This window comes from Rathayibacter sp. AY1F6 (assembly GCF_002932035.1).
Classification (GTDB): Bacteria; Actinomycetota; Actinomycetes; order Actinomycetales; family Microbacteriaceae; genus Rathayibacter.
On the sequence record NZ_PSVD01000021.1, the window covers coordinates 1 to 41,714 of the forward strand.

Here is a 41,714-nt window from a genome sequence, read left to right on the forward strand (position 1 = left end):
CTGTGGCGCGCAGGAGAGGACATGGGATCCCGACGTGGAGAGGGCTGCTCGGTCGGCGGAGCCTGACCGGAAGGTGTGAGGGGGGTGCTGCGGGATTGAGGCGACGGGCCGTCTGGGCTGAGTCGTCCGATGGAGCAGGCGGCCCTACGACGAGGCGGGGAGTTCAGAGGCCGGAAGAAGTATTGATCCCTGCCCGCCTGGCAGCCGCTCGACCGATGTCGTCCAGCTGAGCGAGCATCTCGGCGGGCGGCCTCGTGACGTCGATCCGCACCGTCCGAACCACGACACCGGAGCCTTTCACCGTCGCTGTCCGATCACTCGGGTCTCCGGCGCTCGAGACGTAGACGAGCGTCCCTTCAGCCAGCCCTAGCACTGTGCAGTAGGCCAGCATCTGGTAGAGGTCCTCGACCCTCGGTGGCCCGAGTTTGTACTTGGCATCGATGACGACCACTGGTCGGCCGCCGGCGACGTGGACGAAGTCGGGTCGGATCGGCTGGCGTCGTTCGAGATCGAGATGAGCGGGGAACTGACCGATACTGACGCCCCGCGAGACCCCTGAGAGAGCGCTGCTCAGAGTCGTGGTCACGAATGCCTCGAACGCCTCCGCCATATTGACGACGAAGGAGGCGACGGTGTGGCCGCCGTTCGTCGTGGTGGGCGTGATGCGTGCGAGCACGAGTTCGGCGAAGCGCAGGGCGGGCTGATAGCGCTGGTTCAGCCGCGACGGCTGCCACGACGGTGTCATCGTCCCTGGCCGCAGGAGGGCTGCCTCCGACAGTCTCGAGTCGAGGTGCGCCAGGCGCCGCCGGACGTCCGGCGACACGCGGGGCACGGCGAGCAGCAGCCGGCCGGCCGCACGCAGGATCCGGTTCTCGACGATGTCGGCCGAGTAGTCGTCGACCGTCAGCTCGATCGGGAGGAGTCGTCCGCCGCGGCGCGACATCTGGTCGGAGAACCGGACCCGCCCGCGCACCGTCATGGCGCTCTCGTCGTACCGTCGGTACCCCTGCAGGAGGCCGTGCCCGAGTGCACGTTCCGCGATGCGCGCGTACGTCTCGGCGACCGCGGGGAAGATCTCCCGGCCGTCGCCGGAGACCTCTTCCGGTCGGAAGCCCGGGTCCGCCGCGTACCCCAGCATGAAGAGCACCGAGGAGAAGGCGGCCTTCGGACGGACGACGACCTCGTCGCCATCGATCCGAATCGCCCCGATCCTGTTGAGCTGAGGCTTCACCTCGGCGCCTGACGCTGTCATGCGGGATTCGAGCAGCCCTGCGCTGCATACGCGACCGATGACCTCAGGGTCGAACGAGACCGCCGTCCAGCCGCCGTTCTCGTCGAACTCGACGCGGGTCATCGGGCCGGAGCGTCGTCGACCGCTTCGTCCGGATCCGCGACAGCACCGGGCTCGAGAGCGCTGAGACCGAACGTCGCCCGGACCTCCGCGCGAGACAAGCGTCCGTAGTAGTGCTCGTCGAGCAGCGGAAGGATGTCGTACTCCCAGATCCTCGCCAATCCGGAGTCCGTGCGGGCAGAAGCGCCCATGAGGTAGGACGGGCCGATCTGGAAATCGCGGTCGAGGTCGCCGATCCGCTCGTTGAGCTGCCTCAGCAGAGCACTTCGGCTGATCTCATGGTGCTGCGCCTTCGACCATCGCTCGATCAGGCCGAGTACCGGCTCCTCTGCGGGGTGCAGCTCGACGAACGAGAACCGCCTCCTGATCGCCGCGTCCACCAGGGAGATCGAGCGGTCTGCCGTGTTCATCGTTCCGATGACGAAGAGATTCTCGGGCAGACGGAAGTCCTCCTCCGGCGAGTACTGCAGTGAGACCCCGGCGTCGCGGTATTCGAGGAGCAGGTAGAGCTCGCCGAACACCTTCGCGATGTTCGCCCGGTTGATCTCGTCGATGATCAGCACATGCGGCACTGTCGGGTTCGCCGCCGCCGCAGCAGCGAGAAGACGTACCGGCCCCGGTGCGAGTCGGAAACTCGCGGACCCCTTCTCATCGACCGTCGGCCGGAACCCCTCGAAGAAGTCCTCATAGGAGTAGGAGGGGTGGAACTGGACGATGCGGACCGCGCCCTTCGGCGCGATGAAGTCGGCGAGAGCACGGGCGAGATAGGTCTTGCCCGTTCCGGGAGGCCCGAAGAAGATCGCTTGGCGACGCTCCTCGAGGAGACCCAGCACCTCGTTCAGCCACAGTGAGTCGTAATGCAGGCGACCCGCGAGTTCGGGCGTGCTGCGGGGGAGGCGGAGGGGGCCGGACAGCGGAGGTGCGGGCGTCGGTGCGATCGGCGGCGATATCAGGAAGCCGACGTCGGTGATCGGAGCGCTGCCGGACAGGACGTCGAGGACGGCGTTCGGTATCTCCGACCTCGAGACCGGCGTTCGCCAGTCGACGCCGCGTCGTCCTCGGGAATCGAGTTCTCCGATGACGCCCCAGTGCACGTCGTCGGAGCCGTCGACGAAGACCTGGTCGCCGGCCGCCATCGTCACGAGGAACTGCGCAGCCGAATCCACCTCGGTGAGGAGATCGGTGATGAGCGGTCGCGGACCGGCCCCGGACGTCGGCCAGTCTCTCCATGAACGGAGCGCTTCGTCGCGGATGCCGCTTCGACCGCCATCCGGCGGGAGCGTGACGTGGAGGCCTGGGAGGGCGAGTGGCGCGCCGGGAGCGGCCGAGGGTACGGCCCAGCCGCGATGCTCGGTCTGCGGTGCCGCAAGCCACCATTCCGCGTCCCACGGTGGCGAGTACCAGGCGATGTCGAGCTCGCCGCTCGGGTCGAGGCTGTCCCGCAGAGCGAGCAGATCGCGGTCGACGTCGTCCGTCACCGTCGGGAGCGCTCCCGCGAAGGCGTCGCGGATCGCGTGCTTCTGCGCGACGGAGACGATTGCTTCGAAGCAGCTCGGCCAGGCCAGAGCGAGCAGAGAGCTCCGGATCGGTGGAGCATCACCCTGTACGTCGAGCGTGCGGTCGCGGAAGAGCCAGGGATCGCCGAGCGCGGCTTCGCGATGATCGGACGCGAGGGCGTCCCACTGCCGGACGAAATCGCACAACCAGAGGAGATGCTGTGCGATCTGCTGGTTGAACCCCTGACCGCCGTTGAAGACGCCGCGAGTGTCGAGGGCGTCGACGATCACATCAGGGACCCGGGGGCGATCGGGCAGCACGTCGAGGATCTCCTGCAGAAGAGCGAGCTTCGTCTGCGCCCGGATGTTGATGAGGGGGAGGCGCTGCAGGAAGCAGAGCTCAGCGGCGAGCAGGACGACCGCCCTCGGCTGATCAGTCATCTGCTCGGCGATCCGCTCACGGAAAGTGCCGGTCGACCCGGGTGTCTCGATCGCTCGCCGGAGTGCCGCCGCAGTATCAGCGGTCCAGGTCACCGTCCGGCCGTCGAACGCGGAGGCCTGGCGTCGGAGACCACCGTCGAGGACGACCCGGGCGGCCTGCGCGATCGCCGTCCGCTCCGCCCGGCCCGTCCGTCCGGACGTCTCCGGTTGCTCCGCTGGAACGCCGGGGTCGGTCGTTCCTCTTATGGCCGCGCAGTCCGAGCACCATCCCGGTCGCGTCAGCGTCCTGAGATCGACATCCGGCGCAGCACCCCAGGCCTTCAGCACTTCGTCCTGAGCCCAGATGCGGATCGGAGTCGTCACGCCGTGAGCACATCCTGGGAGATGCAGCTTGCCCGAGGACGCTTCCTCGTAACCGTGCTCGGATGCGGCGAGCCCCCACTCGACGCCGTCGAAGGACCGCGTGGAACCGGAGATGCGCCCTCGAGCTCCCGGAGCAGTGCTGAGCACCAGGAATCCGAGCCCTGTGAGGACCCGCTGTGCCTGGCCGGAGGTGAACTCGCTCCTCTGCAGACCGGTGGCCTCGGAGATCACCTGTTTCACGGGGAAGCGGCTGCCGCTCACCTCGACGGAGTACGTGCTCACCTCGGCCGGCGCGGTACGGGCGAGGGTGCTCTCGACTTGTTCCCGTGTGAGTTCGTAGGTGGCGCCGTTGATCGTGAACTGCACTTCGTCCCCTTCGTCGTTCCGGTGAGTCTGTCGGACGGTACCGACTTTCACCGCATCGGCTCCCTTTTCGCGCCGGGAGAAGAGGGGGTGTCACTGACCGTCTTCGAGTCCGTCTGCTCCGGTCTTGGTACGGGGGAGAGTCCGACGCGATGAGCGCGGAGAATCCAACGGGACGGCGACCGATCGAGAAGGAAGCGACAGCCCTTCCGCAGCGAACCGGACCTCGACCGGTATGGCACGATCAACCCATGCCCGGCTCACTGCACGCCTATGTCGTCGAAGGAACCCGTCTCCGAGTGGATGTGGTCTCGGATCAGGGGGCGACTCTCTCCCTTGCGGGGGAATTCACCGATCTCGAGCCGGTGACGGAGAGCGGTGGCGTTCTCGAGAGCAATCCTGCACTGCGCAGCAACATGTGGGCGTACGCCAAGACCTGGTACCGCGCCCGGATGACGTCCAATGCCGAGGCTCTCGCGCATTCGGATCCGGCCGAGCAGAAGGCAGCTCTCCAGCAGGTGGAGCAGGAGCGGCGGACCGCACAGAAAGTGGCCGAGACGTACGCGAAGACGGCGCAGTGGATCGCGGACGTCGCAGACGACGTCTCGCTGCTGGACGTCCAGCACGGATGGTGCTCGTCGTGCTTCTTCAACACCGAGCACCGGAAGTCGAACCGTCCCGCGGGGCAGCTTCCCGTCTACGTCTGCCAGGGCTGCGGATCCGCGACGCTCCCGTGCGTGGCTGTGGGCTGCGGCAACATGGCGGTGCGCGAGCGCGGCGCTCTGCGCGTCCCCCAGTTCTGCGCCGAGCACAAGCACGAGATCCCGGGCTTCGAGAAGGCCCAGGGGACCTTCGGCGAGCTGCACGACTACGAGGCCTTCCTCGAATACGAGAAGCCCGACCTCGACGCGACCTCGAAGATCATCGTGGGCGGCATCGCTGTCCTCGCGATGGCGGCGCCGGTCGCTCTCCTCGCCGCTCCCGCCATCGGCGGGGCGATCGGCTCGCTCGGCGTCTTCGGCGGATTCACCGGCGCAGCGGCGAGCTCACACGGACTCGCGCTGCTCGGCGGCGGCACCCTCGCAGCGGGCGGGCTCGGCATGGCCGGCGGCACGGCGGTCGTGACGGCCGTCGGAGCGGCGGTGGGAGGTGTCCTCGGGGCATCGGTCGCGAACGCCTACCTGAGCGAGGACAAGTCGTTCCAGATCGAGCTGCTCCGTCCGGGAACGGGCGGCGTCCCCGTGGTCGTCGCTAACGGGTTCCTCACCGACGGTGAGGGAGAGCGGTGGGGCAAGTGGAAGTCGATCGTCGACTCCCGCTACCCGGACTCGCCCGTCTACCGCGTCCGATGGGGGTCGAAGGAGTTGCGGGATCTGACGGATCTCGCCCTGGGCGCAGCAGGCAAGGGCGTCGCCATGGGGCTGCTCAGAGGAGCGGCGGCGCTCGGGCACAAGGCGGGGGCGAAGCTTCTCGGAGGCGTCGCCGGGCCGGCGATGATCGCCTCGGACCTCGCGAGGAACCCCTGGCACGTCGCGAAGAACCGCGCCGACAAGACGGGCGTGATCATCGGTGATCTGCTCGCACGCACGAACGCGGAGTCATACGTGCTCATCGGTCACAGTCTGGGAGCGAGGGCGATGGTCGTCGCCGCGCAGTCCATGGGCACGAAGCCCGGAGGGCCGCGGATCCAGGCCGCACATCTCCTCGGCACCGCGATCGGAGCGAAGAGCAACTGGGACTCGTTGACCGCCTCGGTCGACGAAGCGGTCTACGGCTACCACTCCCGCAACGACGCGATCCTCAAGTTCGTCTACCGGACGGCTCAGGCCGGTGAGACGGCAGCTGGTCTGGTGGGCTTCATCCCCGCGTCCAGCAAGCTGCAGAACATCGACGTCTCGGATCGTGTCCAGACGCACTTCGAGTATCAGGACAACGTCGAGCTCCACCACGCCGTCTGAGCGGTGCCGGGCGGGAGGTCGGTGACCTCTCGCCCGCGATCAGTCGATCCGCTGGTCCTTCGTCCATCCGCGCAGGACTCGCCGACGACCGCCGGCTCGGCCGTTCGGCCCTCGAGCGACGAGCGCTGTCCGAGCTAGCGCCCGTCCCCACCCAGCCGCTCACTCATCCCCGCGACCTCCTGCCACGCCCCGGTCGCCCGTTCCTCCGCCGTCGCCTCCCGCAGCAGCGCGGTGAGCCGCTCCCGCAGCCGCAGCTCCGCCTCGGTCATCGCGCTCTCGTGCCCCCGCGCGAGGAGGTACGAGTGGGCGTCCGTCGCGAAGGCGGCGAGGGCGTCGAGGAAGATCTCGAGGACGCGGGCGGCCTCGCCGACGCGGGACGGATCGCGGGGCACCGGCAGCATCGGCACGAGCCGCAGCCTCCCCTGCCAGAGGCGCTCGTCGAGCGGATCGGCGAAGAGGGTGAGGGCGGTCGCGAGCGTTCCCGAGGCGGAGGAGGGGAACGCGCGGCGGACGTCATGGACGATCTCGTGGAAGTGGTCGTCGGTGAGGCCGAAGCCGACGAAGAGCAGGTGCCGGGTCGCGAGGGTGGCCTTCACGATCGAGGAGAGGGCGCGGCGGGAGGAGTCGAAGCCGAGGTAGTCGTCGCGGGTGAGGACGATCGAGGACGGATCGTCGACGGTGCCGTGGAGCTTGAGCAGCCAGCGCTCGTGGTCGCCCTCGTGGTCGCCGGGGATGACGGCGCGGGGGACGCCCGCGTCCTCGGACGCCGTCTCGAAGAGGCGGTCGTAGTTGAGCGTGATGGCCTGCTCGGAGTCGATCGCGGTGAGGAGCGCCGGAGCGAGACCGTACCGCTCGAGGGATCCGATCTCACGGGCGACGGCCTCGGCGAACCGTCCGGGCTGCTCCTCGTCGAAGAGCGTCGCGAGGTAGGACGCCTGGTCGAGCACGTTCTTCCCGCTGAGGACCGCGGACGTCTCGGAGTCGAGCCCGATCTCGCGGCCGAGCTCCTCGAGCAGTCCGTCCCAGGAGGGGCCGCCGGCGCTGACGCTGGTCCCGGCGCCGAGGAAGGGCACGAGCCGGCGGCGCCGGGCGCGCTCGGCGAGGCTCTGCGCCTCCTCGAGGGCCGGAGCCTCCAGCTCGGGCCAGGACGTCGCGGGATCGAGTCGCCGCCTGGACTGGGCGAAGGCGTGGACGTCGGCGCGGAGGGTGACGATCGCGATGTCGACCTGGAACGCCTCGGCGGCCTCCCGCAGCACGCGGAGCTGCTGGGCGAGCACGGCGTCGCGGAGGGTCCCTGATCCTCCTCCCGCCGTCGCGAAGAGCGGCACGGCCAGGAGCGGCAGCGGCCGCCTCGTGCGCCGATCTCTCGTCGCCGTCCGCGCGGCGACCTCGACGAACGCCCGGAGGCGGCGGGCGATGTCGGCGAGTCCTTCGCTGTCCTCGGCGTCGTGCACGGCGCGATCGGGGACGGCGGTGAGGACGGGAGTGGGCTCGCCGTTGCGCGGCGCGAGCGGCAGTGCCGCCTGTCGGCCGTCCGAGAACTCCGGAGTCAGCGCGGCGCGTGCGCGATCCTCCAGCTGCGGCACCCCGCGCCAGAAGTCCGTGAACGAGAGGAAGCGGTCCGTCGGCAGGAGCCACGCGTCGCAGGCGAAGTGGAGGAGGCTCCCGCGGGTGACGAAGAGATGAGGTCGAGGCACGGCCTCTTCCTATCAGCATCGCTCAGTCGCCCGGGAGGGCTCGTTCTCCGCGTCGAGAACGAGCCCTCCCGGGCGACTCGGTGCAGACGGCCGGGAGTCACGCGAGCATCCGATGCCGATGTGACGCCGACGTCAGCGCCCCAGCACTCCCGCGTACACCGCGAGGTACTCGTCGACCATCCGATCCACCGCGAAGCGGCGGCGCGCTGTCTCCCGGACGGACGCGCGGTCGAGGAGCCCGACCCGCTCGACCGCGGCGACCGCCTCCGACAGGGAGCCCACCGCGTACCCGGTGACGCCCTCGTCGATGATCTCGGCCATGGATCCGCGGCGGTACGCGATCACCGGCGTCCCGCACGCCATCGCCTCGACGACGGAGAGGCCGAACGGCTCGTCGAAGCCGATCGGATGCAGGAGCGCGAGCGCCCCGCCGAGCACGAGGGCCCGCTCCTCCGGCCCGACCGAGCCGCGGTAGACGACGCGCGTCCCGTCGACGAGCGGCTCGACCTCCTCGCGCCAGTAGCGCTCGTCCTGCACGATGCCGCAGATGAGGAGGCGGCGCCTGGCCGCGGCGGCGATCCGGATCGCCTCCGCCGTGCCCTTGTCGGGGTGGATCCGGCCGAGGACCACGAGGTCCTCTCCTCCGGATCCGGCGGGGAAGCCGTCCACGTCGATCCCGTGGTGCACCGTCGCCGCGTAGTCGAGCTCGGGGGAGCGGTCGCTGTCCGAGATCGACACCAGGTGCGCGGTGCGCGGATGCCGCAGCGCCTCGCGGTAGGCGGGCAGGATCTCGGGCCCCGAGAAGCCGTGCACCGTCGTCACCAGGAATACGGCCGCGGCGGCGTCGACGTCGACGCGGCGGCGGATCAGGAGGCCGGCGCCGCGAGTGGCGTCCTCGAGGCCGTGCCCGGCGGGGAGGACCTACTCGAGGAGGAAGGCGCGCCCGTTGATCAGCAGCGTGTCGCCGTCGGTCGCGGCGAGAACGCCGAACTCGTCGACGGAGCGGGTGGAGTCCCCGGCGGTGTCCGAGGTCGCGGCGACAGCGGGAGTGGCTGCGGCGGCGGTGAGGAGGAGCCCGCAGGCGAGTGCGGTGATCACGGTCGTGCGGTTCATCGGCGTCGTCCTTGGCGTCGTGGTGGGCCGCTTCTCGTGGAGGCGGCGGGAACTGGTTCCGAGCCTAGGGCGCTGAGCCCGTCAACGCCCTGGGTCGTTCCTTGGGTTCAGCTATGAAGTACCGTGCAGCCATGCCCTGGGGACGCCTCTACTTCGCCGTGCAGGCCCTCGGCGGCGCGGCCTGGTGGGTCGCCGTGGCGCTCGTCCCCGCGGTGCGGATCGCGACGCTCGGCAGCCTCGATCCCGTCCCTGTCGCGGCTCTCGACCTCCCGCTGTTCGTCGGCGCCTCCGCTCTCGCCGCCGCCGGGATCCGCTGGGCGGCCGTCACCGCGACGGCCTGGACGCTCCTCGTCGCGGTCGCCCTGGCCGTCTGGGCCACCCTGACGGGGGAGGCGGGCTGGGGCGTCGTCGCGATGATCGCCGCGGCGGGCGGCTCCGTCGTCGCGGCGTGCCTGCTCCTGCTCGGCCGGGTGCCCACGCGCTGGATCGCCTCCGGTCCCTTCACCTTCCGGGTCGCGACCGCGGGCCGCCGACCCGGATCGCACCTCGCCGCGACCCTCGGGCAGATCGCGGTGTTCTGGGGTGGCGCGCTGGTCGTCGTCCCGCTGGTGATCGCCGCGCTGGAGGAGCGCTGGGGCGTGGGCCTCGGAGCGGCGCCGCCCGCGGTCGTCGGCGTCGGCGTCCTGCTGCTGGTCGCGGCGAGCGCGCTCGGGATCTGGTCGGGGCTCACGATGTCGCTCCTCGGCGACGGCACGCCGCTGCCGATCGCGATGACCAATCGGCTGGTGATCGCCGGCCCCTACCGCTGGGTCCGCAACCCGATGGCGGTCGCCGGCATCGTGCAGGGAGCGGCGGTCGGGCTGCTGCTCTCGTCGTGGCTGGTCGTGCTGTACGCGCTCCTCGGCGCCGTCGGCTGGAACCAGGCCGTGCGCCCGCTGGAGGAGGCGGATCTCGCCGCCCGCTTCGGCGCCGACTTCGAGCGCTACCGCTCGCGCGTCCGCTGCTGGGTGCCCCGCCGCCCGGAGCCGCTGCCGCGCCGGGGGTAGCCGCTGCCGCGACGCGGTCGTCGAGGCGTCCCGCTCCCGCCGGGACGCCGCCGCCAGGCCGGCGTCTCGCCGACGAGGGCGGTGTCTCGAGGTGACGGACGCGCCTCTCGCGACGGCTCCGCGCCTCGCCCGCCGACCCCGTCACTCCGCGGTGCGCCCGCGCCCCACCACCGCGGCGACCAGCCCCGCCGACACCGCGGCCAGCGCGACCAGCACCCCGCCCACGCCGAGCAGTCCCGCCACGAGCGGAGTCGCGAGCGCCAGCGCGACACCGGGGAGCGTCAGGCGCGCGGGCATCGGCTGGTGCTCGCCGAGCGGCGCGTGCACCGCCCACAGGGTCAGGACGAAGACCGCGACCGGCACCGCGACGGCCGCGCCGATCACCGTGTCGGACGCCTCGAGGTGGCCCGCGGTCGCAGCGACGGCCGCCTCCAGCCCGGACCCCAGCGCCGCGAGGGCCGCGAACGCCGCGAAGTGCGCGTAGCCCCAGCGGTAGGAGAGGCCGCGCCGCCGCTCCAGCAGCTCGCCGGAGGGATGCGAGAACGACAGCCACCACAGCGCGAACACGATCACCAGCCCGCAGGCCGCGACCAGCACGAGCGAGGCGCTGACGCCCGCCTCCGTCACCGCCCGCTGCACGCCCATCACCGCCGCGAGGACGCCCTCGCCGAGCAGGATGATCGTGAACAGCCCGTACCGCTCGGCGACGTGGTGCGGATGCCAGTTCGCGTCGCCCGCCCGCTGCGCCCAGAGGGGCACGGCCAGCTCGCAGACGACCAGGAGCAGGAAGCTCACCACCCCGACCTCCTCGGGCAGGAGCAGCCGCAGCAGCCAGCAGACCTGCACGATCGAGAAGCCGACGGCGTTGCGCACGGCGGAGGTGCGGTGCTCCGGAGTGGACACGGCCACGCGGATCCACTGGCTCACCAGCGCGAACCGCATGATCGCGTAGCCGATGGTGATCGCCCGGTAATCGCCCTCCTCGAAGCCGGCCGGCACTCCCGCCGCGAGCACCAGGACGCCGGCCATCTGGGCGAGGGTCAGCAGCCGGTACGGCACATCGTCGGTGTCGTACCCGGACGCGAACCAGGTGAAGTTCATCCACGCCCACCAGATGGCGAAGAACACCATGCCGAAGGGGAGGAGCCCCTCGGCGAGGTGCCCCTCCTCGGTCGCGTGTGCGAGCTGCTGGGCGATCTGCGCGATCGCGACGACGAAGGTCAGGTCGACGAGCAGCTCGAGCGGACTCGAGACGCGGTGCGCCTCGTCGATCGCGCGCGGCTGCATCCGCACGCGGAGGGGGTGCGCGGGGGAGGCGGGCATGCGCTCATCCTGCACCCGGAGGGCTTCTGCGCGAGTGCCGCGCCCGCCTCCCGCGACCCTCGGCGCCCGCCCTCGCATCGAGTGTCCAGAAGTCGTCGCACTCGAGCGCGAGTGCGACGACCATCGGACACTCGCGGTCGGCCGGACCTCGCGGGGCCGGGCTCACACTCGCCGGGTACGTCGCAGCCGCGCCCCGCGCCGGCCCGCGCAGGACCCCCGCCTACGATGGGTCGGGATGTCCCCCGAATCCGCGCTCGCCGCCCCGACCCGCGCGTCCCCGGGCGCCCGGCGGTCGCGGCGCGGGCCGCTCCTCGGGCTCGCCCTGGTCGCCGTCCTCGTGGCGACGCGCCTGCTCGCCCCGGACGCGGCGGGCGACGCCCTCTCGGACGCGATGCGCGACTTCCTCACCCTCTCGATCAGCGTCGTCATCGAGTCGCTGCCGTTCGTGTTCCTCGGCATCGTCCTCTCGATCGCGGTGCAGCTGTGGGTGCCCGAGGCCGTGCTGCTGAGGATCCTGCCCAAGCGGGCGCTCCCGCGGCGGCTCGTGATCTCGCTGCTCGGCGTGCTCCTCCCGGTCTGCGAGTGCGGCAACGTGCCGCTCGCGCGCGGGCTGATCGTCAAGGGCCTCTCGGTGTCGGAGTCGATGACGTTCCTGCTCGCCGCGCCGATCGTGAATCCGATCACCATCGTCACGACCTACCAGGCCTTCGGCTGGGCCGACGGGATCCTCGTCTGGCGCATCGTCGGCGGCTTCGCGATCGCGAACCTCGTCGGCTGGATCTTCAGCCGCCACTCCGAGCCGATGAGCCTGCTCACCGACCGCTTCCGCGCTGCCTGCGAGGCGGGCGAGCGGCCCTCCCGCTCCCTCCGCGACCGCTCCCGGCGCAGCGTGCTGCTGTTCGCCGAGGAGACCGGGGCGATGATGCCGGCGCTGTTCGTCGGCGCCGCCATCGCGGGGCTGATCCAGGTCGGCGTCTCGCGCGACGTGCTGACCACGCTCGGCGGCGACCCGCTCTGGTCGGTGCTGGCGCTGATGGTGCTCGCCTTCGTCATCTCGATCTGCTCGAACGTCGACGCGTTCTTCGTGCTCTCGTTCGGCTCCACGTTCCTGCCGGGAGGCATCATCGCGTTCCTCGTCTTCGGTCCGATGATCGACGTCAAGATGCTCGCGCTGCTGCGCACCACGTTCTCGGCCGCGACGCTGGTGCGCGTCACCGTGCTGGTCGCCCTCGCCGCCGCCGCGCTGGGACTGGCGGTGAACTATGCGCTCTGAGCGCCTCCTCGCCCGCTGGAAGGGCGTCGTCCTCAGCCTGATCGGCGTCGTCTCGACTTTGTGGCTCGCGGCGACCGGCCGACTCGGCCTCTACATCCACCCCCGCTACTTCGAGTTCTCGGTGGTGCTCGCGGTGATCGCAGGAGTGCTGCTGATCGCGGCGTTCGCGGTCGTGCCGGGCGCCGAGGAGGACGCCCACGAGCACGAGGACGACGTCGAGCACCTCCACGCCCCCGTGCCCGCCCGCCCCTGGCGCCGGGTGGTCGCGGTCGCGGCCGGAGTCGCGGTGATCGCCTCCGCCGCCGTCGCCCTGCTCGTGCTCCCGCCGGCCGCCCTCACCGCCTCGACCGCGACGCAGCGCGAGGTCAACACCAGCGCCGTCGACGCCTCCGTGACCGCTGCGGCGCCCACCGGCGACACGGCCTCGTTCAGCGTGCGCGACTGGGCGACCCTGCTGCGTCAGGGCGCGAGCGAGCAGTTCCTCGCCGGCCGCACGGCGACGGTGAGCGGATTCGTGACCCCCGACGCCTCCGACCCCGAGAACGTCTTCTACATCGCCCGCTTCGTCGTCACCTGCTGCGCGGTGGACGCGCAGCCGGTGGGCGTGCCGGTCTACCAGGCCGGCTGGGCCGACACCTGGTCGGAGGGGCAGTGGCTGGAGGCGAGCGGCGGCTTCGGCGCGAACCCGAGCGTCACCAGCGCCGAGGCGGTCGTGCTGGAGCCGGAGGCGGTCACTCCGATCGACGAGCCGGCGATGCCGTATGTCTACTGAGCGCGGCGCGTCTCCGGAGGACGGCGCGTCTCCGGAGGACGGCGCGTCTCTCGAGCCCGGCACGTCGGCGCAGAGCGGGCGACGGGACGATGGCGGCGCTCCCGGCCTCGACTCCGCAGGCGCCTCCCGCTTCCCCCGCCTGTTCTGGGCGGTCGTCGCGGTGCTCGTCCTCGCGGTCGGAGGCCTGACCGCCGCCACCGTCGCGAAGGGGCCCCGGGTCGCCTCCCTCGAGGTCAGCACCGACGGCGTCGTCGAGCGCGACGGCTCCCGAGCCCGCCTGCACCTCGACCAGGCGCTCGAGCCCGACGCTCTCGACCGCGTCCGCGTCGCTCCGGACGCCCCGCACACCGCCGAGCTCGACGGCGGCGTGCTCACCGTCACCTTCACCGACACCCTCCGCTACGCCACCCGCTACGAGATCGGGATCGACGACGCCCGCAGCGCCGCGACCGGCTCGGCCGCCGACGTCTCCGCCTCCTTCACCACGAAGGACCCCGACCTCTTCACCCTTGATCGCACCGCCGACGACCCCTCGCAGCCCGACGCCGTCCGCGTCCGCCCGCTCTCCGGAGGCGACGCCCGGGTCCTCGTCACGGCCGACCGGATCCAGGACTACGCCGTCGTCGGCCCGGTGCTGGTCGTCGTGACCATCGAGCCGGACGACACGAACCTCCTCCGCACGGTCACGCTCGACACCGGCTCCGAGGGCGTCATTCCGCTGCCCGGCCCCGGGACCGTGCGCGAGCTGCACTCCTCGCCCGAGAAGGGCGTGCTCGGCTGGACCTTCACCGGGCAGGCGCCGTCGGGCCCGCTCGACCGCGCCCTCTACTCCTACGACCTCACCGACCAGAAGGCCGAGGCGGTCCCCGTGGTCGGGATCGACGGCGGGCCGCTGCGGGCGCGCGACTGGATGTTCGTGCCCGGCACCACCTCCGTCGTCACCCACTCGCTCGACGACACGGTGCTCCTGCTCGACCTGCTGACGCCCGGCTCGATCAGCCCGCTCGGGCAGCACGCGGAGCTGCGCGGATTCGTGCCCGGCGCGAACCGGCTCGTGGTCGCCGATCCGGAGTCGGGCTCGCTGATCGACCTGGCCGACGGCTCGGTCGAGACGCTCGCCCTCCCGCCGGCGGACGTGAGCGCGACCGCGTCGCCCGTGCAGATCCTGCTCCTCGACTCCGGGAGCTACGTCGAGCTCGAGGCCGAGTACGCGCCGGAGACGGGGGCGACCCAGTACTCCGTCGTCCGCGTCGACGCGTCCGGCACCTCGGAGGTGTTCCGCACCTCGCCGACGGGGCGCATCCGCGGCGTCTGCCTCTCGCCGAACGGGCAGTACCTCGCCGTCGAGACCGTCTCGGTCGAGGGTCGGCCGGACGACTACCCGGGCGAGCCGGGCTTCAGCGCGACCTCGACCGTGCTCGTCGACCTCGGCACCGGCGACACCGCGCGCAGCGTCAACGGGCGCTCGCGCGACTGGTGCGCGTAGGGGGCCGGCCTGACGACCGGCTCGTCCACCTGACTGATTGCTGGCGGCCCGGAAGTACCGGATCGTTCAGCAGATCATCGAGAACGACCAGCGCGCCGAGCTGAGCGTCGCGGACCGCACCGCCGCGTGGGCGCAGCTCGCGTTCGAGGGCGTGTCCGCCGCAGCGATCGCCAAGCGCACCGGCACCAAGACCGACGCGGTGAAGAAGGGGCTTGCGGTCGCGGAGTCCGCGACCGTCACGTCCGTTCTGCACGAGCACGAGCTGACCCTGGACCAGGCGGCGGTGCTGTTGGAGTTCGAGGACGACGCCGACGCCCGCGCGAACCTGATCGAGGTCGCCACCCATGACCCGGCCCGGTTCGAGCACACCGCGCAGACCCTCCGCGACGAGGCCGCGCACCAGGGGCTCCTCGCGGCGACCGCCGCCGAGTACACCGGCAACGTCTTCCAGATCCTCACCCGCTCCGACGCCTACGGCGACCAGGCGACGTGGACGCCGATCCGGCAGCTGCGCGGCGAGGACGGGAAGAGCGTCACCCCTGAGCAGGTCGCCGCCGCTCCCGGCCGCGGAGTGCTCATCGACACCAGCTGGCGCGGCGAGGTCGAGGTCACGCTCCTGGTTCAGGACCCGACCGCCGCGCCGGATTCACCTACGCCTACGGAGCCCCCGAGCAGCCGCAGACCGAGGAGGAGGCCGAGGAGGAGCATGCCGAGAAGTCCGCGGAGCGGAAGGTGCTCATCGCCAACAACAAGGCGTGGAAGGCGGCCGAGAAGGTGCGCCGCGAGTGGATCGCGACGTTCCTCGCCCGCAAGACCCTCCCCAAGGACGCGGATCGCGTCATCGCCCTGGGCCTCACCGCTCACCGGTTCGCGGTGTCGTCGGGGATGAGCAACGGCAGCGACCTCGCGCACGCGTTGCTGCGCATCGAGCGCCCCTCCGGCTACCGCGTCGACGCTCTCGCAGCGCTGGTCGAGGCGAACCCCGCGAAGGCCCGCCTGGTCGCGCTGGCCGTCGTGCTCGGAGGCCAGGAGGCGCACACGAGCAAGGAGTCCTGGCGCCGCGGCGACAAGCGCACGGCCGAGCACTTCCGCCAGCTCGCGGCCTGGGCATACGCGCTCTCCCCGGTCGAGCAGGTCGTCACCGGCGACAGCACCCCCACCGACGCCGCAGGGCTCAGCTAGCCCACCCGGCGGGGACCGGCTCGCGCCGGTCCCCGCCCCTCCTCTTCTCCCACTGCTGCACAGGAAGGCCCGACCATGACCACCACGACCACCGCACCCCGCCCCGCCCACCGCTTCGACCCGTACCAGGAGTGATCGACCTCGAAATCGGATCGCTCCGCTCCCAACTCGGCGCCCGCGGTCAGCCGAAGCACCAGCATCGCCTGCACGATCCACCTCACCCGGAAAGGGGACTTAGTTAGACCGTCTAGAAAATCTAGGCTGTGACCGCTCGATCGGCGATCCCTGGCTGCTGGTCGTTCGAGGTTGGCGCGCGTTCGGCCAACCGGCAGCGAGGGGTGCACCGACCCGAACGGTTGCACCCCTCGCTGTAATTGTGAAGCCACCAGAGCCCGTTGACGAGAGGGCCCGGAGGCGCCGAGACATTTTCGAGGGTCGATGCCGGTGAGGGTCAGGCGAAAGCGCTGCCCGCCAGCGGATGCGCGAGCAGGATCCCCGCGATGAGGACGAGTGCGGCGCTCGGCAGCACGAACTCGACGGGGCGTTTTCCGTGGCGGCTCAGCGCGGAGGGCGCCAGATGGATGAGCACGCCGACCGTGAGCAGGGCGGCGCACGTGAGAAGACCCCATCCGCCGATGAAGAGCAGACTGACTCCCGGGCCACCCGACTCGGGGATCCCGTACCAGACGGCGTCCGCGATCCAGAGTGTTGCGGCGGCGACGCCGGTTGACGCGAGAGCGACCCAGGACACAACGGAGCTAGAGCCGGTCGAGGTCGATCTCCTGGTGTCCACCTGCCGAACGCTAGGGCAGCCGACGGCGCTGGACAACGAAGCCGGAATGAACAAGAGGTGGACGTGAATCCGTCCGGCGACGGACGGCCGTGCCCCTTCAAGGAGTTGCCGGTGGACTCCCGAGCGCAGCGTCGTCGTGTCTCGTTGCCCTGCGGTCGGGGATCGAGGAGCGGGGAGGGGGAGGCGCCGGCTGGTGGACCGACAGGTCGGCTTCGCTTGCAGTTCCCGCAGCGGAGGATCGCCATGCTCACCGGCGGTGCCGACTCGCTGCCCGTGAGGGGAGCTCTCGCTGAGCTGGCGGATGAGCCGATCGGCGATCGGGTTCAGCCGGTGAGCCGGCGGACCTGTTCAGCGGAGAGCTGGCGGTCGGCGAAGAGCACGACTCGTGCGGTCGGGTCTGGGCTGTGCGCGTCCGGACCCTCCCATCTGAGCGCGAGGCCGAGTCGCTCGATGGTGCGGCGGGAGCGTGCGTTGCGTTCTGCGACGACCGCGGTGACGGGCAGCTCCGGTCGGAGGCGGTGGGCGAGTTCGATGCCGGCGAGGGCGACCTCCTGCGCGTAGCCCTTGCTCCAGTGGTCGGGGTGGAGGGTGAACGCCACATTCCAGGCTGCATCGGAGAGCAGAGTGCATCCACCCATTCCGATCAGATCACGGCTGTCGATGGGGGAGTCGCGCCGGCGGATCACCCAGCTGCTGAGTCCGTCCCGTGTCCACTGGGTCCTTCGATACGCGATCACGGCCCGGGTCTGATCGGCGGAGAGATGGAGGAGGAGCGGATCCTCTTCCGCGATCCGCGGATCGGTGTAGAGGCGGAACAGCTCGTCCAGGTCGGTCTCGGCGGGCCGGCACAGTCGGAGCCGGTCGGTGAGCACGTCGAGGTCCCGTGGGGCACAGGCCTGTCCGTCGCTCACGCTCATGGGATGAGGTTGCCATGACCCGACCGCTCGACCAGCGTTGAGTGCGCATGTGATCCGGTCGCGCGAGGTGGCCCGTACGCGGATCGGTGGCCGGAGGTCCTCAGTTGCTGACGTGAGTCAGAGTCCGCGCGTACTCGATCATCGGATGACCACCGAGCGGATGCGGCGCGGGATCCCCGTGAGGCTCGAAGCCGGACGCCTTGTAAAGCCCTTCCGCCCGATCGTTTCCGGCGCGGACGTGCAGCTTCAGGACGAGGTAGCCGAGCTGAGAGGCGGACTGGACCGCGTCGTCGAGCAGTGTCCGGCCGAGCCCGCGCCCTGTCTCGCTCGGTGCGACGGCGAGCAGTTCGAGCAGCGCACTGTGTCGGCCCGGACCATCGCCCGTGTCGACGGTGAGAGCGAACCCGAGGGGATCCGAGCCGATGACGGCGAACCGAACGAGAGGCCGGTGGAACTTCGCTCGAGCCCTCTCGGCGACCGCGTCGTCCTGACTGCATCCGTCTCGTGCTCTGAGTGCCTCCAGCCAGAGGTCGATGCAGGGCCCGCGATCGTCAGGCGAACCGGCTCGGATCTTCATGCGCTGAGGCTATCGAGGCAGCCATCGGACATGTTCCGAATCCGAGTCGCGTCCTCGTTGTGGACGCCGGCTCGCCGGCTGACGCTGGACAGCAGCTCGCCGAGGCGTGGTCGTGTCACCGAACGAGACGTCGGGCGAAGGACCGGCACATGCTCCGAGGGGCGGGCGTGCGCGAGGAGCGATTCGTACAGTGGAGGTATGAGTGTGACGAAGGAGACGGGTACCGCGCGGCGGAGCGGACGAGGGTGGACGCGGGCTGCGTTCGTGCTGGGCGTTCTCGCCGTCGTGTCCTACGCCGTCGGATACCTGGCGGTGGCCCACCTGTGGGTGGGCGATCCCCTGGTCATCGGAGTCGCGACCACGCTGCAGTACCTTCTCCCGCTGGCCGGCGTCCTCGTCGGTCATCAGGCGCGACGACACGTCGGTCCTCGCTGGGAGTCGACGGTGGGACTCGTGCTCTCCTACCTCTTCCTGGCCTTTGCCGTGGTGCCGGTCGTCATCGGCTTGGCCGGACTGCTGCTGGCACGCTGATCGATCGACGACCCGGATCATTCAGCGGTTCACGCGATTCGCGGCCGTCTGAACGATCGGCAGCTTCTTCGCACGAAGGGTGGCGGCGAGGAGCCAGCCGAGGAGGGAAGCGATTCCTGCCGTGACTGCGTATTCCGTGATGAGGCCCGCGGAGGAGGGCCAGGTCGCGTTTCCCGACGCGAGTACCAGTGCGGTGGAGGCGGCGGCGCCGATCGCGAGTCCCAGGCCCAGGAACGCGGCCGCCTGCCCGACGCGCGGGAAGCGGAGTGTCCGCCGGTCGAGCCAGAGACTCGAGGGAAGCCATAGGAGTGCGCCCGCGACAGTGAACGCAGCTGCCGTGCCCGCGATGAGCCCTGCTGCGGACCCGCCCGATACATCCCAGCTGCCCGCGGTTCGCAGCAGCGCAAGGACCGCAACGGCAGGCCACGCCAGAATGCCCCATGCCAGTTCTCGTGCATCCATGAGCATCATGGTCCGGCACGTCGGTGAACACGCCATGAATCAGAACGTTCAGCACTCCACGATCATGTGTTCCGTAAGGGGATGGTTGAGCGGGCCATCTTCGTCGTCCGCGTGGACTCATCCCTCCACAGGACCGGGGCACGTCTCGGGGCTGAAATCGGAGGTTGCGGTGGTTGCGTCCGGGCAGAGGCCGGTGGTCCAACCGTGATCATCCGCGTAGGAGTTGCATTCGTTTGTCAGAGAGAAGACGATCCCTGCGTTCCAGGGTGCCGTGTAGGCGAAAGAGACGACGGGATCCCCTTCATCCGTGAGAGAACTTCAGGCGAGCTCCGCCTCCTCGCCCGCTGCTGCTGCCGTGTCGAGGCATGCGACCGCGTTGATGGGCACGAGCTCGGTTTGATCAAGCACGAACTCTCCGCAGGTGTCGGCAGCGTTGCCTTCCTGCACGATCAGCGGCGCGTCGCGCAACGCGCGAGCTGCCCGGATCGGATCACCCTCCGGAGCTGGTGAACCTGAGTACGCGGCGAGCATCAGTGCGCCAGCAGCAATGAGCGCCGTAGCGGCGCAATGCCGTCCCGCCATTCCCTCGCCTGTTCGTTTCACGGCGCCACCGTACTCAAGACCGCGCCTTTGTCTACTTGCAACCGGCAGGCGGGGCCGGCACCGTCCCGTATCGGGATGGTTCACCGGGCCGATCTGGTGCCCGGCCGTGGAAGACTCGTTGGGCCGACGACAGCGGAGCGTGACGCCAGTAGTGAGCCTCATCCGCTCCAACAGCCTCTCCGGCGCAGCGCAGTATGCGTACGCCGCGACAGTTCCCGCCGGCTCGCGCATGATCTTCCTCGCCGGAGATGTTGCACTGGACGCGGTAGATCCCCTGCCCCGGAGTTGCCGTCACTTCGTCCCTAGTCTTTTCCTATGAACGCATCGAGCTCATTGCCCTCTCTTGACGGTTACCGCTTCGCGGCTGTCCGCGACACAGTCGGCGGCGAAGTAGGACCTGAGACTGTCTTCGACTACCACGAAGCGGACGGCGAGGTGTGGGCCACCTACGCCGGCGGCGCAGTCCGGCGGGGATTCCTTGTCGGCACTCGAACCGGTGACACGGTGGCGTTCCGCTACTGCCAGCTCAACGAGGACGGCGAGACCTCGACGGGATCCTGCGTCTCCGAGATTGTTCTCGACCCAACTGGGCTGCTTCGAATGAAGGAGACGTGGGCCTGGGAATCAAAACCCGGTAATGGCACCAGCGAAGTCACGGAGATCATCGTCCCTCGCCTAGCATCGGTCGTCACAGAACCCCGAACCCGACCCTTTCACGAGTCGTAGAATGAGTGACAAGTTATAGGACAACACTGCTCGGCGCGCCGCGTTTGTGGAGTTGATCGCTAAGTGGCGGCGTCTCTTGATCGTTGCGTGGCGCTGGTTGCCGATGACGAGGATGCTGGCAGCGGCTTCGATGACGTCGTCGGTAATGGTTTCGAGGTCGTTGATCTTGAGCACGCGGGCAATCTGCGGAAAGAGTCGTTCGAGTAGGCGGAAGTTGCCGCGGGTGATGCGTTCGATGGAGGCGATGGCTTGGGCGTCGGTGAAGTCGTCGGGGTCGAGGGTGCGGCCGAGGCGCTTCCAGTGGCGGTCGAGGACGAAGAGGAGTTCGTCGCGACCGAGGGCGCGGTAATGGTGGGAGAAGCCGAGGCGGCTGTAGAGCTGCGGGTAGTGGCGGAAGCGTTGGTCGATGCCGGGCATGCCGATCAGAATTATGGAGAGGTGTTCGCGGTCGTGTCGGTCGCGGAGCAGCTCGAGTGCGGTGGGTGTGAGTCGTTCGGCTTCGTCGATGATGAGTAGCTCGACGAGGTGAGCCACTGGTCGTGCTTTGAAAGGCGGGTCAGGTTCGAGGGAGCGCAGATGTTCGTCGGCGCAGAGGCCGACTTTGATTTGCCAATGGTCGATGTCGTGCATGAGGTCTTTGGGTCGGCAGAGTACTTCGGGTGTGTAGAACACGGTGCGGGATCGGTTGGCGAGGGCGTAGTGCTTGGCGTCGTGATCTCCTCGCGGGCCCCATTCGTTGATGTAGGGCTCGAGAGCGTCCCAGTTCGCATAGCGGTGGGCGGAGTTGGTCTTGCCGACACCAGCATCACCGTGACAGATGCCGATGGTTCGTTCCTTGCGGACGGCGTTGGCGAACTCGGTGAAGCGTCGGTGCTCTTTGGTCACGATGAAGGCCTGGTTCATCACTCGTCCTCTTCATAGGTGCGTAGCCGGCGCCGATGGGGAACGGGCGCGACGCTGTGCGGCTCCTCCCGGACGGTGGCGGTGGGAATGCGGTCGTTGATGACGTGCCGGAGTTGTCGTCGGCGGGCGCGGCGGGCGGCTTCGATGTCGCGGAGGCTGAGTCGGAGGTTGGGGTGAGCTTCGTCGACGGCAACACAGACGAAGGTGTCGCGGTCGTAGACCCGGATCTCTGAGACGTCACGTGGGTCATATCGAATCGTGACGGTGTGCCCGACGAAGGGTGCGAGCGTCGGGGCGAGGTAGCGCTGGCCCTGGAAGTGAACGCCATCGCGCTGCACGACGCGATTCTTCGGAACAGTGAGAAGAAGCCCATCGAGCTGTTCGAGGCCGTCAGGCATACGCGGGAGCCAGCCGTCAGCAACCCATGCGTCTCGCGGAGAGGCTTCGAGCTCGCGATGCGCGCTCGTTGTAGGTCCTGACGAAGGCGCCGATCGCCTGGTCGAGGGCCGCCAGATCAAGTACTGGGTGGGGGCTTCTGCTGCCGGGCCCGAGGTGCCCCGGGAGGGTAGCGAGGAGTTCGGTGTTGATGGTGCGGAAGAAGCGTTCGATCTTGCCGCAGCCCTGGGGTCTGCCGACGATGGAATGGATGATGCGGATGCGCAGCTCGATGGCGGTGCGCTCGAGGTGGTGGCTGGTGAAGTCGGAGCCGTGGTCGACGTGGAGAACGTCAGGTATCCCGCACATAGCCTACGTCGGGTCGGGCTTTCTCCAGATCGCCTGACGGAGAGCAAGTGCTGTGTTCATCGCGGACGGTGCCCCGGCGAAGACGATGTAGCCGCAGATCGCGCGCGAATAGTCGTCCATCACGATCGTCAGCCACGGCCGATCGGGCGCGCCCCCGGTGCCCATGATGAGGATGTCGAGTTCGGTGTGATCCGCCTGCCACATGTGGTTGGGACGTTCGGCGCGTCGGCGAAACACCAGCTCGTGCTTGTCTCGATAGGCGGCCGGTCCTTCCAACGCGAGTGTTACGAGCGCCGGGTCTAGAGCTTGCACGATTTCCCTGACGGTGGCGTAGCTCGGCGCCGACAGGCCATGATGATCTGCTTCAGCGCTTGCTAGGCGGTGCAGCGTGGTCAGCGCTGGTCGCGGCCTGCTCAAAGCCAGTCGTTCGATGAACGCCACGAGCTCAGGCGGCGTTCGACGTACACCAGCGTCCGATCGCTGGTGCGGATCGAGAGCAGTGACGCCGCTTTCTCGGTAGAGCTGATGCCAGCGCTGTAGTGTGCGGAGGCCGATGCCGATGTCTCGTGCGAGGGCGGCGAGGGGTATCTGATCTTCGACGTGAAGTCGGAGAATTCGCCACCGCTCGTCACCGTCCATGGCATTTGCTACATGGCGGTGCTCTCGCGGCCGGCGAGGGCTTGCTGGTGACGGTAGAGGGTGGCGCGACTCCAGCCAACGAGTCGTGCTGCGTCTTCGGCGGTGCGGCCCTTCGCTCGAGCATCGGAGGCGATGGCGAGCTTGTCGGCGATTACTGCAGGATCGGACAGTGGGCGGCCGAAGCGTGTGCCGTTCTGCCGCGCCGCTGCGATCCCCGCATTCACCCGCTCGACGATCAGTTCGCGCTCGTACTCGGCGAGGGTGGCCAGCATGTGGAGCATCAGCCGGCCCGTCGACGTCGCCGGATCGATGCCATCAGAGATAGACCGGACGTGGATGCCGCGGTCACGCAGCAGGTTCACCGTGTTCAGGACGTCCATCAAGGAGCGGCCAAGCCGATCAACTCGCCACACGACCACGGTGTCACCGGACTCTGCATGCTCGAGGAGCTTCTTCATCCCTCGGCGCTCGATCGCGGTCTTGCTCCCGGAGGTGACATCAGCGAACACGTCGCGCTTTTGAACGCCGACAGCCACCAGCGCGTCGAGCTGCAACTGCGCATCCTGACTCGATGTGCTCACGCGGGTGTAACCAAGAAGTCTCACTCGACCAGTGTGACTCACAAACTCCTCGCAGTCATGACCCTGAGACGGTTTCTGTTGAGACGCATTTTCGAGACATCTGCGACCTCGGAATCGCGCGGACCCGACACCGCGACAGCGATGCCGACCGGGCGTCTCAGAAAGCTGTTGTTTTCCGAGATGCAGTTGATGTTGCAGGTACGGTGTCTCCGTGCCGAATAGTTTCGCTCCCGTGGACCCCGTCGCGCTCACGCAGTCTTTGATCCGATGTGCTTCGGTCACCCCGAGCGACGACGGAGCCCTCGATGTCGTGGCAGGCGTACTTGAGAGCCTTGGCTTCATCGTTCATCGGCTGGACTTCGATGGCACCCCGAATCTCTACGCCCGCCGAGGAATCGACGGACCGCACCTGTGCTTCGCCGGTCACACCGATGTCGTTCCCCCAGGCTCTAACGAGTGGAGCTCCGACCCCTTCGATGCGACACTCCGCGACGGGACGATCATCGGTCGAGGTGCCAGCGATATGAAGGGCGCCATCGCCGCTTTCCTCGCAGCGGTCTCGCAGACGCAGCCCGAAGTGCTCGACCTTGGGTCGGTCAGCCTCCTGATCACCGGAGACGAAGAGGGGCCGGCCACGGGTGGCACCGTGCGTGTGCTCGAGTGGCTCGCCGATCGCGGCGACATGCCGGACTTCACCCTTGTCGGCGAAGCGACGAACCCGGAGCGGATCGGCGACGTGATCAAGATCGGACGGCGCGGAAGCCTTAACGCCAACCTGACGGTGCGCGGGTTCCAGGGGCACGTTGCCTACCCCCACCTCGTCGACAACCCGGTGCACCGCCTCATCCGCGTTCTCAACCGACTCGCCACAACACCACTCGACGAGGGGTCCGAGTGCTTCGAGCCGTCGAGTCTCCAGATCACCACGATCGACGTCGGCAATGCGGCGAACAACATGGTGCCCGCCGAAGCAACCGCGCATCTGAACATTCGCTTTAACGACCTTCATTCAGCCGAGAGCCTCGAGGGCTTGATCCGCCGGGCGGCAGAAGAGTTCGCAACCGACTTCACCCTCTTAGTCGAGGTAAGTGGCGACCCCTTCATCACTGCTGGATCGAGCCACGTCGCGCTGTTATCCGAGGCGGTAACATCCGTGACCGGGCGAACTCCCTCGTTGGATACCGGCGGAGGAACTTCCGATGCGCGATTCATCGCCCACTATGGCGAGGTCGCCGAATTCGGCCTCATCAGCAGCACAATCCATCAGATCGATGAACACGTCGTGGTAAGCGATCTGCACCAGCTCACAGTGATTTACTGCACGTTTCTCGCGAAATTCCTGACTCGCTGAAATCCTCGGTGATCCGACGCACGCGTAGCGCGACGTCAAGGAGCGATCAAAGACTGCCGCCACAAAGCGATCAACTCCACACCCATGTGCTCATTGCTTCATTTACTCATTTGAGTTCCGGTCGGCGCCGTGCCGAAGGGGTGGTTGCACTCAGTCTACGGACGGGGCCGCCCCCGCCCTCCGATCCATTGAAGGATGCCGATCGTGACGACCGAAACCACGGCGACCAGAAGGAGGAAGGGAAGGGCACCTAGAACCAGGAACAGCACGAAGCTGTCTCCACCCTCGAGCCCGTCCATGACCGCAGCCGCGACTCTAGAAGAGTCAGGACGCCGGCGTGAGCGGCCCGGTCGTGAAGTCACTCCGACCGTCCCCGCCACAGACCTGGAAATCGGAGGGCGTGTCGATTCCCGGTCCGGCGCCGTCCGAGGTGACGAGCACCCGGACAGTCGTCGCGGTCGTCGGCGTGCAGTCGTATGCGCCGACCGCCGAGAGCTGGCCCTCCGCCTGCGCCGACTCACCCGGAGCGAGAGCCCCCGGGAACGCTTCCGCACCCGACGTGCCGGCGGTGGTGAGCTGCGTCCCATCGGCACCGAGCATCAGAACGCCCGGCCACCCGAAGTACGAGCACGCCTGATCCGAGGCGTTCGTGAGCACGATCGCGAACCCTTCCTGGCCCGCCCCGGAAAGCTCGGGCCGGTCCTCCACCGTGACCGTGAGCTGCGTGTCCCGGCACGGGTCCGCCGGCCACACCGGACCAGCCGCCGCCGCACCCGCAGTCGCGGTCGCCGCCGGAGTAGCGGGGGCGGACGTCGGGGCGGCGGTCGCGGTCGACGCCGGCGCGGCGGCCGACGTCGATGCCGGAGCCCCCGCCGTCGAACCGGCGCAACCGACGAGCGCGAACACCGGAACGGCGAGCAGCAGGGCGAGAGTCGAGTGGGAGGTCCGAGTCGTCTTCATCCGGCGAATCTACCTTTGACTGCTCACTCCCAGTGCGAGACGACGGGCGGCGGGACTTCCCGCTCGTGGTTGAGCACTCGAAAAGCGATCGCGAGGACGACGCAGACGCCGGCACCGATCAATGCGGCAGCGCCAGCCACCGTCATCCACAGCGGTTGGACAGCCGAACCGTCCACGCACAGCGGATTCCACAGGAAGCTCTCGGAGCTGGAGTAGCTTCCACGAACCTCGCACGCCTCTGCCGGATCCCACATGTAGAGAGAGGACATCAACCCGAGAGCGGCGGCGAAAACGGTGAAGATCACGGCGAAAACGAGGGGGATCGCGTGATCCGGCCGAGGAGACTGTCTAACGCTCATCGGGAGGGTGCCCCCCCCCGGAGTTGCCATCTCTCACCACTCATCGCCCAGCTTGCGGAGCCCGTTGTCCTCCGGCAGGGTTTGGCGCGAGTAGTCGTGCAGAACGTCGGGCGACGCAATTTCCTGTCCGTCACGTTCAACTTGACGGCTGGCCGCAATGACGACGCATGTCACGGCCACGATCAACGCCGCAGCAGTCGACAACGTCATCCATATCGGCTGAACGGTTGAACCATCTGAGCACAGCGGGTTCCAGAGGAACCCCTCTCCCGTCAGGCTGCCTCCGCCGCGGGTCCTGCACGTCTCGCTCGGGTCCCACATGTAAATGGAGGCTACGGCTCCCAGGGCGGCTGCAAGACCGCCGAAGACCAAGGCGAGAACGATGGGCGTCGCTGCACTCGGTTGCGGGGGCTCTCCAACGTTCATCGGGACATCATGCACTGCACTCCGAAGGATTGATCAAGAGCCGGAACGCCAGGCCCGGTATCGAGTACCCGCGGGGGGAGGTCATCGCGCCGCGACAGTGAGGTTCAGCTCTTCACCGACGCGCAGAATCTCGTCCGAAGGGAAGCGGAACGGGTTGAGGTAGAACAGGTCATCGGCCGTCATGCCGAATCGTGCCGCGACGTCCTCTGCGAGGTCGTTGCGAGCGACCGTGTACGACGTCGGCACTCCGTCCGTGGATGACACCTCGCCACGCGCTGCTGCACGTGGGCCGGCGTCCCGGGCCACGAGGGTGCTGCGCTGCGGCTCCACGTTCCACTGGACGTCAGCGATGGCGAGGATTTTGGTTGAGCAGTCGGGGTCGTCCTGCGGGCGGGTCGTGAGAACGAGTTGATTGATCGCTGTCGGGTCGCCATGGAACTCTGCGAGGTTCCGCCACGCTTTGTAGGGCTTCCCTGACTCCGCGTCCGCGAGACGCATCGGGAAATCGACGTCGAAACAGGTGGTATCCGCGTCGATCGGATCGAGCGCTCCCATGACCGCTACGGAACCGGAAGACGCGGTGGGGATGACGAGCTCGTCGGATGTCAGGGCCAGCCGGCCGTCCGCCGCGCTCAACTGGACGGCGCCGGTTGTCCCGTCGTTCCCGGTGAAGGTCGCTACGCCTAGGTCGCCGGTCAGTGGAGAGGTGGAGCCGTCTTCGGTGTTCGTCGCCGGTGGCGGAGTCGGTGGTGCAGGCTGCGCCGTGCATCCCGTCATGACCACTAGGCATGCTGCGACCGCGACCGTGCTGCGCACTTTCGAGAACGTCCCCACCGGCTCAGGTTAAGCGACGTCACCGCTTTCCTCGTGGTCGCGTCTCGGCCTGAAATGCTCAGCACGGTTCGGGAAGGGGAGCGTCTGTCGCGGGCCAGCAGGAAGCCCAACGGCTCCTAGGCTGACCCGATGAGTTCCCCGGCACCGACCCGCCCTTTCGTGGGTGTAGTGCGCATCGCGGTCGGTGCAGCCGCGGTCGCGGTGATCCTCCACACCTACGCGCTGAGCATCGTGGCCGGCGACCCGAATCCGTTCGACTACTTCGGCTACTTCACGAACCAGACCAGCCTCCTCGCGAGCGCGGTGCTCATCGTCGCCGGATCGGTCGCGCTCGCCCGCCGTCCGACGCCGGTGTGGCTGAGCTACGTCCGCGGCGCGGCGACGGCCTACCTGATCGTCGTCGCCGTGATCTACAACACCCTCGTCCCCGGTACCGGCACGGCCCCGCCCTGGGTCAGCGCCGTCCTGCACGTGGCGCTCCCCGCCCTCGTCCTCCTCGACTGGATCGTCATCGCCGACCGCGGACCGCTCTCCTGGCGACGGCTGTGGGTGGTCCTGCCCTACCCGATCGTCTGGGTCGTCGTCGTGCTCGTCCGCGGAGCGACCGACGGGTGGGTGCCCTACGGCTTCCTGCTCCCCGAGAACGGGACGCTCTCGCTCGTCCTGCACGTCGCCGGGCTGACCTGCGCGGTGCTCCTCGCGGGCGCGCTGGTCTGGGCGCTGAGCCGACGCCGTGCCTCATCTAGTTGATGTCCAGTCCTCTCTCGCCATGGATCACGAGGAGCTCTGACTCCCGACGTCAGGCGCATCACCTCTCGTATGCGTCGCGACTCGGCCCCGGCGCGCTCTGATCACGCGCGACACGAGATCGATCACCAGCAACCCCGCTCCAGCCGGGATGGCACCGGCCGTAAGAATCAACGCTTGGAAAAGGAGCGGCTGGCTCATCGGCACGGGGGTCAACGACATCGGAAAGACGACGTTCTCGAGCAGGACGGGAAACAGGCCGATAGCGATCCCGCACCAGAGGGCACTCACCACAGCTGGAAGCCACGCGACGAGAACAGGACGACGCGAGAGCCTCCGGGGAGCGACGTAACCTCCGACAGCGGCAACGACGATCCAGATGATGACACCTACACCGCCGGCGCCGATCGCGATGGCTCCCTCGGATGGATCCGCGTCCGTGATCCCCAGAGCCACCATGAAGCTGCTGAACATCAGAACCAGGGCGGCGAGCACAGTGACCACGCCGGCGGCGGTCCAGCCGATGAACGCGTTCACAGATCCATCGGATGCTGAAGTCGCCGCCCGCAAACCGGTACCGACGTTCGTTGCTTGCTCAGTCATTGGTGGGACCTCGATGGTGTTCGCGTGGTCGGAGGACGGCTTGAAGTCGGAGTTTGGCTCGTTGGTGTCGGCCGCGTGCTGTCGATTCGCTGATCCCGAGGATTGTCGCGGCTTCGGGGAGGGTGAAGCCGTCCCAGAGGATGAGCCGGATCAGTTCGGATTGATTCTCCGGGAGGGCGTCGAGGGCTGTGCAGATGTCGAGGGTGTCCGCGCCGACGGGATCGGTTCGGTGGGCGTCGAAGTGCTGGCGGAGTTTCTGCGTGAGGTCGTCGTGTCGGATGGCTCCTCGTGCAGCGTTCGAGTGGACTCGGCGGGCGACTCCGAAGAGCCACATGCGTGCTCGCTCGGGGTCGGCGGGCAGCTGCTCGATGCGTCGCCAAGCGACGATGAAGGTCTCACTGAGAAGGTCAGCGGCGTCAGCGGGAACGGTGACTCGTCGGCCGAAGTAGCTGAGCAGATCCGCTGCGTTCGCGGCGTGGAGGCTCTCGAGCGCCGCGTCCTGGTCGGACCGGCGTCGTCGCGCGATCACTCGGTAGTCCCGGGGGAATCGCTGTCGCACTGTCCCGCCATCTCGATGGAGGTGCTGGTCGTGAAGTAGCCGGCCTCCTCGAGCACATCCCGGATCTCGTCGCCCATGAGAGAGCTGGCGATCACCCCAGGGGTCGCGTCAGGAATGTCTGCCGGGCGGCCGGCGGCTTCCGCCGCAGCGTTCGCCTCATCGATCCCCGCCTGATTCGACGCCAGGGCCGCCTCGATGGCCTCCGGAGTGACACGGGCAATGACCGGATCCCAGTCGTGCTGCGCGAGGAACTCGCGAGCCCTCTCGGTCAGCTCGTCGGTCTCCTCGTCGGAGAGCCCGCCGCCGTACTCCGGTTGGATGCGGGCGACGACTGCGCAGGTCCCGATGTCGGCACCCTCGGTGAGCTCGAACGTGCGCTGCACGGCGACGTCCGGAGTCCAGCCGACCCATTGCAGCAGCGACGGCCCTGCGACGGCGGCCGTGGTTCCGACTCCGACCAGTCCGATCGCCAGAACCGTCGCTCCGACTCCTGAGCGGAACCACGAACGTCGGGGCGGACGCCTCTCGGCCACTGCCCGGGCAATGCCGCGCGCGGCGTCGGCGGCCGCCGGATCCTCGCCCAGCGCCGGCGGCGCAGCTCGTCGCACCAGATCGTCCAGATCGTCCATGCCCGTTCCCCCTCGGTGATTGCTCGTCACTACCGACGTGTCCGGCCGAGGCTCGTTCTTAACGTCGGCCGCGGAGATTCACGCGCCGGCTAGGGCTGGTTGAAGGATTCCCTGGCGTCGGTGATGGTGTTTCCGTCGCGGAGGGTGAGCGTGACGGTGAAGGTCGGCTCCGGTCCGCCGCGGCCAGTCTCGCCTCCCTCGGTGAGGCCGGTTCCGGGCCACCACGCGGCCCAGTGGCCGTCTGTGATCGTGGCGATGACGCTCGTGCCGTCGCCGGTGCGGATGGTGAGCCCGGTCACGTCCGAGCCGACGTCGCCGCTGGTGAAGGCGGCGGGCGGGAGGTTCTCGCCGGTGAACTGGCTGATGCCGCCCTGCGTGTATTCGTCGGCGAGCGGAGTGAAGCCGCCCTCGCTTCCAGTGGAACTGATGAGCGCCCTTCCGGCAGTGCTCGTCCCGGCCGGGATCTCGATGAGGCATGCTCGCTGGCTGGGCGTCGTGTAGGAGAGCATGACCCAGTCGCCGCGCCGTTCCCCGATCGCTGGCTGCCCGAGCTGCTGCGCGTCACCTGACGCACACGCAGCGCCGGCGACGGTCAGGTCGGACGTGCTGGCGATCTCCGCGGTCGACGTCCACGAGGCGTACGCGCGGGAGTCGACACCGGACGGCAGGACGGCGAGAGCGACTCCCAGTGCTGCGGCCGCGAGCCCTGCGGGAAGGATGAACTGCCATCCCCGAGGGCGCCGAGCGGCGGGCTCTCGAGCGGCCACCGGGTCGCTGTGGAGGATCATCTGGAGCCGCGCTGCGGCGGCTTCGTGGGCCGGGCCGTCGAGCTCGTAGTGGGCGGCCGGGTCGAGGTCTTTCGTGGCGAGGAGTTCGGGCGTGGTCATAATGCCTCCAAGGCGGGCGAGTCGGCGTGGTGCTGGTGCGAAGGGGGATCGAGCAGTGCCCGAAGTGCGGTGCGTGCTCGGTAAAGTCGGAGTCGGAAGGCGACGGCGGTGATGCCGAGCACTCCGGCCGCGGAGGGGGAGTCGAGTCCTTCCCAGGCCGTCAGCGCGATCGCTTCCTGGTGCTGCGGTTTGAGCTGCTGCCACGCCTGGTAGAGGTCGAGTCGGGTCGCGATCGCGTCCTCCGGTGACCGCGCGGCCGCGTCGGTGGTGGCGGCGACCCGGATCGTGAGCGCGGTGGTGCGCTGCTGACTGCGGAGGTCGTTGAGGAGACAGTTCCGGGCGATGGTGAATAGCCACGCCCGCGCGGCCTCGTCCTCTGATGGCGCGGTGTCGTGCCGGCGCCAGGCGATCAGGAACGCCTCGTGCGCGAGGTCGGCGGCGCGCTCGGGGTCAGTGCGACGTCTCAGGAATCTGACGACGCTGACGTAATCGCGTTCGTACAGTTCGGAGAAGCTCGCCTCGCGGGCGGACTGTGGTGGGCTCATACCTGGGACATGTCGCCAGCCGGGCTGCTGTTACAGATGCTCGACCAGTTGATGTTCTGTTCCACTCCGGGATCTCGGCTGCGGATCCGTTTGCGAATGATGAAGCCCGCGTTCAGCATGTCAGGCGTCTAGGGCGCCGGGCAGCTTCCTTTCGAGTCGCGCTGCTCGGCTCGCGGCGAGTCCGATCGCCAGCAACACGCCACACACGATGGGGAGTTGCAGTCCAGCCGGCAGCGCTGGGTACATCGGGAAGACCATTGCTCCGAGCGCCTCGATTCCGATCAGCAGGACAGGCAGGCCGATGAGTACGAGCGTCGAGACCGCGGCGGTGACTCGTCCGCGCCAGGGGAGCGCTGTGAGCAGGCCGAGCGCTGCGATAGGCGCCGCTGTCGAGAGGCCGGGACCAAGCCACCCTGCGGACGCCGACACGAAAGCGATGATCAGTTCCGCGGCAGAAGCCGCCAGTGCCATGCCGCGGGCGGCACCTGTTCGTCCGGCCATCGCGAGCCCGAGCGCGACAACGAAAGCGGCTCCCGCGAAGACGGAGGGATTGGTGAACGGTCCGATCGCGCCGGGATAGTTGATCCCCGGTGACCAGTTGATCGTGAAGTAGAAGATGAAGAACGCCGTGGCTAGAGCGAGCGGAATGATCGCGGCCGGCGATCGGCCAGCGTGCGAACGGAAGTGGTGACGCACCCCACCGACCATCAAAGTGACTCGCTGTCCGAGCGTGGGGCGGGACCGGCCTGCGTCGTCGGCTTCGTCCAACAGGATGCCGAGCAGCACCTCACCGTGCTCCGCCCTCCATACGGGCGGGTACCAGCGCAACGCGCGTCGGAAGCGGTCGGCTCGGTAGGCGTCATCGTTCGTCGTCATGCCGTTCTCCAATCGGGGGCGTGGCCAGGTCGGATCGCTGCGGTGGGAACGAGTCCGAGGTTCGCCCGCGCTCGGCGCGCGCTGGCTTCCATGCGATCGACCTCGACACCGAGCGCAGTACGGCCGGCGTCAGTCAGTCGGAAGTAGCGACGGACTCGACCGTTGATCCGCTCGTCTCCATCGGAAGAAATAAGACCCTCCGTATCGAGCCGTTCAAGTGCCGCGTAGAGCGTCGTCACTCGAAGGCGCACGCGATCCTCGGACTGCTCCTCGATCTCCTGGAGGAGCGCGTAACCGTGGCGCCGACCTGTCGCCAACGTGGTCAAGATCCAGAACGTCGTCTCTCGCATCTCGCCGGCCATGATCTGAACCATACTCCAACGCTCGCACTATGAGTCAACTAGTGGCTCCGCTGCAGTCGTGCGCGTGGGTCGAGCGGTTGCGCGGGGTCCCTCTCCACCGAGCGACGGTCCCGTATGGGGATGGGGCACCGAGTCAGTAGACGCAGGTGCGTCAGCCGACGGTGAAGTCACCGATTTTGGTGGTTCCGTCTGTGGCGTAGACGGGGATGGTGTGCGTGATTCCCTCGTTCTCCTCCTGCCATTCGAGGGCGTCTTCCGGGGTGGTGAAGGAGCGTTGCGCGGTGGTGCCGTCCGCGTCCTCGAGGTCACTCCGGCGCACGTACCCTTGCCCGCCGTCGTCAGCGGTGACGGCGATCAGGTCCGGGTCGCCGTTCTCGTTGATGACCCCGTAGCTCTGCCCTTGCTCGTTGGTCGCCCACTCGGTGGTTCTTGCTGTCGCGTAAGCAGCGGTCATCGACCAGCGCGCGTTCGGTGACGTGGTGATCTGCACGCTGCCGTCAATGACGTTCGACAGGGGGAAGAGCGAAGGTGCGATGCCCGGTTCGGTCCCCGTTCCGAAGTCGGTCGAGGAGCAGCTGAGGCTCGATCCGTCCGGGAAGTTGAATCGGCCCGGGGTGAGGCAGCGCAGTGAGAGGAAGACGCCGTTTGCGTCGTCGGGAGTGGCGCCGAGGTCGATGGAGTCGGTGCCGGTGAAGGTGCCGGTGGTCGTGGTACTGATCGTGGTGATGTCCGTCGCTCCGGGGAGGGGAAGGAGGCCGGTGGCGGCGGCGGTCGCGGTGCCGGCGAACAGGGCGAGGGCTGTGATTCCTCCGCCGAGCCACCACCGGCGCCGCGTGGATCGTGAGCGGGCGGGAGTGTCGATGTGGTCGATGAGTGCGGTTCGGAAGGCGCCGGCGAAGTCGTCGCTCATCTGCGGGGCGGTCATGACGTTTCTCCTAGCGTCGACTGGAGGTAGAGGTCGAGCGTGGGGTGTCCGAGGTGTTCGCGCAGCGCGGTCCGAGCGCGATGCAGCTTCGTCCGGGTCGTGCCGGCGCTGAGGCCGAGCACGGGCGCAGCGTCGGTGGGGCTGTAGCCCTCGATCATCACGAGCGTGACCAGGTGCAGATCGGTCGGTGACAGCTGTCCCAGCGCCGCGGCGAGGCGCCGGTCTTCGAGTTCGTCGCTCAGGGCGACGTCCTCGGCTGAACGGTGATGCTCACCGTGGGGGAGCGCGGCGAGAAGGGCGCGGTACCGGCGGCGGCTACGGGTGAGGTTCTGGGCGGCGTTGGTCGTGGTGACCAACAGCCACGGCAGAACCGAACCGTCTACGAGCCGCACCGACGCGCGTCGACGCCAGAGCTCGAGGAACGCGATCGCTGTCGCGTCCTCGGCATCGTCGGCGTCGACCAGGAGCCGGTACGCATGCCTAAAGACGCGGGCACGATGCTGATCAAAGATCAGCGCGAACGCCGAGCCATCCCCAGAGGAGCCTCGCTCCCAGCTCTCCGCGTCACCGCTCTTCGTCGCGTCCATACCTAGTAGTGTCCGGCCGGCCTCGCAGCGTTACGCGCGACGCAGATTCAGCCGTTCCGTGAGTGATCGCCCTATGGGCGGTCGAGTTCGGCGAGTCGACGGGCATAGCGGACCAGTTCGTCCCGCATCTGCTCGATCGACCTCGGCGTGAAGCGCCTCACTTGCAAGTCGAGGATCGCGTTGGCCACCATGTCGCTGACCTCGAAGGCTGCGGCGACGGCTGCTCTCTCGTCATCGCGACCTCCCGAGACGTTCCCGCACACCCGAAACAGCTTCTCGGGATTCTCGATAGCTCTGATGCAAGCGTTGAGGATCTCGGTGCGTGTCAGCAAATTTTGACGTTCTTCGTCGTTGTCCATGCGGTCAGCTGCCCGTCGCTCGAAGCGTCGCCACGAGCCCCTGCAGTTCGGTCGCGTGGTCTCGCTTCCACTCGCGGATCGCAGGGGTGGCGAGCGGGTCCGTGTCCTCGGAGACGGAGTTGTACTGCACCACGGCCACGTCGAGAACAGTGGCGAACACGTCATCATTCGGCTCCGTGGAGGTGCCGGCGACGCCGACAGTCGCAGTGTGATCGATGTCTACTCCGGAGAGGGTGATCGTCCACGCCTGAATCGGACCATCGGGTGTCTGAGTCGCGTCATCGGTTCTCGCGTGGGTGACCTCGATGAGAACTCCGCCTACTGTGCGCTGCATGGCCCGATCGTACTCAGCCGCTCTCTGCGCTGAGCGTCCCGTTGGGGGATGGTCGGCCGGTCACTCTGATGCTTCGACGCTGCACCAGTACTGCAGTTCCGCTCCGTCGCGGTAGAAGTAGTTGAGGCCAGTGAAGCCGTGCCCGCCTCCGAGGTCGTTGCGCAGAGCGTCCGCGTCCGCGTACTGGTACAGCGTTCGCAGAAGCCGGTTCCCACGCAGGTCGGAGACGTTGACGCTGACGAAGTGACCTTCCGGAGCATCCCCGGAGTACTCGACTTTCAGTTGCAGGTTGGGGTAACTCAGCGAAGGGCCTTCGAGTAAGTACATGCCGTCGCACCGCTCGATCACGATCCGATCAGCGAAGGCGTCATCGTTGCTGCCGGCGCGAGGACGGTAGTACGTGAAGCAAGTGATCGACGCGGGCAGGTCAAGCGTTGAGGCGGGATTGATGATGCCTGCCTGTCGATGGTGTCGAACCGGAGAGTCCACGACTGGAGCCTACGCACCATCGGCAAGTTGAAGCGTCCCGTATGCGGATCGCTCGCCGGTCGTATCTTCTCGGCCGCGAGGCTGGGTTCAGGTGGCGGGCGCTGAGGTGATGTCGATCGGAAGTTCGACGTCGATCAGGTCACCGCTGTGTGTGCGCAAGGCGAGCACGGCGGGGCCGGTTTGCAGATCGGCAGGGAGGTCGAAGGACGCGTCGACCGTCGACCGTTCGCCCTTCGGGATCGGTCGGCCAAGCAGTACTTCCTCGCCGCCCGCGGAGGGGGTGATGGTGACCGTGACGTCTGAGGCGGAGCGGCTCGTGCCTCCGGTGTCCTCGCACGTCTCCCATATGAAGTCGGCGCTGAGGTGGACGACTCCGGTGGGGTGCAGAGTTGACTCGTGAAGTTCGACCACTTTGGGCGAGCAGGATCCTGCCGAGCTCGATGTGATGTCGGTGCAACCGCTGACACTCAGCGTGATGGCGGCCGCGGCGACGAGAGACGTCGCTCGTCCTGTTCGTCTGTGCGTCATGCGGGTCAGTGAAGCACTCCGTGCTGTCGCCTGCATCAGGAGTACAGCGAACGATCATCAGATCGTTGAAAGGTTGACTGATCAGCGTTCCGTTAGGGGATCGGTTATAGACGCATTCTGATGCTGCGGCTCCATCGTGGAGCACGCGTTCGAGCGGGGGCAGGTCCGGGCGATCTCCAGTCGCTCCTGTGATCGGACGAGCCGCTTAGGCTGTCGCGCATGCGAGGGCGTGCAGTGATGGTGGTTGGGATCTGCGGAATCGGGTTGTTGATGCTCGGCTGCGCGCGTGGTGAGTCGCAGAGGCTGCCGGGGATCGGGTCGAGTGAGCCGGCTCCGGAAGGTGCGGTGTATCGCTCCTTCTATCGGGGCGGGGTCGCGGGGTACGAGGCGAGTCGCGTTCGCTGGCTCGATGACGGTGATGGGTTCGAGTTGACCCTGACGGGAAGTGGAAACTGCCCCGTCGTTCCCGTAGCGATCGAAGTCCTGGCTCCGGATCGCCTGCTGATCGAGACGAAGCAACAGGTCGACCCCGGCGGATGCCAGGAGGACTCCGCTCTGTGGAGCTTCGTGCTCGACGCACCCGGAGGCCTCGACAGCACCGCGCCGGTCCAGGTGGACATCTCCGGAGAGGGGATCGCCTCTACCGAAGAGATATCACCGCGACGGTGAGTTGAAACCAGGCCAGAAGAGGTCGTCCCGTATGGGGATCGTTCATCGGTGCACGCAGACGCGACACCGAGCGCCTGTCGTTCCTCACGGTCGCCTGCACAGCTCGTCGCTGCGTCCCAAACCTCGTGCAGATGACCGTGAACGTTCAGGTCTTCGAGTTCGTCTGCACAACCGACGTGAGCGCGCCGGAATCGTCAGCCGCAGTAGTGATGCTCGAGTACTTCACCCCTCGAAGAAGTAGTGCAGCACTCACCCCGCCGACTACAGCCGCCACGACACCGAGACCGACAGCGATCCCCGCCGTCATCGGATCACCCACGACGGCAGCTACGCCGGCCGCAACAACCCATGGAACGCTCGACCCTACGGCCGGCCCAATAGGGCTGATCAGCGGGGACGACTCGGTGGCTCGTCCCGACCGCAGAGTGATCAGAATCGCCACGAATCCTCCGGCGACGGCAGCCAGGGCACTGACCCCACCGATAATGGCGCCCACCATAATCAAGTAGGCGAAGGCGCCCCACCCGCCCTGTTCGCGGAAGTCGGAGTTACCCGTAAGGACCAATCCCAGACCGAGCAGCGCACCCAGCACCACGCCGACGGGTACAGCACAGAGAGCGGCCCTCCGATGAAGATGGACGATCTGCCGCATGTAGCCACGTTAGCCGGAGAGTCTCCCGGTCAGCGCAATGGCCGTCCCGTAAGAGGATCGTTCACCGATGCGGATCTGACCCGAGTGGTCCAGCGCGCTCCTGCCGTTCACCCGTTGGTCCGATAGTGATGTTGTGCAGACGCTGTCGCTCAAGGCTTCCGCAGCGATCGCGGGCGCAATCACTCTCCTCGCCCTCGTCGCGGGCGTCTTCCTCGACGGATTCTCGTTCGCGTGCAACGAGTCCCTTCCGCCTCAGTGCACGGGGTTCCACGTCGCGTGGCCGGCTCTTTGTTCTGTCGCCCTCGCGACCCTCGTTCTCCTGGTCGTAGCGATGCGTCTCAGCACGCGCTTCCACGCTCGATGGCGGTGGCTGCTGCTCGCCATGGGCATGGTCGGCGCCGTCACCAGCTGGGTTCTGGCTCTGCGCACCGCCGTGATCGTCGGTTGAGCAGACCACGGAACGTTCCGTATAGAGATCGTTGACCGGTCAGCCATCGATCTTCTGAGGTATCGGACGAGCGGTTGGATGGATCGATGGGGTGAGGTCGTATGGCGGAATCGTGTCCCGAGGGAAGTCGAGGGAGGCCAGCCCAAGGAGGGTGATCATCGCCACAAGAGCGCAGGCAGCAGTGATGAGCGCCGCGAGCAGTAGCCGCTCAAGGGTGCGCATGGCACGAGGTAATGGCACGAGGTGAGCGGCTTCGGCCGTTCTGGGCGCATCCCGTATGGGGATCGTTCAGCGGATGGCAGCGGCCGGCTGAGGGCGCCGATCGGGGGTCTCCGTTGCCCGTAGCGGACCGAGCCCGAGTGCGCGTCTGAGGACGAACGCGCGCGACGCAGGCCCGGACAACTCTCGCCGTCGCCGGTCGTAGGTTCGGCTAGGTTCAACTCGTGCCTTCGAGTCGACCAAGTGACCTTTCCGCTTCGGCAACAATAGGAGCAAGTTTTCTTGCGCACGCGTGGATAGCCCTGCTTGTAGGGGTTTCTTACACGGTATCTGCTCTTATGATTGCTGGACCGATGCGTGAAGCGGCCTCGGGAGTGCAATACACGCTGGCAGATGCAGTTTTTGAATACGCGTGGCCGTTTGCTTTAGTTGCTGTAGTTCTTCTCGCGCTGTCGCCCTTGACCGCGAAGATATCGAGGTCTATTAGTGGCAGCACTAATGGGGGTTCTCATCAACCACTGAGTATCACGAGAAACGCTTGGCTTATTTCGTTAGTTGCATTTGGGGTCTGTTTAATTCCCGCAACCCTTGCCAGCGCTTTTGGGTTTCTGATAATACCATTCTTGCTAATCATTGGCACCCCGTCGTCTTTTTGCATAGTGGTGCTCTTCTTGCAAAGGGCGAATGCGCGCAGTGCGCGACAAATCAGACCCTGAAACAGGTGGTCGCGTGTTCGCCGTGTACTCACCGGAGGGGCCGGCGCCTTGCTTCATACGTTGCTGCGTGGCGATCCCGCCCGAGGGTCAGAGGGTGGGGAACCAGCTTGAGTTGTCCACGATCCACAGCGACACGGAGTTCCAGAGCCCGGTGATGACGAGGACGCCGATGACGATGAGGAGCACGGCGACGGCCTTGTTGGCGTAGGCGCCGATGCGGCGCAGCCAGCGGCGTGAGCGTGCTGCGCGGGCGAGGACGAGTCCGAGCAGGAACAGCGGGGTGAGCATGCCGAGGAAGTAGACGAACCCCAGCGCGACGCCGAGTCCCACGGTGTCGATGTTGGAGGCGAGGCCGTAGGCGATGGCGAGGGATGGGCCGAGGCAGGGGTACCAGACGGCGGCGCAGCTGATTCCGAGCAGCAGTGCCTTCGCGGCCGAGCCGCCCGGGGTGGACGTTTTCGTGATCCAGGGGATCCGGAGGAAGCCGAGGGAGTAGAGGCCGGCGGCGATGAGCAGTCCGCCGGCGATGAACGTGTACGGCGGCCGGGCGAGGTTCACGTTCGCGCCGAACGCGAGCAGCAGGGCCACGGATCCGATCAGTACGAGAGCGGCCCCGACCGCGAACGCGAGAATCGACCACACCTGCCGAGACGGTCGGGCCCGTCCGTCCCCTGTCGAGGTGAGGGCGCCGACGATGCCGGGGAGGATCGGTGCGGCACAGGGGGAGAGGAGAGCGAGCGCGCCCGCGAGGAACGCGGTGCCGAGCGCGGAGAACATCCCCTCACCCTAGTTTCCGGAAAGGGCACATCCTGGTCTCGCGCTTCCTAAGCTGACCTCGTGACCTGGACAAGTCGACCGCGCAGCATCGCAAGGGTGACCGCTCGAACCCTCGCCATCACGGCCATCGCTGCCGCGGGCGCGGCCTCGCTGAGCGGGTGCTTCACCACCGCCGAGCGGCCGCCGCTCACTTTCGCGGACCTCGACCGGGCGGCGACCGACGCCGATACGTTCCCGACGCTGCCCCCGCGGGCCTCCTCGTCCAAAATGGACGAGACCAGCTCCCGGCTCGTCGGCCGAGTCGGCGACCGGTCGCTGTTCCTGGCGCGCACGAGCGATCCGGAGACGACGTGCCTGACGAGCTTCGCTGACGAGGACACATGGAACCAAAGCTGCGGCGTCGGCGGGTTCGACTCCACGGTCGACCGGAACACTCTCCATGTCGTCCCGGACGGCGGGAGAGTCGAAGAGACGTGGACGCCGCTGAGCGAAAACGTCTTCATTGACAGTCCTGGTGTGCGGTGACGACGATCGAGGAGCTTCGACTGGATAAGAGAGGCAGGGAGCGGATGACTCAGAATCAAACTCGACTGCTCTCGTTCGCGTCGGCAGGAGCCCCGATCTTTGCAGTCGGGTTCGATGCTCGAGGAGGTCGCGGCGTTTCAAGTGCGAACTCCTTCTACCATCACCCCTCATTCCGACAAACGTTCTGGTCGCGGGTGAACCAGTGAAGCGTCGCGTCCGGTGGCGCTGGATTGCTCTCGCGGTCATCGTCCTCGTGGCGGGGTTTCTTCTCTCAAGCGACCTATCAGGGAGCTGTATGGACTACGTGAACGCGCCAGGCGTGTGCACTCGCGCCAACGAAGACCCGAGAACATGGGTCCTCCTTGTGATCGGTCCCCTGATCCTTGTGGGTGCGCTCTACCAAGCCTTCCGGCGTAGGTGACAGACGAAGAGGTATGCCCCTCTTGGGAGCGACATACTGCTTCGCGGGCGGGAGCGGTTGATCTATGACCGTCCTGGTCGTCGTGCAGAGATGGTTGATCGGTTGAACGGCTGGCGAGGTGCCGATTCGTGGCCCGTCTCAGGTGGCTGGCGGTGCTGTGATCTCGAGAGAAAGTTCGATCTCGATCGGGTCGCCGCTGTGTGAGCGTAGGGCAAGAACAGCGGGGCCGGTGGGCAGGTCGGCGGGGAGGTCGAAGGACTCGTTGACAGTGGATCGTTCGCCCTTCGGTATCGGTCGGCCGAGGAGTATCTCTTCGCCGCTCGCGGAAGGGGTGATGGTCACCGTGACGTCCGAAGCTGCGCGGCTCGTGCCTCCGGTGTCTTCACACGTCTCCCAGATGAAGTCGGCGCTGAGCCGGACCACTCCGTCTGGTTGCAAGGTCGACTCTTGAAGCTCGACCGCCTTTGCGGCGCAGGATCCGGCCGAGCTCGAAGTCACGCCGGCGCAGCCGCTAACGCTGAAGACCATGCCTGCCGCGACGACAATGGATGTCAGCCCTGCTGTCCGTCCCTGCCTCATGCAGGTCAGTGAAGCATTGCGCGCTCCTGCTCTCATCACGAGCGCCGCAAACGTCATCAAACCGTTGATGTCCCGCACTCGGCGTTCGGTAGAGATCCGGAGGGCAGCGCCGGTCGAACCTCCCGTAACGGGATCGGTGAGCGGAACGTTTCGAGCTACGCGGGCTCGCGGAGGCCGATCGTGACGAGTGTGGCCGCCGCGTCGCTCACCGGCTCGGCGGCGTCAGCCGGACATCGAGCGGCGTCCATACACTGAGGACTTGTGACTGCTGATCGAATCCAGCTCGTGCGCGACGACAAGCTCGCTATCGTCCCCGCCTCCGCCGTCGCGGTGCAGCCGTCAGCGGGCTGCTGATGGCCGGCGGGGCGAGCAGTGCGCTCGCCTGCAACGCTCTCGGCGCGGTGATCCATGACGTCCGATCAGCGATCTGACCACGACGCGTCTCTCGCGCGCGAGCCCGACACGGCTCAGGCTCGCACCGATGCGAACTTCCGCCCGGCCGACCACTTCGACTCCGACGGGTCTATCACGCAGCCCACCCTCGGCTTCACCGGGTGGGTCCGCTGGATGTGGCGCCAGCTCACCAGCATGCGCACCGCGCTGTTCCTGCTGCTGCTGCTCGCGATCGCGGCGGTGCCGGGCTCGCTCGTGCCGCAGCGCTCCTCCGACCCCAACGGCGTCACCCAGTACTTCATCGACAACCCGGACCTCGCGCCGCTGCTCGACAAGGTCCAGGCCTTCGACACCTACACCTCGGCGTGGTTCTCGAGCATCTACCTGCTGCTGTTCGTATCGCTGATCGGCTGCATCATCCCGCGAACGAAGCACCACTTCCAGGCGATGCGCTCGCGCCCGCCGAAGACGCCGGCCCGTCTGCAACGCCTCGCCGGCTACACCGTCCGAGAGGTCGAGGGCGCCACTGCGGAGGAGGCGATCGAGGGCGCCCACGCGATGCTGCGCCGCGCCGGCTACCGCATCGAGCGGTACAACGACCCGCGCGGCCGCTGG

The 41,714-nt window shown here is 67.8% G+C and carries 51 protein-coding genes and 1 pseudogene; 14 read left to right on the forward strand and 38 right to left on the reverse strand.

Features of this window, described 5'->3' with window-relative positions:
• Positions 1-163: 163 nt before the first annotated feature.
• Positions 164-1,354, reverse strand: a complete 1,191-nt coding sequence (locus tag C5C44_RS13960) for an McrC family protein (protein WP_104234076.1) — start codon at positions 1,352-1,354, stop codon at positions 164-166.
• Complete coding sequence (locus tag C5C44_RS13965; protein ID WP_146078875.1) at positions 1,351-3,288, reverse strand: AAA family ATPase; 1,938 nt, start codon at positions 3,286-3,288, stop codon at positions 1,351-1,353. The genes C5C44_RS13960 and C5C44_RS13965 overlap by 4 nt, the downstream gene beginning before the upstream one ends.
• A 977-nt stretch (positions 3,289-4,265) precedes the next feature.
• On the opposite strand from C5C44_RS13965, the gene C5C44_RS13970 reads away from it, so the two are divergent.
• Positions 4,266-5,972: a DUF726 domain-containing protein gene (locus tag C5C44_RS13970; protein ID WP_219827855.1), complete on the forward strand. Its 1,707-nt coding sequence runs from the start codon at positions 4,266-4,268 to the stop codon at positions 5,970-5,972.
• A gap of 134 nt (positions 5,973-6,106) precedes the next feature.
• Here the strand turns inward: C5C44_RS13970 and C5C44_RS13975 are convergent, their stop codons facing one another.
• The 3 genes from C5C44_RS13975 to C5C44_RS13985 all read right to left on the reverse strand — a co-directional run bounded on the left by C5C44_RS13975 (position 6,107) and on the right by C5C44_RS13985 (position 8,782).
• Positions 6,107-7,669 (reverse strand): SIR2 family protein, encoded by a 1,563-nt coding sequence (locus C5C44_RS13975; RefSeq protein WP_104336041.1) that lies wholly within the window; start codon positions 7,667-7,669, stop codon positions 6,107-6,109.
• A 132-nt stretch (positions 7,670-7,801) separates the two neighbouring features.
• Positions 7,802-8,491: a glycosyltransferase gene (locus C5C44_RS13980; RefSeq protein ID WP_258066748.1), complete on the reverse strand. Its 690-nt coding sequence runs from the start codon at positions 8,489-8,491 to the stop codon at positions 7,802-7,804.
• Positions 8,492-8,590: 99 nt separating this feature from the next.
• Positions 8,591-8,782, reverse strand: a complete 192-nt coding sequence (locus C5C44_RS13985) for a hypothetical protein (protein WP_104223384.1) — start codon at positions 8,780-8,782, stop codon at positions 8,591-8,593.
• Between the two features lie 131 nt (positions 8,783-8,913).
• Here C5C44_RS13985 and C5C44_RS13990 point away from each other — a divergent pair, with 131 nt between their 5' ends.
• Entirely contained in the window at positions 8,914-9,828 is a 915-nt protein-coding gene (locus C5C44_RS13990) for an isoprenylcysteine carboxylmethyltransferase family protein (RefSeq protein WP_104336043.1), read from the forward strand.
• Positions 9,829-9,969: 141 nt separating this feature from the next.
• On the opposite strand, the gene C5C44_RS13995 is transcribed toward C5C44_RS13990, so the two are convergent.
• Entirely contained in the window at positions 9,970-11,151 is a 1,182-nt protein-coding gene (locus tag C5C44_RS13995; protein ID WP_219827856.1) for a low temperature requirement protein A, read from the reverse strand.
• A 235-nt stretch (positions 11,152-11,386) separates the two neighbouring features.
• On the opposite strand from C5C44_RS13995, the gene C5C44_RS14000 reads away from it, so the two are divergent.
• The 3 genes from C5C44_RS14000 to C5C44_RS14010 are packed head-to-tail and all read left to right on the forward strand — an operon-like array spanning position 11,387 to position 14,682.
• Positions 11,387-12,424 (forward strand): permease, encoded by a 1,038-nt coding sequence (locus C5C44_RS14000; RefSeq protein ID WP_104336044.1) that lies wholly within the window; start codon positions 11,387-11,389, stop codon positions 12,422-12,424.
• A complete protein-coding gene (locus tag C5C44_RS14005) occupies positions 12,414-13,196 on the forward strand; it encodes a TIGR03943 family putative permease subunit (RefSeq protein ID WP_104336045.1) in 783 nt (260 codons plus the stop codon). Before C5C44_RS14000 ends, C5C44_RS14005 begins: the two co-directional genes overlap by 11 nt.
• Positions 13,186-14,682, forward strand: a complete 1,497-nt coding sequence (locus C5C44_RS14010) for a hypothetical protein (protein ID WP_104336046.1) — start codon at positions 13,186-13,188, stop codon at positions 14,680-14,682. The genes C5C44_RS14005 and C5C44_RS14010 overlap by 11 nt, the downstream gene beginning before the upstream one ends.
• Here the strand turns inward: C5C44_RS14010 and C5C44_RS14015 are convergent.
• Together C5C44_RS14015 and C5C44_RS17115 are read right to left on the reverse strand one after the other, a co-directional pair.
• Positions 14,651-15,082: a hypothetical protein gene (locus C5C44_RS14015; protein ID WP_146084348.1), complete on the reverse strand. Its 432-nt coding sequence runs from the start codon at positions 15,080-15,082 to the stop codon at positions 14,651-14,653. The two genes, C5C44_RS14010 and C5C44_RS14015, sit on opposite strands and share 32 nt — an antisense overlap.
• Before the next feature lie 71 nt (positions 15,083-15,153).
• Positions 15,154-15,294: a hypothetical protein gene (locus C5C44_RS17115; RefSeq protein WP_181132851.1), complete on the reverse strand. Its 141-nt coding sequence runs from the start codon at positions 15,292-15,294 to the stop codon at positions 15,154-15,156.
• A gap of 120 nt (positions 15,295-15,414) precedes the next feature.
• Here C5C44_RS17115 and C5C44_RS14020 point away from each other — a divergent pair, with 120 nt between their 5' ends.
• Complete coding sequence (locus tag C5C44_RS14020; protein WP_104336048.1) at positions 15,415-15,864, forward strand: hypothetical protein; 450 nt, start codon at positions 15,415-15,417, stop codon at positions 15,862-15,864.
• A gap of 451 nt (positions 15,865-16,315) precedes the next feature.
• Here the strand turns inward: C5C44_RS14020 and C5C44_RS14025 are convergent, their stop codons facing one another.
• From C5C44_RS14025 to C5C44_RS14035, 3 genes are all read right to left on the reverse strand, one after another.
• Entirely contained in the window at positions 16,316-16,615 is a 300-nt protein-coding gene (locus tag C5C44_RS14025) for a hypothetical protein (RefSeq protein WP_104223378.1), read from the reverse strand.
• Positions 16,616-16,980: 365 nt separating this feature from the next.
• Positions 16,981-17,574: a GNAT family N-acetyltransferase gene (locus C5C44_RS14030; protein WP_104234066.1), complete on the reverse strand. Its 594-nt coding sequence runs from the start codon at positions 17,572-17,574 to the stop codon at positions 16,981-16,983.
• A gap of 100 nt (positions 17,575-17,674) precedes the next feature.
• Entirely contained in the window at positions 17,675-18,151 is a 477-nt protein-coding gene (locus C5C44_RS14035; protein ID WP_104223376.1) for a GNAT family N-acetyltransferase, read from the reverse strand.
• A 198-nt stretch (positions 18,152-18,349) separates the two neighbouring features.
• Here C5C44_RS14035 and C5C44_RS14040 point away from each other — a divergent pair, with 198 nt between their 5' ends.
• On the forward strand, positions 18,350-18,682 hold the full coding sequence (locus C5C44_RS14040) for a hypothetical protein (protein ID WP_146084349.1): 333 nt from the start codon (positions 18,350-18,352) through the stop codon (positions 18,680-18,682).
• Positions 18,683-18,703: 21 nt separating this feature from the next.
• Here the strand turns inward: C5C44_RS14040 and C5C44_RS14045 are convergent, their stop codons facing one another.
• Both C5C44_RS14045 and C5C44_RS16775 read right to left on the reverse strand, forming a co-directional pair.
• A complete protein-coding gene (locus tag C5C44_RS14045; protein ID WP_146084350.1) occupies positions 18,704-19,144 on the reverse strand; it encodes a hypothetical protein in 441 nt (146 codons plus the stop codon).
• A 318-nt stretch (positions 19,145-19,462) separates the two neighbouring features.
• Complete coding sequence (locus tag C5C44_RS16775) at positions 19,463-19,747, reverse strand: hypothetical protein (RefSeq protein WP_146084351.1); 285 nt, start codon at positions 19,745-19,747, stop codon at positions 19,463-19,465.
• A 315-nt stretch (positions 19,748-20,062) separates the two neighbouring features.
• Here C5C44_RS16775 and C5C44_RS14055 point away from each other — a divergent pair, with 315 nt between their 5' ends.
• A complete protein-coding gene (locus tag C5C44_RS14055) occupies positions 20,063-20,473 on the forward strand; it encodes a hypothetical protein (RefSeq protein WP_104223373.1) in 411 nt (136 codons plus the stop codon).
• Positions 20,474-20,569: 96 nt separating this feature from the next.
• On the opposite strand, the pseudogene C5C44_RS14060 reads toward C5C44_RS14055, so the two are convergent.
• The 5 genes and pseudogenes from C5C44_RS14060 to C5C44_RS14070 all read right to left on the reverse strand — a co-directional run.
• Positions 20,570-21,376 (reverse strand): annotated as a pseudogene (locus C5C44_RS14060) (AAA family ATPase); the annotation flags it as partial.
• Positions 21,376-21,774, reverse strand: a complete 399-nt coding sequence (locus C5C44_RS17460) for a Mu transposase C-terminal domain-containing protein (protein WP_308471041.1) — start codon at positions 21,772-21,774, stop codon at positions 21,376-21,378. The gene C5C44_RS17460 and the pseudogene C5C44_RS14060, both read right to left, overlap by 1 nt.
• A gap of 16 nt (positions 21,775-21,790) precedes the next feature.
• Positions 21,791-22,120, reverse strand: a complete 330-nt coding sequence (locus C5C44_RS17465) for a hypothetical protein (protein ID WP_308471042.1) — start codon at positions 22,118-22,120, stop codon at positions 21,791-21,793.
• A 3-nt stretch (positions 22,121-22,123) separates the two neighbouring features.
• Positions 22,124-22,759 carry a helix-turn-helix domain-containing protein gene (locus C5C44_RS17470; protein ID WP_308471043.1) on the reverse strand — a complete coding sequence of 212 codons (636 nt, stop codon included), beginning with the start codon at positions 22,757-22,759 and terminating at the stop codon, positions 22,124-22,126.
• A gap of 8 nt (positions 22,760-22,767) precedes the next feature.
• The gene (locus C5C44_RS14070) at positions 22,768-23,364 is read right to left on the reverse strand and encodes a recombinase family protein (protein ID WP_104336051.1); all 597 of its coding nucleotides are present in this window, start codon (positions 23,362-23,364) and stop codon (positions 22,768-22,770) included.
• 208 nt (positions 23,365-23,572) lie between these two features.
• Here C5C44_RS14070 and dapE point away from each other — a divergent pair, with 208 nt between their 5' ends.
• Complete coding sequence (gene dapE / locus C5C44_RS14075; RefSeq protein ID WP_219814942.1) at positions 23,573-24,691, forward strand: succinyl-diaminopimelate desuccinylase; 1,119 nt, start codon at positions 23,573-23,575, stop codon at positions 24,689-24,691.
• 324 nt (positions 24,692-25,015) lie between these two features.
• Here dapE and C5C44_RS14080 read toward each other — a convergent pair whose 3' ends face one another.
• The 4 genes from C5C44_RS14080 to C5C44_RS14090 form a co-directional block, all read right to left on the reverse strand.
• Positions 25,016-25,651 (reverse strand): DUF4232 domain-containing protein, encoded by a 636-nt coding sequence (locus tag C5C44_RS14080; protein WP_104336052.1) that lies wholly within the window; start codon positions 25,649-25,651, stop codon positions 25,016-25,018.
• Between the two features lie 23 nt (positions 25,652-25,674).
• A complete protein-coding gene (locus C5C44_RS14085) occupies positions 25,675-25,956 on the reverse strand; it encodes a hypothetical protein (protein ID WP_104223367.1) in 282 nt (93 codons plus the stop codon).
• A gap of 87 nt (positions 25,957-26,043) precedes the next feature.
• On the reverse strand, positions 26,044-26,220 hold the full coding sequence (locus tag C5C44_RS17120) for a hypothetical protein (RefSeq protein WP_181027276.1): 177 nt from the start codon (positions 26,218-26,220) through the stop codon (positions 26,044-26,046).
• Between the two features lie 297 nt (positions 26,221-26,517).
• Positions 26,518-27,270: a LysM domain-containing protein gene (locus C5C44_RS14090; RefSeq protein WP_104336054.1), complete on the reverse strand. Its 753-nt coding sequence runs from the start codon at positions 27,268-27,270 to the stop codon at positions 26,518-26,520.
• A 168-nt stretch (positions 27,271-27,438) separates the two neighbouring features.
• Between C5C44_RS14090 and C5C44_RS14095 the strand changes: the two genes are divergently transcribed.
• Entirely contained in the window at positions 27,439-28,020 is a 582-nt protein-coding gene (locus C5C44_RS14095) for a Pr6Pr family membrane protein (protein WP_258066750.1), read from the forward strand.
• A gap of 24 nt (positions 28,021-28,044) precedes the next feature.
• Here C5C44_RS14095 and C5C44_RS14100 read toward each other — a convergent pair whose 3' ends face one another.
• The 13 genes from C5C44_RS14100 to C5C44_RS14160 form a co-directional block, all read right to left on the reverse strand.
• Complete coding sequence (locus C5C44_RS14100) at positions 28,045-28,554, reverse strand: hypothetical protein (protein WP_104336056.1); 510 nt, start codon at positions 28,552-28,554, stop codon at positions 28,045-28,047.
• Positions 28,555-28,612: 58 nt separating this feature from the next.
• Entirely contained in the window at positions 28,613-29,149 is a 537-nt protein-coding gene (locus tag C5C44_RS14105; RefSeq protein ID WP_181132853.1) for an RNA polymerase sigma factor, read from the reverse strand.
• Positions 29,146-29,808: a hypothetical protein gene (locus tag C5C44_RS16780; RefSeq protein WP_104340471.1), complete on the reverse strand. Its 663-nt coding sequence runs from the start codon at positions 29,806-29,808 to the stop codon at positions 29,146-29,148. Before C5C44_RS16780 ends, C5C44_RS14105 begins: the two co-directional genes overlap by 4 nt.
• An 89-nt stretch (positions 29,809-29,897) precedes the next feature.
• On the reverse strand, positions 29,898-30,695 hold the full coding sequence (locus tag C5C44_RS14115; RefSeq protein WP_104336058.1) for a hypothetical protein: 798 nt from the start codon (positions 30,693-30,695) through the stop codon (positions 29,898-29,900).
• Positions 30,692-31,240 (reverse strand): RNA polymerase sigma factor, encoded by a 549-nt coding sequence (locus C5C44_RS14120; protein WP_104336059.1) that lies wholly within the window; start codon positions 31,238-31,240, stop codon positions 30,692-30,694. Before C5C44_RS14120 ends, C5C44_RS14115 begins: the two co-directional genes overlap by 4 nt.
• A 120-nt stretch (positions 31,241-31,360) precedes the next feature.
• A complete protein-coding gene (locus C5C44_RS14125; protein ID WP_104258130.1) occupies positions 31,361-32,116 on the reverse strand; it encodes a hypothetical protein in 756 nt (251 codons plus the stop codon).
• Positions 32,113-32,490 carry a PadR family transcriptional regulator gene (locus C5C44_RS14130; RefSeq protein ID WP_219812216.1) on the reverse strand — a complete coding sequence of 126 codons (378 nt, stop codon included), beginning with the start codon at positions 32,488-32,490 and terminating at the stop codon, positions 32,113-32,115. The genes C5C44_RS14125 and C5C44_RS14130 overlap by 4 nt, the downstream gene beginning before the upstream one ends.
• A 139-nt stretch (positions 32,491-32,629) precedes the next feature.
• Entirely contained in the window at positions 32,630-33,403 is a 774-nt protein-coding gene (locus C5C44_RS14135) for a peptidase M56 family protein (protein ID WP_104336060.1), read from the reverse strand.
• A complete protein-coding gene (locus tag C5C44_RS14140; RefSeq protein WP_104336061.1) occupies positions 33,400-33,990 on the reverse strand; it encodes an RNA polymerase sigma factor in 591 nt (196 codons plus the stop codon). Before C5C44_RS14140 ends, C5C44_RS14135 begins: the two co-directional genes overlap by 4 nt.
• Positions 33,991-34,061: 71 nt before the next feature.
• A complete protein-coding gene (locus C5C44_RS14145; RefSeq protein WP_104336062.1) occupies positions 34,062-34,349 on the reverse strand; it encodes a hypothetical protein in 288 nt (95 codons plus the stop codon).
• 4 nt (positions 34,350-34,353) lie between these two features.
• The gene (locus C5C44_RS14150; protein ID WP_104336063.1) at positions 34,354-34,683 is read right to left on the reverse strand and encodes a hypothetical protein; all 330 of its coding nucleotides are present in this window, start codon (positions 34,681-34,683) and stop codon (positions 34,354-34,356) included.
• 60 nt (positions 34,684-34,743) lie between these two features.
• Positions 34,744-35,172 (reverse strand): hypothetical protein, encoded by a 429-nt coding sequence (locus C5C44_RS14155; RefSeq protein WP_146084352.1) that lies wholly within the window; start codon positions 35,170-35,172, stop codon positions 34,744-34,746.
• Positions 35,173-35,259: 87 nt separating this feature from the next.
• Positions 35,260-35,700: a hypothetical protein gene (locus C5C44_RS14160; RefSeq protein ID WP_146084353.1), complete on the reverse strand. Its 441-nt coding sequence runs from the start codon at positions 35,698-35,700 to the stop codon at positions 35,260-35,262.
• A gap of 237 nt (positions 35,701-35,937) precedes the next feature.
• Here C5C44_RS14160 and C5C44_RS14165 point away from each other — a divergent pair, with 237 nt between their 5' ends.
• Positions 35,938-36,369: a hypothetical protein gene (locus C5C44_RS14165; RefSeq protein WP_181132856.1), complete on the forward strand. Its 432-nt coding sequence runs from the start codon at positions 35,938-35,940 to the stop codon at positions 36,367-36,369.
• 145 nt (positions 36,370-36,514) lie between these two features.
• Here C5C44_RS14165 and C5C44_RS14170 read toward each other — a convergent pair whose 3' ends face one another.
• The gene (locus C5C44_RS14170) at positions 36,515-37,021 is read right to left on the reverse strand and encodes a hypothetical protein (protein ID WP_146076974.1); all 507 of its coding nucleotides are present in this window, start codon (positions 37,019-37,021) and stop codon (positions 36,515-36,517) included.
• A gap of 133 nt (positions 37,022-37,154) precedes the next feature.
• Here C5C44_RS14170 and C5C44_RS14175 point away from each other — a divergent pair, with 133 nt between their 5' ends.
• Complete coding sequence (locus tag C5C44_RS14175) at positions 37,155-37,469, forward strand: hypothetical protein (protein WP_104336067.1); 315 nt, start codon at positions 37,155-37,157, stop codon at positions 37,467-37,469.
• A 1,022-nt stretch (positions 37,470-38,491) separates the two neighbouring features.
• Here C5C44_RS14175 and C5C44_RS14180 read toward each other — a convergent pair.
• Positions 38,492-39,181, reverse strand: a complete 690-nt coding sequence (locus C5C44_RS14180) for a cytochrome c biogenesis CcdA family protein (protein ID WP_104263156.1) — start codon at positions 39,179-39,181, stop codon at positions 38,492-38,494.
• Positions 39,182-39,277: 96 nt separating this feature from the next.
• Between C5C44_RS14180 and C5C44_RS14185 the strand changes: the two genes are divergently transcribed.
• The gene (locus tag C5C44_RS14185) at positions 39,278-39,706 is read left to right on the forward strand and encodes a hypothetical protein (RefSeq protein WP_104234412.1); all 429 of its coding nucleotides are present in this window, start codon (positions 39,278-39,280) and stop codon (positions 39,704-39,706) included.
• Positions 39,707-40,265: 559 nt separating this feature from the next.
• Here the strand turns inward: C5C44_RS14185 and C5C44_RS14190 are convergent.
• Positions 40,266-40,784: a hypothetical protein gene (locus tag C5C44_RS14190; RefSeq protein ID WP_146079334.1), complete on the reverse strand. Its 519-nt coding sequence runs from the start codon at positions 40,782-40,784 to the stop codon at positions 40,266-40,268.
• A 330-nt stretch (positions 40,785-41,114) separates the two neighbouring features.
• Here C5C44_RS14190 and C5C44_RS14195 point away from each other — a divergent pair.
• On the forward strand, positions 41,115-41,714 hold a 600-nt coding region (locus C5C44_RS14195), incomplete at its 3' end, for a cytochrome c biogenesis protein ResB (RefSeq protein WP_146084355.1).

Bases quoted from the DNA above. Each gene is read 5' to 3' on its own strand.
- C5C44_RS13960 (WP_104234076.1), bottom strand. From the start codon at position 1,354: ATGACCCGCGTCGAGTTCGACGAGAACGGCGGCTGGACGGCGGTCTCG.
- C5C44_RS13965 (WP_146078875.1), bottom strand. From the start codon at position 3,288: ATGACTGATCAGCCGAGGGCGGTCGTCCTGCTCGCCGCTGAGCTCTGC.
- C5C44_RS13970 (WP_219827855.1), top strand. From the start codon at position 4,266: ATGCCCGGCTCACTGCACGCCTATGTCGTCGAAGGAACCCGTCTCCGA.
- C5C44_RS13985 (WP_104223384.1), bottom strand. From the start codon at position 8,782: ATGAACCGCACGACCGTGATCACCGCACTCGCCTGCGGGCTCCTCCTC.
- C5C44_RS13990 (WP_104336043.1), top strand. From the start codon at position 8,914: ATGCCCTGGGGACGCCTCTACTTCGCCGTGCAGGCCCTCGGCGGCGCG.
- C5C44_RS13995 (WP_219827856.1), bottom strand. From the start codon at position 11,151: ATGCCCGCCTCCCCCGCGCACCCCCTCCGCGTGCGGATGCAGCCGCGC.
- C5C44_RS14000 (WP_104336044.1), top strand. From the start codon at position 11,387: ATGTCCCCCGAATCCGCGCTCGCCGCCCCGACCCGCGCGTCCCCGGGC.
- C5C44_RS14005 (WP_104336045.1), top strand. From the start codon at position 12,414: ATGCGCTCTGAGCGCCTCCTCGCCCGCTGGAAGGGCGTCGTCCTCAGC.
- C5C44_RS14010 (WP_104336046.1), top strand. From the start codon at position 13,186: ATGTCTACTGAGCGCGGCGCGTCTCCGGAGGACGGCGCGTCTCCGGAG.
- C5C44_RS14030 (WP_104234066.1), bottom strand. From the start codon at position 17,574: ATGAGCGTGAGCGACGGACAGGCCTGTGCCCCACGGGACCTCGACGTG.
- C5C44_RS14035 (WP_104223376.1), bottom strand. From the start codon at position 18,151: ATGAAGATCCGAGCCGGTTCGCCTGACGATCGCGGGCCCTGCATCGAC.
- C5C44_RS14040 (WP_146084349.1), top strand. From the start codon at position 18,350: ATGAGTGTGACGAAGGAGACGGGTACCGCGCGGCGGAGCGGACGAGGG.
- C5C44_RS14045 (WP_146084350.1), bottom strand. From the start codon at position 19,144: ATGGATGCACGAGAACTGGCATGGGGCATTCTGGCGTGGCCTGCCGTT.
- C5C44_RS14055 (WP_104223373.1), top strand. From the start codon at position 20,063: ATGAACGCATCGAGCTCATTGCCCTCTCTTGACGGTTACCGCTTCGCG.
- C5C44_RS17460 (WP_308471041.1), bottom strand. From the start codon at position 21,774: ATGCCTGACGGCCTCGAACAGCTCGATGGGCTTCTTCTCACTGTTCCG.
- C5C44_RS17465 (WP_308471042.1), bottom strand. From the start codon at position 22,120: ATGTGCGGGATACCTGACGTTCTCCACGTCGACCACGGCTCCGACTTC.
- C5C44_RS17470 (WP_308471043.1), bottom strand. From the start codon at position 22,759: ATGGACGGTGACGAGCGGTGGCGAATTCTCCGACTTCACGTCGAAGAT.
- C5C44_RS14080 (WP_104336052.1), bottom strand. From the start codon at position 25,651: ATGAAGACGACTCGGACCTCCCACTCGACTCTCGCCCTGCTGCTCGCC.
- C5C44_RS17120 (WP_181027276.1), bottom strand. From the start codon at position 26,220: ATGACGTTGTCGACTGCTGCGGCGTTGATCGTGGCCGTGACATGCGTC.
- C5C44_RS16780 (WP_104340471.1), bottom strand. From the start codon at position 29,808: ATGGACGATCTGGACGATCTGGTGCGACGAGCTGCGCCGCCGGCGCTG.
- C5C44_RS14115 (WP_104336058.1), bottom strand. From the start codon at position 30,695: ATGACCACGCCCGAACTCCTCGCCACGAAAGACCTCGACCCGGCCGCC.
- C5C44_RS14120 (WP_104336059.1), bottom strand. From the start codon at position 31,240: ATGAGCCCACCACAGTCCGCCCGCGAGGCGAGCTTCTCCGAACTGTAC.
- C5C44_RS14125 (WP_104258130.1), bottom strand. From the start codon at position 32,116: ATGACGACGAACGATGACGCCTACCGAGCCGACCGCTTCCGACGCGCG.
- C5C44_RS14130 (WP_219812216.1), bottom strand. From the start codon at position 32,490: ATGGTTCAGATCATGGCCGGCGAGATGCGAGAGACGACGTTCTGGATC.
- C5C44_RS14135 (WP_104336060.1), bottom strand. From the start codon at position 33,403: ATGACCGCCCCGCAGATGAGCGACGACTTCGCCGGCGCCTTCCGAACC.
- C5C44_RS14140 (WP_104336061.1), bottom strand. From the start codon at position 33,990: ATGGACGCGACGAAGAGCGGTGACGCGGAGAGCTGGGAGCGAGGCTCC.
- C5C44_RS14145 (WP_104336062.1), bottom strand. From the start codon at position 34,349: ATGGACAACGACGAAGAACGTCAAAATTTGCTGACACGCACCGAGATC.
- C5C44_RS14150 (WP_104336063.1), bottom strand. From the start codon at position 34,683: ATGCAGCGCACAGTAGGCGGAGTTCTCATCGAGGTCACCCACGCGAGA.
- C5C44_RS14160 (WP_146084353.1), bottom strand. From the start codon at position 35,700: ATGACGCACAGACGAACAGGACGAGCGACGTCTCTCGTCGCCGCGGCC.
- C5C44_RS14165 (WP_181132856.1), top strand. From the start codon at position 35,938: ATGGTGGTTGGGATCTGCGGAATCGGGTTGTTGATGCTCGGCTGCGCG.
- C5C44_RS14170 (WP_146076974.1), bottom strand. From the start codon at position 37,021: ATGCGGCAGATCGTCCATCTTCATCGGAGGGCCGCTCTCTGTGCTGTA.
- C5C44_RS14180 (WP_104263156.1), bottom strand. From the start codon at position 39,181: ATGTTCTCCGCGCTCGGCACCGCGTTCCTCGCGGGCGCGCTCGCTCTC.